Here is a 57,671-nt window from a genome sequence, read left to right as displayed (position 1 = left end):
CATCAGGAAGAAATAGACCTTTGCTGGCGTGCTTTCAATACAAATCACAAAATTATGTTTTGCAGCGAAAGTGTAGTCTACCACGTTGGCGGTGCTACTTTAACAATGGGTAGCCCGCGCAAAACTTTCCTTAATTTCAGGAACTCATTGTGGATGATGCTTAAAAACCTGCCAACTTCTAAACTCTTTCCTGTATTGTTCGTACGTCTTTCGCTTGACGGGATTGCGGGGATACGACACCTCTTGAGAGGGGAATTTTCACATTTATGGGCAATTTTAAAGTCTCATTTCTATTTTTATTTAAAATTTTTCCACTTCTTAAACAAAAGAGGTTCAAAGCAATACGCTAATTACTACAAAACAAAAAGCATTGTGTATTTGTATTTCATAAGAAAAGGCAGGATATTTGATAAATAATTTAACAATACTTTATACACAAACACGTTATATTTTTTTTGATTATTACTTAATTTTGTTAGAAATTTAAATTTGAATTTTATGAGAAGAGCCATTCTAGTCCTTACGTTAGCAGCTATGACGCTAACTTCGGTTTCTTGCGGATCGAAGAAAAAGATTGCTGAGCTGGAAGCCAAAAACAAAGAGATTCAGGATATGCTAAACAGTGCTACTGTTAAGCTTAACACCTGCCTTGCTGAAAGAGATGCAATATCAAAACACCTGGAAGATCTTAAAAAGAATAATACTGACTTAATGAGTACAGTAGGTAACCTTACTACGTTATCTTCTAAAGGTGCTGAGAACATCGAAAAATCTTTAGAAAGCTTAAAAGAGAAAGATCTTAAAATTACAAGACTTCAGGATGCACTTACACGTAAAGACTCAGTTACACTTGCTCTTGTTACAAGCATCAAGAGAGCAGTTGGTGTAAACGATCCGGATATCGAAGTTAACGTTGAGAAAGGTGTGGTTTACATCTCTATTGCAGATAAACTTCTTTTCAAAAGTGGTAGCTATCAGGTAAGCGACAGGGCTAAAGAAATACTAGGCAAAGTTGCTAAAATCGTTCAGGACAAACCGGACTTTGAATGTATGGTTGAAGGACACACTGATAATGTGCCTATTAAAAACCCTGTACTTCAGGACAACTGGGACCTGTCTGTTAAACGTGCAACTTCTATCGTGAGATTGCTTCAGGTTGATTTTGGTATCGATCCAAAACGCCTTGTAGCTTCAGGACGCGGTGAGTATGTACCGTTAACGTCTAACGATACTGCTGAAGGAAGAGCTACAAACAGAAGAACAAGAATCCTTGTACTTCCTAAAATTGACCAGTTCTACGACATGATCGAGAAAGAAATGAAAAACCAGAAAACTGGTACTTCAAAATAATACATCCCCGATTATAGAAAGGGCTTCCAAATTGGAAGCCCTTTTTTTATAAAAAAACTCCCGCCAAATAGCGGGAGTTTTGTTTTTAATCTAATGACAGGGTTATCTGCCCGTCGTCTTCTAATGTTATGTTTGTATCGTCAGTATCGGTTTCGCCGCTTACTTCAATCTCTTCAGGGATTTCTTCTACAGGAGGCTCATATGGCAATGGTTCCAGCAGGTTTACCTGCTTCAGTTTATCTGCTGTAAGTTGGTTCCCTAATGCTTTAATACCTTTTACAGCAATGAAATCTTCCATATCTATCGTCAGGTTTTCCTTCTGTACACCTTTTACTTTAGCAAATACAAGTTCTGCCACAGGGCGATAATCTGTTGATACAATCTCAAGTTGTGACTTAGGATTTTCAGTAATGAAAATCTCCTCTTTATTTTCATTTTCTACAAGAAAACGTTTAATAAAGTAACGCTCTTTCTCTCCATCAAAATAAATAGCCGAGATTGGCTTATTAGGCACCCACTTCTCAAGCACGATCATACCTTCATCAAAGTGTGTTGTAAGCTCAGGAACAATTGTTTTCACTTTACCTGACTGATTGATGATCAATAGCTTGTCGTTTGGCCTGAACTCCCCAAGAAGCTCTCCCCTGCCATCTACATTCAGCCTGTGAACAGTATCATCAAACCAAACCCTTCTCGGTTTTAGTGTAGAGATACCTTTTTCTTTTAGCTCAATCTTCTTGATCGGATATTTGGTAACCGTATTTCCTTTAGATGCACGCCCTTTGATAGCCATAGCAGCAAAATCAAGATCAAATTTCAGTTTCTTCACACTACCCACCTGACGAAGCAACACAGTAATTACCTCTGCTTCTCCATTAGGGTTGTCTGAGAAGTACAATACCATAGAATCTTTTGTACCGGCAGTAAGGTCATATACCTTATCACGGGTCACCCCGGAAACGTTGAATCGTTTAATATAAGATGGCCCCGACTTACCATCACGGTAAATCATGTTATATATGGTACGCTTATCATTCTTATCAAATACCGCAACATGAATAATGTCTTTACCAACGAATGTTTTAACATCCACTTTGGTAATCATCATGCTTCCGTTACGCAGGAATACGATAACATCATCAATATCCGAACAATCAGCAACGTATTCGTCTTTTTTTAGTCCTGTACCAACGAAACCTTCTTCACGGTTGACGTAAAGCTTGGTGTTACGCAATACAACCTTAGTAGCTTCGATATTATCAAAGCTGCGAAGTTCGGTTTTGCGCTCACGTCCTTTACCGTAACGGTCTTTAAGGCTCTGGAAATAATCGATAGCAAAATCGATGATGTGGTCAAGGTGGTGTTTCACCTGTTCGATCTCACCTTCAAGCGCTTCGATTTTCTCTTGCGCTTTGTCAATATCAAATTTAGAGATACGTTTGATTCGGATTTCCGTTAGCCTTACGATATCATCTTCGGTAACCGCGCGTCTTAAATGCTTGGTATGAGGCTTCAAACCCTCATCAATGGCTTTTATAACGCCTTCCCAGGTTTCTTCCTCCTCAATAAGGCGGTAAATCCTGTTCTCTATGAATATACGCTCTAACGACTGGAAATGCCAGCTTTCCTCCAACTCGTCAAGCTGAATCTCAAGTTCACGTTTTAATAGATCTACCGTTCTGTGGGTAGATATCTTTAGCATGTCACTTACGCCAATGAACAGTGGTTTGTGATCTTCAATAACACAGCCAAGCGGTGCCACTGATGTTTCACAAGCCGTAAAGGCAAACAATGCATCAATGGTTTTATCAGGAGAAACACCGGCAGGAAGATGTATCAGAATCTCAACATCAGCCGCGGTATTATCCTCAATCTTACGAATCTTTATCTTGCCTTTTTCATTCGCTTTAAGGATGCTATCTATTAAAGTAGTTGTATTAGTACTAAATGGTATCTGGTTAATAACCAGTGTACTCTTATCCAATTGCGAAATTCTTGCACGAACCCTGACACGTCCGCCGCGCATACCGTCGTTATAGTTCGATATGTCGGCAATGCCTTCGGTAGGGAAATCAGGGAAAATCGTAAAAGGCTTGCCTTTTAATATTTTTATGGACGCATCTATAAGCTCATTAAAGTTATGCGGAAGCACTTTGGTAGATAAACCTACCGCAATACCCTCGGCACCCTGAGCCAATAGCAATGGAAACTTTACCGGAAGATTGATGGGTTCATTACGACGTCCGTCATACGATGCCTGCCATGGAGTAATCTTAGGGCTATACAACACCTCAAGCCCAAACTTAGACAGTCGGGCCTCAATGTAACGCGATGCCGCTGCACCATCACCGGTAAGTATGTTACCCCAGTTACCCTGGGTATCGATTAGAAGATCTTTCTGGCCTATCTGCACCATGGCATCACCAATACTCGCATCACCGTGGGGGTGATACTGCATGGTATGCCCTACTACGTTGGCAACCTTGTTATAACGGCCATCGTCAAGTTCCTTAAGCGAGTGCATGATCCTGCGCTGAACGGGTTTGAAACCATCTTCAATAGCAGGTACAGCACGTTCAAGGATAACGTAAGACGCATAATCAAGGAACCAGTCTTTGTACATACCGGTTACCTTGGTAATGGTATCGCCAGACTCAGGATTCTCTTCCTTATCGTAAAAATGTTCGCCGCCTTCTTCGTTTAAAGGCCCGTTATTTACATCTTCTTCTTCGTCCATGTATTAATTCCAGAATTTTGAAATTTTATTTTAAATACAACAGACGCAGCAGTGCTACGTCTCTATTTATAACTGTGGCATTTTTTGTGCACTACTCCGTCACATCAAGCTCCACCTTCAGGTTATTGATAATAAACATCTGCCTGTCCGGTGTGTTTTTACCCATGTAAAATTCCAATAAGGTTTCTACAGAAGTTGACTTATCCATCAAAACAGGATCAAGGCGAATATCCTGCCCTATAAAGTGCTTAAACTCATCTGGAGATATCTCTCCCAATCCCTTGAATCGGGTTATCTCCGGTTTGCCTTTCAGTTTTTCTATGGCATTTCTACGCTCCTCATCCGAGTAGCAGTATATCGTTTCTTTTTTATTACGCACCCTGAATAACGGTGTCTGCAATATATACAAGTGATTCTCTTTGATCAGCTCAGGAAAGAACTGTAGAAAGAACGTAATTAGCAGCAGGCGGATGTGCATACCATCAACGTCGGCATCGGTAGCGATCACGATATTGTTATAGCGCAGGTTCTCCATCTCTTCCTCGATATCCAATGCAGCCTGAAGCAGGTTGAATTCCTCATTCTCATACACGATCTTCTTGGTCATACCGTATGAGTTCAGGGGTTTACCCCTCAAACTGAATACCGCCTGCGTATTTACATCCCTTGACTTAGTAATTGAACCCGAAGCCGAGTCTCCCTCGGTTATGAAAAGTGTACTCTCAAGACTTCGTGGGTTTTTAGCATCGGTAAGGTGTACACGGCAGTCACGCAGCTTCTTGTTGTGAAGCGACGCTTTCTTAGCCCTGTCCCTAGCCAGCTTACGGATACCCGAAAGTTCCTTACGCTCACGCTCTGCCTGTAATATCTTTTTAAGCAGCAAATCAGCTACTTCTGGATTACGGTGCAGGAAGTTATCAAGTTTGTTCTTAACGAAGTCGTTTACAAACGTACGTACCGATGGTGCTTCAGGCCCCATATCAGTAGATCCAAGCTTGGTTTTGGTCTGCGACTCAAAAACCGGTTCTTCAACCTTAACGCTAATCGCACTTACGATTGATTTACGGATATCGGACGCTTCAAAGTTCTTGTTATAAAACTCTTTTATCGTCCTTACGATTGCCTCACGGAAAGCCCCTAAGTGCGTACCACCCTGAGTCGTATTCTGACCATTAACGAAAGAGTAATATTCTTCGCTGTACTGAGTCTTACTGTGGGTCATGGCAATTTCGATATCCTCATCCTTCAGGTGGATGATAGGATATATCCTGTCGTCTTCGTTTATAGTTTCGGCAAGAAGGTCTTTAAGTCCGTCTTCGCTAAAGTATTTTTCACCGTTGTAAATTATTGTCAGCCCTGTGTTCAGGTAGCAATAATTCTTGAGCATCTTGATGATATACTCATTACGGTATTTGTAGTTCTTAAATATGGTTTCATCAGCAGTAAAGATCACTTTAGTTCCTTTACGCTTACTGGTTTCGGTTTCCGGCTCTTCAATGGTAAGCTCGCCGGCAGAAAATTCTGCCGCTTTGAGAATACCATCACGAACAGATTCCACACGGAAATAGTTCGAAAGGGCGTTAACCGCCTTAGTACCGACACCATTCAGACCAACCGATTTCTTAAATGCTTTGGAGTCGTACTTACCACCGGTGTTCATTTTAGACACAACATCTACCACCTTACCCAGTGGAATACCACGGCCAAAGTCACGAACACTTATGGTTTTGTCTTTCAGGGTAACCTCAATAGTTTTACCGGTACCCATAACGAACTCATCAATGGAGTTATCAATAACCTCTTTTATAAGGATATAGATACCGTCATCGGGAGAAGAGCCATCGCCCAACTTACCGATGTACATACCCGGACGCATACGGATATGTTCTTTCCAGTCGAGTGAACGGATATTATCTTCAGTGTACTGATTCTGCTCCAGCATAAAATTTTATGGATTTTCTGCTAATGTAACATTTCTGCACAAAAAATGAAAGCCGTATCACAGAAACTTATCAAACGATCCGACTTAAATTAAGCACTAAGTATATATTCTTACTTTATACCTTATTTATCTTATAGGCAGCCACCGATTTCTGGTTGATATAGATGGTAAGCGTACCAACAGAACCGTTATTCATCGACACGTTAAAAACAGCTGTATCACCTTTTAGTTCGGGTGTAACCTCTTTAATTACCCTGTCCCTGCTATAGGCGTAATGCACCATATCACCGGGCTTTAAGTTCTTTACTTTAAACTCAATAATCCCTGACGGAACAACTTTAAAACTACCTGCTGAAGGAGCTGTAAAATCATAGCCTTTCATCAGGTAATCACCATAGTATAACGGCAGATTTGCAAAGTCTTTTTCGGTTTTATCTGTTAACAGCCAGCGCTTATCATCCGGGAAATGGTTCAGGAAAAATGTATCAGGCTCACTGAAAAAATACTTATCATTGAACTTAAAAACGAACTCAGGCTTCTCCCCTGTTACGGTACCCGCACCCCATGTAGTATCGAGCAGCTTCCATTCGCTTCCGATCTTTACAGCATTCCACGCGTGGTCACTCGCACCGGGTGCCTTCCCAATATGTGCAGGATGTGATTTTGATGTTCCGGGAATCAATTCACATTCAAGACCGGCTTTTTCGGCAACCACCATATACAAAGTGGCGTACCCCTGACACACTCCTTTTTTAGATTTAAGCGTCTTTTGGGCAAGTTCCTGCTTCATGGCTTTTTGTTTGGCTTCCTTCTCTTCCTGAGTTTTAAATTTATAAGCCACAGGGCGTTCGTTTACGCCATAAGCAGCATAATCATATTTTATGTTAGTAGCGATCCATGTGAAGATAGCACGCGCTTTTTCATCGTCACGCTTAAAATCTTTATTGATATGTTCGGCTAATTTATCAGGCGAAGAAAAGGTTTTTGGATAGGTTTTTACGGTAGCATCTACCTTTGCAAAATCCTGAGCGTTTACAGTAAAACTAAGCGACAGGAGTAGTAAAAGAAATATATTGAATGTGTTTTTCATGCTTTAGCTAAGACAAAAAGAATGCCAAATTTCAAGAAAGGCATTTAGAAGCTTAGGTTCTTAGGAACTGAGCGAGAAAACTAAGAGCCTAAGTGACTTAGTTACTAAGAAACTCTATTGATAATGATAAAAAATCCCTTTGTCGTAAACCGTCCATAATGCCGCTTTTTGATGTCCTGCTTTCAGGCAGTTGTTAGCCCAGGTATTACAGGTATAGAACAGGCTGTAACTGCCCTGCCCTTCATAGAAAGCATCATATTTACCATAGCTGCGACCGGCTATCCATTGTACATGATTGTTTTTATCTAACTGAAAACTATCTTCAATATATTTTACCATATCGGCATAATCTTTTTTGCTGATGGTAACTTTCACGCACTCGTCATCTTCTGTAACCGTATTATAAAATCGGGTATGCATGGCAGAAGTCCCAAGGTAGAAAGCCGCCTTTGCAGCCGTACTTGCTTTCAGGTCACTCCATTCGGGAGTATCAAGATAGAAGCCTTTATCACCCCAGCCAAAAGCCACATATTGCATAATGCTGTCTTTTGATTTGGTCTGGTCATATTTGATTTCTGTAGTCCAGTCTTTTACCCCATTTTTTATTGGAACAAGTATATCGGTATGAACCCCATTGGAGTTGATATAAATAGTTACTTCATTGCTCTTTTCGGTATCAGAATTTACAGGAATGTGCGCCAGTATAAAGGCAAAAAGCACATATACAACAATAAACAAAACTATGGCAAGTACAAACCTGCCAGTGAATTTGAGGACCTGTTTACCCTTTTTGTTCATAATCGAAATTGCGTATAATCTCTTTTAACGCCTCATCCATTTCTTTATTGGATATTTTACCGGAATCTACATCAAAATTCTCTATAAAGCTTGGCAATGAGAAAGTAGCCTTAATATTGCCTCCATACCATTTCAGGCTTATTTGTGCTGCTTCAAGCGAACTCGCCCCTCCACGTTTACCCGGAGAGGTAGAAAGCAGTAATAAGGGTGTATTATTGAATACCAGTTTCTTTTGGCGCGAAGCCCAGTCATAGATGTTTTTAAAAGCGGCAGTCATACCGGCATTATGCTCGGCAACAGAGATTACCAAAACATCTGCCCATTCTATTTTCTCATAGAATTGTTTGGCGATAGGCGGCGTACCGATTAGTTTTTCTTTATCAACACTAAATAAAGGCAGTTCGTAATCGTTAAGGTCGAGTATTTCGGTTTCATCGGCATTAAAAAGGGATGCAGCATAGGTTGCAAATTGTTTGTTAATGGAATGTTTGCTGCTGCTTCCGCCAAAGGCTAGTAGTTTCATAGATTGATTTTTGGTTGAAGGTAAAAGTAGAAATAATATAAGTAATATAAAAAGAAAAAGCCTGCCGGATAGTATCCAACAGGCTCGTAATTTATAATTCGTAATTTGAAATTACTTACACGTTAAACCTGAAGTGCATTACATCACCATCTTTAACGATATATTCTTTTCCTTCTACTTTAAGTTTTCCTGCTTCTTTTACTTTAGCTTCAGTTCCATACGTTACATAATCATCATAAGCGATAACCTCTGCACGGATAAATCCTTTTTCAAAATCAGTATGGATAACACCTGCAGCCTGTGGCGCAGTGTTTCCGATATTAATAGTCCAGGCACGAACTTCTTTAACACCTGCTGTAAAGTACGTTTGCAGGTTTAAAAGTTTATACGCCGACCTGATCAGTGAAGATGATCCCGGCTCTGTAAGGCCTAGGTCTTCAAGAAACATTTTGCGTTCTTCGTATGTTTCAAGTTCAGTGATGTCAGCTTCTGTACCAACAGCAAGAAACATAACCTCTGCGTTTTCGTCTTTTACAAGCTCACGTACCTGGTCAACATATTTGTTACCTGTTGCAGCAGAACCTTCGTCTACGTTACAAACATAAAGTACCGGCTTCGTAGTGATTAATTGGAATGCTTCAAGCAATTCAACTTCGTCATTATTTTGCGGCTCTACAGTCCTTGCAGATTTTGCCTGAAGCAAAGCTTCTTTGATTCTTTCAAGTAAAGCTTCCTCTACCTGAGCTTCTTTATTTCCGGTCTTAGCAGCTCTTTTTACTTTCTCAAGACGTTTTTCAACAGTCTCAAGGTCTTTAAGCTGAAGCTCGATATCAATAGTCTCTTTATCACGGATAGGATTTACGCTTCCGTCAACATGGATGATGTTGTCGTTATCAAAACAACGCAATACGTGAATGATAGCGTTACACTCCCTGATGTTACCAAGGAACTGGTTACCAAGACCCTCACCTTTGCTCGCGCCTTTTACAAGACCTGCGATATCTACGATATCAACAGTCGCCGGCTGAACTCGTTCAGGACTAACAAGCTCTTCCAGTTTTTCAAGCCTCGGATCCGGTACGTTTACCACACCGATGTTAGGCTCGATCGTACAAAACGGAAAGTTCGCGCTCTGTGCTTTAGCGTTTGATAAACAATTAAAAAGTGTCGATTTGCCTACGTTTGGCAATCCTACTATACCTGCTTTCATGAATTGGCTTTTTTTGAGGGTGCAAATATAATCTAAAGTCACAGAGTTTCAAAGTAACAAAGTCTTTAATCCGCGTAAAGTTGAATTACTACACTCTTAACTTTGAAACTTTGTCACTTTGCTACTTTTGTAACTCAGGTGATTTTTACCAATACTTTATGTTTTTCTACAAACTTGTTTAACATACGGCAGGTAACTTTGTAAGTATAATAATCCTAAAATAACATTGCCATGAAAAATATAGCAGCTATTATATTCCTTTCGTTAGGCTTTACGCTTAATGCACAGGTAAACAAGAACGTCACGGAAGAGACAAAGACAACAACCGTGACCGTACAGAACGGTTCAACTCCTAAAACAGTTACCAAAACCGAGAAAACATCGACACAGCAAAATATTGAGCTTAAAGATGCTGAATCTAAAAAACTGAATAAAGATGTAAAACCTACCCCTACGCAGGTTATTTCTACAACCACAGTATCAGGTACCGGTGTGCCAACACAGGTAAGCAGTTCAAGTTATTACACAATGGATAATGCCAGATACCAGTTTGTTACAGATGCTTCAGGGTACAGGATATCTACCCCTGACAATTCCAACTATGCCATAATAAGAAAAGCGGCAAACAATAATTATATCTACAAAACCAAAGACAGGACATCGATAGGTTATTTTGATACCAACGGAAATTTTGTTGTGGAAAGCTATGACGACAAGACCGATGGTATTACGATACAGACCTATACCAAAGCACCTTAATACGTTTTCAAATTGCTATGAAAATAAAAAATCCTGAGTTTTAAGCTCAGGATTTTTTTTATGTTTTACTCATCTCCGTGCAGGAATGCCTGTCGGTTAAGCAGTGTTTCTTCACTCTCTACGTGATTGTCGTCAGGAACGCAACAGTCTACCGGACAAACAGCAGCACATTGCGGCTCATCATGGAAACCTTTACACTCCGTACACTTATCAGGAACGATATAATAAATATCATCCGATACCGGTGTACGTGGTTCTTCTGAATCCACTTCTTCCCCAGAAGGAAGCACTATTTTGCCACGAAGGCTTGTACCGTCTTTATATCTCCAGTCATCGGCTCCTTCATAAATAGCCGTATTTGGGCACTCTGGTTCGCATGCCCCACAGTTAATACATTCGTCTGTTATAATGATTGCCATAGCGTATCTTAGTATTTAAAAGCTTAAATTTGCGACAAAATTACGAGCAAATCCATTCATACGCAAACATAATGACGTTAACGAAAAGAAAAAACGCTTTTATAGCGCTTGGAAAATTTTTAAGCCAGTTCCATTTGGATAATAGCCAGCCAAAAGACAATGTGCTGCACAATACGCCTTTTTACGAAAATATGCTGAACCTTGTACAGGTTTCAAGGTCACATAATGGCTGGTATACAGAAGAACAGGTGTTTTTTTCGCTTGAGTCATGGGCAGAGGCTTTAACCACTGAGAACCTTGATAACTGGCTGTCAAATTATGAACTGGATAACATAGAACCTAAAACGGTTGGCCTTGTACTGGCGGGTAATATCCCATTGGTAGGCTTTCATGATTTCTTATCGGTACTTATTACAGGACATAAAGCATTGATAAAAACATCGAGCAACGACCAGCACCTGCTGCCCTTCCTTGCAAAATATCTTATTGCAGTAGAACCTGAGTTTGCAGACGTAATCACTTTTACCGATGGCAAGCTCGAAGGCTTTGATGCTGTTATTGCCACAGGTAGTAACAATACGGCACGTTATTTTGAATATTACTTTAAAAATAAGCCTGCTATCATCCGTAAGAACAGGAATTCGGCGGCCATACTTACCGGCAATGAGTCCCGTGAGGAACTTGTTGGATTGGGAGAAGACATTTTCCGCTATTTTGGATTGGGATGCCGCAATGTTTCCAAATTATTTGTACCGCAGGGCTATGATTTCAAAGACTTCTTTGAAGCGATATACGAATACAAGGATGTAATATTCTACGATAAATACGCCAACAATTACGACTATAATAAAGCCGTTTTCCTGATGAGTAACTTCAAGCTTCTGGATAACGAATTTTTGACCCTAAAAGAAGATTCAGGGTATGCATCGCCTATTTCGAGCGTGTTTTATGAGTTTTATGACGATTTGGATACGTTGAAACAAAAACTGGAAACAGAACAGGATCAGCTTCAGTGTGTTGTAAGCAATAAAGTAACTGAAAACAGTATTCCTTTTGGCCAAACCCAAAAGCCGGAACTGTTAGATTACGCCGACAATGTAGATACAATTGCATTTTTATCAAAAATATAGCCGAATTATTTATAATTTTTCGCACTGTATTTAAGGTTTAATTTGGAAATTTGCACTACCAAAATTCATCTCATTCACATGAAAAAGCATAATTTCAGCGCAGGGCCATCTATCCTGCCACAAGAAGTGTTCGAAAAAGCCGCACAGGCAGTACTGGACTTTAACGGTTCAGGCTTGTCGCTGCTTGAAATTTCACACCGCAGCAAAGATTTCGTAGCCGTTATGGAAGAAGCCCGTGCCCTTGCACTGGATCTTTTAGGACTTACAGGCAAAGGCTATCAGGCATTATTCCTTTCCGGAGGTGCCAGCCTTGAATTTCTGAGAGTTCCGTATAACCTTATGACGCTTCACGGTAAAGCGGCTTATCTTGATACAGGAACATGGGCTGCAGGAGCTATTAAAGAAGCAAAACAGTTTGGCGACACCCAGGTTATAGCCTCATCAAAAGCTGATAACTATACTTATATCCCTAAGGACTATACTATTCCTGCCGATGCAGATTATTTTCACTGCACGAGCAATAACACCATATTCGGGACACAGATGCAAAGTTTTCCTGAAACGGATATCCCGGTAGTATGCGATATGAGCTCTGATATCTTTTCGCGCCAGCTTGATTTCTCAAAATTCGACCTTATTTATGCCGGTGCACAAAAGAACATGGGCCCTGCCGGAACTACACTGATAGTAGTAAAAGAAGAAATTCTTGGTAAAACCGGAAGACAAATCCCTAACATCCTTGACTACAAGCAGCACATCGATAAAGAAAGCATGTATAATACCCCATCGGTTTTTGCGGTATATACTTCTTACCTTACGCTACAATGGCTTAAGAACAATGGTGGCATTGCAGTTATGGAAGAGAAGAACAATGCCAAAGCAGCGCTTCTTTACGCAGAAATTGACCGCAACCCGTTATTCGAAGGTACAGCTGTTACTGAAGACCGTTCTAAAATGAATGTTACCTTCCTTCTTAAAGACGCAGCGCATACGGAGCAATTTGACAAAATATGGAAAGCCAAAGGCATAAGCGGACTTCCCGGCCACCGTTCTGTGGGCGGATATCGTGCTTCTATCTACAATGCCATGAAAATTGAAAGCGTTCAGGTATTGGTAGAAGCAATGCAGGAGCTTGAGAAAAGTGTTTAGTAAACAGTAGCAGTTGGCAGCAGCTTTACTCCTGCTTCATCAAATAAATAATAAGTTTAAGTTTTAGATAAAAAAACAGATTTGAGCGAAGCTCAATCTAAAATCTAAAATCTCACATCTAAAATCTAATTATGAAAATATTAGCGAATGACGGCATATCTAAAAGCGGTATCATTGCCCTTGAAGATGGCGGATTTGAAGTGATCACGACAAAGGTGGCACAGGAACAGGTTGCCAATTATATTAATGCTAACAACATAAGTGTAGTGTTGGTGCGCAGTGCTACCAAAGTGCGCAAAGACATTATCGATGCCTGCCCGGGACTTAAGATCATTGGCCGTGGCGGCGTAGGCATGGACAATATTGATGTTGAATATGCACGTGAGAAAGGAATCCATGTAATCAATACACCGGCATCGTCATCAGATTCAGTTGCAGAGCTTGTGTTTGCACACCTTTTCAGCGGCGTGCGTTTCCTGTATGATTCAAACCGTAATATGCACCTTGAAGGTGACACCAACTTTGAAGGTCTTAAAAAGGCATACGCCAACGGTATTGAGCTTCGAGGTAAAACCCTTGGTATTATTGGTTTCGGGCGTATAGGCCGTTCGGTTGCAAGGATAGCTCTTGGCTTAGGTATGCGTGTTATTGCATCTGATAAATTTGTTGGTCAGGCTGAAATAAGAGTTGATTTTTACAACGGACAGTTCATTAACGTTGATATCGTTACCGAGCCTATGGAAGATATCTTTAAGCATGCCGATTTCATTACGCTTCACGTTCCTTCACAGGACGCAGGCTACGTAATAGGCAAGGCAGAACTTGACGCTATGAAAGATGGTGTAGGTATCGTTAATGCTTCACGAGGTGGTATAGTAGACGAAGTTGCGCTTGTTGATGCCCTTGATTCAGGTAAGGTATCTTTTGCAGGCCTTGATGTATTTGAGGAAGAGCCAACGCCTGCTATCCAGGTATTGATGAACCCTAAAGTATCACTTACACCACACATTGGTGCTGCTACACTTGAAGCTCAGGACCGTATAGGCACCGAGCTTGCAGAGCAGATCATCAGCTTACTGAAAACAGAGAATTCGTAATCAGAATTTTATATAAAAGTAAAAGCTCCCCTTGGGAGCTTTTTTTTAATCCTGCAAGGTCTTAAAGACCTTGCAGGTATAATATTCAAACCTACAAGGTTCTAAAAACCTTGCAGGTTTTACTAAGCTTAGAAAATATCAATATCTCCTTTACCTTCCCTTATTACTACAGGTTCATCGCCTGAAAGATCGATGATGGTTGAAGCTGTATTATCGCCATACCCGCCATCGATAACAGCATCAACAAGGTTTTGCCATTTTTCGAAAATCAGTTCCGGATCGGTTAAGTATTCCAATACTTCATCTTCATCATAGATTGATGTAGAAACGATCGGGTTACCTAACTGGCGTACAATTTCCAATGCGATATTATTATCGGGTACACGAATACCTACAGTTGTCTTCTTCTTAAACTCTTTTGGCAGGTTGTTATTACCTGGTAAAATGAAGGTATAAGGACCGGGAAGTGATCGCTTCAGTATCTTGAAGGTAGAAGTATCAATCTGTTTTACATAGTCCGATATGTTACTGAGATCGCTGCATACAAAAGAGAAATTTGCCTTATCAAGCTTAATACCTTTTATCTTGGCAATACGTTCCAGTGCTTTTGAATTTGTTATATCACAACCAAGACCGTATACGGTATCGGTAGGATAAATTACCAGACCGCCATCACGCAGTATCTTTACAACACGGGCAATCTCCTTCTCGTTAGGGTTTTCGGGGTAAATTTTTATGAATTGGGCCATAACTTTAGTTTCTGACTTGTAAAATTACAAAAGTTGTATGAATAGTAACGTTAAAGCAAACATAAACATCATTCACAAAATCATACAATTTTGCTTTTCAGGGTATTTAAAATGAATGCTGAATTTGTTATATTTGTTTACCCTTCAACACCTTACACCTTATGAAAGAGCACATTTACAAATTAAACATCCCTAAAGATGAAACTTTCGAAAGTATCATGGAACAAAGGGAAAGTGGTGCACAATTCCTTTTCTATGAATATGTGATACCAAGGCCTATCATTGCTCCGGGCAGGGCTGCTTCAAAGATTTATTTTATAAAAAGGGGCGACACTAAAAGATATTATGCTAAATATAACCTCATTAACCTGATCTGGGGATGGTGGGGATTGCCTTTTGGCCCCGTGTATGTGTATAAAGTTTCGGCCAACAATAAAAAAGGTAATAATGTAACCGATGATGTTTATGAGAATCTCAACAAAGAAGACTTTGTAAAGGGAAGGGTAGTTATACGCAAGGTCTCTACATTCTTCATGCCGTTAGATAAATCGTCGCTTACAGAGCTAACCAAATGCTTAAAAAAACATGCGCAAAAGAAAGGACGATTCGCTTCAAATCCGTTGGTAGCACTTTATATAGCTTCGCAGACTCCAACCATATATATAGGCCTTGATGATGCAGACTTTGAAAGAAAATATGACCTGAAGAAAGAAGTATACAACTACTTCTACTCTTATACACAGTTTGAGTTTGTGAATCTTTCTGACACCGGGGAGATCGTCACTAAGCTTAAAGAACAGGGAATGCCTGTTGACTGTAATTAGGCCCTGCCCTATTCGCTAATTTTGAGTTTTCTTACTGATGATGACCCTGATCCGGTGAAGGCTTCAAAAAGATATATATTCAACAGGAATAATACATATCCATAGAAAAAATCCTCTATTGGGATGGTAAGTATCCTGAAGCCTATTATTTCCTGCGGATTATAGTTTACAATAGCTTTTTCTAGTCCAGTACCTGTAAGAGTACCATTTACAGGAATGAACCCAAGCATCAGTACTATATAAACCAATGTAGATTTACCGAATGACGATGAACGGACAATAAAGCAAAGATATATGACGGTAAGTATTGTTACTACTGCTGTTATTAAAGTGTATAATCTATCATTGAATAAAAACAAAGTAACTGCACAAATGGCGATTATGAGGATTGCCAAAAACCGGCTGTATTTCTCTGCCCACTTCATGTCGAAGAATTTATTAAGACAGTAATATGTAAATATGCACGAAAAAGGGATGCATATAAAAAACAGCCATTCTTCAACAGGCATTCCTAAAAGGCCGATCCCCAAAAGATACTCGTCACTAAACCACCATACTCCGGAATGGGTAAACCACGCATCCCAAATTATAAATGGTATTGCGACCAAAACACTCGCTTTTATAAAGGACGAAAAATATCTGTCAAACTTAATTTTTGGGTGGAAAGAGAATATGAAACAGATGATTATGGTCAGGAAGTTTATAAGCAGATAGGTATATTGCCTCATTTTTTATTATTGTTAAAGTACATTCTGAAATATTTTACAGGAACCCAAAGAAAGCCAAAACATTCGCCATAGAATTTTCCTGTATGTTTATGATGCTGCTTATGCGCGCGTCTTATAGCCAATAAATATGGATTTTTTGTATTCTTCAGGAAATTAATCCTTTGATGGATAAATATGTCGTGTACAAAGAAATAAGCCATTCCATATAAAGTAATACCCAAACCAATAAAAAAAAGATAATTATACTCCTCCATAGCGCCAATATACATCAGCACAATTGCCGGAATAGCGAAGATGATGAAAAAATAATCGTTACGTTCTAAGTGGCTGTCAGAGCTATGGTCATGATGATCCCTGTGCAATATCCAGAGAAAACCGTGCATAACATATTTATGAATAACCCACGTGAGGCCTTCCATTGCAAGAAATACCGGGATAATTATCAGAAATTCCATTATTTTTTAATTTTTATGCATTCATCAATCATTTTCTGAAGTGATTCAGACTTTATATCAGACTTGTTATCAAGTATAAAGTTTCTGTCTTCTTCTATATTATCGTTGTAGCCAAGAAATCCGGGGGCATTCAATTGTATCGATAAGCGTATTAGCCGTATCTCTGCATTTAATGGTGCCAAAGCGACCGATTCTTCAATATTTGCTTTCCCCTTTTTGAACGTCTTTAACTTTTCAAACGGATTCAAAGTATGTTTTGCCCAAATTGTTTGAAAAGCACCTAAGTAAGCCTGCTGAACAGGATCATTATAATCTTTAAGCTTTTTTATCATTTCTCTACACAAAGCCTTATTCAAAGCTGCCTGGGCATAGTTAACCCTTACTTTCTCTATTTCCGATATATTACCCCCAAAAGCAAAACCGGATAGCACTATAAAGAAAATCAACCTCATACGTTAGCCACTTTATATTGCACATAACTGCTCATCATCAGCGAGATTTTTTGGGTATTGGCAATTCTTATTCTGGCATTCAGAATCTCGTTTGCCGGGGTTTTACATATTTTTTTCAATAGTGAAAGATAATATCTATAAGCCAGATATACACCAAATCGTGATGATGGAGGAAGCTTTTTTATGCCTGTTAACGCTTCTGCAAATTCGTTTTTTATTTCTTGTTCAATACTGCATTTAACCTCATGATTGAATTCATTCATATCCAGATTAGGAAAATAGGTGCGGCCAAGGACAGAGTAATCATCTTTCAAATCACGTAAAAAATTCACCTTTTGGAACGCTGACCCCAATTTCATGGCAAAAGGCTTCAATTCATCATACACATCCTGACGTCCATCCACAAAAACTTTGAGGCACATAAGACCTACTACTTCTGCCGATCCTAAAATGTATTCCTTATAAAGATCAGTATTATAATCCACAGGGTTAAGATCCATTTCCATACTTTTCAAAAACTGGTCGATCAGGTCCCTCCCTATCTGAAACTTATGAACAGTTTCCTGAAATGAATTCAGGATAGGGTTCAACGAAATCCTTTCTTCAAGGGCTTCATTTGTCTGCAATTTAAAGCGTTGCAGCAATACCTCTTTATCATAGTCATGAAAACTGTCCACGATCTCATCTGCCAGGCGGACAAAGCCATAAATAGCATAGATGGCGGGTCTCAATTCGGCCTTAAGTGCCATGATACCCAGAGAAAAACTGGTAGAATATTTTTGCGTTGTAGCTTTACTTACCTGAGAGGAGAGTTCATCAAACAGTCTTTTCATAATACAAGCGGTATATGTTTATTTATTTCTTTTGCAACTATTTTTCCGGATATGATAGAGGGTGGTACACCAGGGCCCGGCACAGTGAGCTGGCCTGTGTAGTAAAGATTCTTTAATTTAAAATTTTTTATCGACGGCTTAAGAACTGCAGTTTGCTTTAAAGTATTTGCCAGCCCATAAGCATTACCTTTGTAGGCATTATAATCGGCTGAAAAATCACTGACACAATAACTTCTTTTAAAATCAACACTCGACAATAGATCTGAAGTACCTGTATGCTTCTCCAGCCTTTTTATCATTTGATGGAGGTATTTCTCCCTAATAGCTTCATTATCTTCTATACCAATAGCCAATGGCATCAATAAAAACACATTCTCGTGATCCGAAGGAGCAACTGAATCATCTGTTTTAGAAGGGCAGCATGCGTAAAAGAGAGGATCGCTAGGCCACTTTTTATCACCATATATTGTTTCAATATGCGAATCAAAATCATTTTCAAAGAAAAGCGTATGGTGTTTTAATTTTGGTATTATCCGGTTAAAACCCAGATAATATATAAGGCAAGACGGTGCAAATGTCCTGCTTTCCCAATACTCTTCTCCGTAATTTTTGTATTCCGGCTCCAAAAGCGTTTCCGTATGGTGATAATCCGATGATGATACGATCGTATCGAAAGGCATTATTTCACCGTTTACACGAATAGCCGTAACTCTTTTACCCTCTGTTACGATCTTATCAACTGCAGCGTTAAAATGGAACTGCACCCCCTGTTCTTCTGCAACTGATTTCATGGCTTTTACCAACTCATAAAAACCTCCAAGGGGATAATGAGTACCTAGCTTATAGCCACCATAATTCATAAGGCTGTAGAGCGCGGGAATATTCTTTGGTGAGGCGCCAAGGAATATGACAGGAAATTCCATTAGCGCAACAAGCTTTGGATTTGAAAAATGCTTTTTTACATACGAACGGTAATCGGATAATAGATTCAGTTTTAATGCACCTTTGGCAATTTTAAACGACATGAACTCAAACCACGAAAGACAAGGCTTGGTAACAAAATCCTGCATTCCGATCTCATATTTATATTTTGCCGATTCCATAAAACGGTCAAGCTGGATGCCTGCACCCGGTTCAATGCTATCGAAGAGTTGTTTCATTTCTTCATAACTATCCGGTAGGCTTAACCTGCCATCGGCAAAAATCATCTCAAATTGAGGATCAAGGCGAACCAGTTTATAAAAATCAGTTGTCTCATGGCCAAAGTCCTGAAAAAAACCATCAATAATATCGGGCATCCAGTACCAGCTCGGCCCCATATCAAATGTATAGCCATTATCCGTAGAGAACTGCCTTGCACGCCCACCGGGTCTACTGTTCTTTTCAAAAACATGTACCTCCGCGCCTTCTTTTGCCAGATATGCAGCAGCAGAAAGCCCTGAAATACCAGACCCTATAACAGCTATTTTATTCCCCATAATTAATTTTGTAGGTGTAAATATTCGGCATTGACCTTATCAAGCAATTCGTTTCCTGCAATATTGCTGTTAAATATCGGTTTATGAAAATCATCAAGCTTTTGAAGGGTACGTATTAAATTCATCTTTTCTGCATGACTGAGATCACCTGATACTATATTTGTAGCCTTGCGTATGTTTCCCATTTGTGCCTGTAAAGCTGCTATGCCCTGGTCTGTAATCCTTACAACTTTACTGCGTTTATCATTTTCAGAATTGTTTTGTACTACCCATCCATGTCTTAAAAGACGATTGATAATCTGCATTCCCGTGGGCTTATCCTGTACATTCTTTTTTATCAGCTCAATTTTTGTCATTGGGCCAAAAGCATTAAGATTAATAAGATAAATAAAGTCTTCCTGCGTGGAGAAGGATGAATCTATAATAGCCGCCTTAGAATACATCTTTGCATACCTGTTCATATGCACCAACATGGTACATATAGTACTTTCCGGTGATCGTCCATCTGCTTTATTTTCCCATTGAGGCTCAGAGTATTCCTGCTTGTCATGAGTGAAAGCATCTGCAACCCATTCTTTAAATCCATTCAGGTTTTGCTGATGTTTGTATGAAGATGTGCTTTCAAATTCTTCCAGCATATCCAGTACTTCTCTTAGTAAAGTGTAGTTCATACTTATTATTTAGACTATAAATCTACTAAATTTATACATATATAGTGTAAAAATATTCTATTAAAATTATCTTAAAAATAATATTCTTCTATAAGCCAAAGAAGTAAAGAACATTAGCATCGGAAACTTTACATAACTATTAGGGAATTATAAAGTAATCACAATTAAGATTCAGTTCCTGACTGTTTTTCATAATTTTAATGGAACAATCTGGTAACTAAATATTTAAATCATGAATCAGGTTAAATTCATCAATCCGGATGGGGTAATGAAAAGCCCTTCCTTTTCGCAGGCGGTTGCCATAGGCGGAAAAGGCAAAACTATTTACATAGGCGGGCAGAACTCTATTAATGCTGATGGCACACTAATAGGTAAAGACGATATCGCTGCCCAAACGGAACAGATCATGAAAAATATTGGTATTATTTTAGAATCTGTAGGGGCAGGTTACAAGAATATCGTGAAGTTCAACATTTATATAAGTGAAGGACAGGATGCCCGTTCAGCTTTTGAAGCATCACAAAAATATATGCCTGCAACACCTACACCGCCTGTAGTAACAGCGGTATTTGTTGCAGGAATGGGGAATCCTGAATATTTATTGGAAATAGAAGCTACTGCTTTTATAAGCGAAAATGATTAACTGATAATATCCAGCTTGGCAAATCTCAGCAACAACTTTTTGATTCCTCCTACTTCAAAATGAATCTCAGCTTTCTTGTCGGCACCTATGCCTTCAAGAGCCAATACTCTTCCCTGCCCGAAACGCTCGTGCATAACCACATTGCCCACTACCAGTTTGGTATCGGGGATTGCAGGCCCCGATGAAACAGGCGCATTAGATGACATGGGCTTTAGCTTGCGTATCGGCAGATCCGGCTTCGGATCATTATCAGTAACCCATTTAGGTGGCGGTGTATTAGTTGGCTTAGCCTGTCTTAACTTCGATTTATCTACATCACCAAAAATATCCGCATTAATCATCGGCTTATAACGATAGTTGGTTTCGGCCGGTGTCAGGTATTCAAGGAATTTATCGGTTATCTCTTCAATAAAACGTGATGGCTCACTGTCTACCAGTTTACCCCAACGGTAACGCGACTGTGCATAAGTCAGGTAAGCCTGATGCTCTGCACGCGTAAGTGCTACATAGAACAGCCTTCGCTCCTCTTCAAGCTCGCTTCGGGTATTCATACTCATCGCACTTGGAAAAAGATCTTCTTCCATACCAACGATAAATACGTGAGGGAATTCCAATCCTTTTGCAAGGTGAATGGTCATTAGTGCCACACGGTCATCATCTCCCGTATCATTATCCATATCGGTAGCCAGGGCAACATCCTCAAGGAATTCAGAAAGCGCACCACGAGCTCCGTCTATTTCTTTCTGTCCTTCTATAAAGTCCCTGATACCACCTAATAACTGTTCAATATTCTCTATACGTGCAATACCTTCAGGCGTTGCATCTTTTTTAAGCTCCTGTATAAGCCCAGTCTTTTTGGCAACATGTTCAGCAAGATAGAAAGCATCCTGCGTTTCGTTCATCACCTGGAAACTTTTTACCATGGTAACAAAGTCCTGCAGTTTGTTTCTGGTCCCGCTGTTCAGTTTAAGGTCAATACGGTCTATGTTTTCCATAACCTCGTATATCGAACGGCCATAATGGTTTGCAGCAACGGTAAGCTTTTCAACTGTACTATCCCCTATTCCCCTTGCAGGGTAATTTATCACACGGATCAGGGCTTCCTCATCTTTAGGATTTATAACAAGCCTAAGGTATGCCAATACATCTTTGATTTCTTTCCTTTGGTAGAAAGACAACCCTCCATAGATACGGTACGGGATATCACGCTTGCGCAGGGCATCCTCCATTGCACGGGATTGTGCATTGGTACGGTAAAGTATAGCAAACTTATTATTGCCAAGCTGGTTTTGCATCTTTTGCTCAAAAATGGTACTGGCTACAAAACGACCTTCCTCTCCATCGGTAAGGCTGCGGTGTACCTTGATCTTTGGTCCTTCTTCATTAGCAGTCCAAACCACCTTATCCAGCTTTGTTTTGTTATTATCAATAATAGCATTAGCTGCTTCGACAATATTCCTGCTTGAGCGGTAATTCTGCTCCAGGCGATACATCTGTACCCCTTCATAATCCTTCTGGAAATTCAGGATGTTATTGATGTTCGCTCCCCTGAAGGCATAGATACTCTGCGCATCATCGCCCACCACACATATATTATGAAACCTGTCTGACAATGCCTTCACGATAAGATATTGCGAATGGTTCGTATCCTGGTACTCATCTACGAGTATATAGCGGAAACGGTCCTGATATTTCATCAGTACATCCGGAAAACGGGTAAGCAATTCGTTAGTACGCAGCAAAAGGTCATCAAAGTCCATAGCACCGGCTTTAAAGCAACGTTCTACGTATGCTTCGTAGATCTCACCAAGGCGTGGCTTTTTAGACATGGCATCGGCCTCCTGCAATTCCGGATCATTATAGTAAGCCTTAACAGTAATAAGGCTGTTCTTATAGGTAGAGATCCTTCCTAAAACCTGTTTAGGCTTATAGACATCCTTATCCAGCTGTTTCTCTTTTATGATAGAACTTATAAGGCGTACACTATCCTGAGTATCGTAAATAGAAAAGTTTGACGGGTATCCCAGTTTATCGGCTTCAAAACGCAGTATCTTGGCAAAAATAGAGTGAAATGTACCCATCCAGAGGTTCTTGGCCTCGGAGTTACCAACAATATCGGCAATACGTTTCTTCATCTCTTTTGCAGCCTTGTTGGTAAAGGTTAGCGCAAGTATATTAAATGCATCAACTCCCTGACTCATCAGGTAGGCAATACGAAGTGTTAGTACCCTTGTTTTTCCCGAACCTGCCCCAGCAATAACGATCATCGGACCGTCTTTTTGCAATGTAGGTGCCTGTTGGGCTTCATTTAACTGGCTTATATAAGTGCGAATATCCATTTTTACGATTTACAATGCAAAAATAGCTATTTTAGATGAGATTTAATGTGAGGATTCTCCTCATATAAATAGATATTTATCAAAAAACAATCAAAAATTATGGCATGCTTAGGTGTACTTTTTTCACTAGATGAAAAAACAGTTTTAAAATTAAAATCTTTTGAAACTGATGAGGAACGACTGGATTTTTTACAGGAGGAAATTGAAGAAGATTTAATGAGTAATCATCCCGACAAATTTGTTGAATTAGATAAATCATGGGATGCATTGCATAGAAGTCTTACAGATGGAAAATTTGAATGGACAAATGGACAAATGGAATTGGCTAATGGAAATTTTCCGTTAAACCACACTATTTTAGGTGGTCAACAATTATATTTTCAAGATGACTATATTATGTCCTTAAAAACTCCCGAACAAGTTGTTGAAATTTTAAAAGCTATTAGTCTGGTTACTCAAAAAACATTAAGAGATGGCTATAAGAGAATTGACAGCGAAGATTATGGTTTTGAATTAACCGATGAAGATTTTGATTATACATGGGAATGGTTTCAGGAATCTCTGGAGTTTTGGAAAAATGCAGCTTCAGAAAAAAGATATGTGCTGTTTACTGTAGACCAATAATAATTTAATAATGTATGGTTATTTCCCTTTAAAAAGCATAATTTTTTCAAATATAAAAGCCATTGCAACTCCAATACTATAAGCTAAAAGGTCACTCCATAAAAAGCCTGAACCTAACACCAACTTTCCCGGTAGGGTTTGCCGCAAGGTATTTATCCAGCCGGCCTGGTATAGCTGCAGCAGCTCAATACAATAACATATCGCTAAGGCTATTACTGCTCTCGTATTCCTGCTTTTGTTCACAGTAAAAAAACTGACGATATAAAACATCATAAATGCATATAAAATGTCACCAAGATAAAGATTGACACTATCAGGGAACCATTGCTTTTTAAGCCTTACGAATAAGCCTGTACAAATGGTAAGTAAACTGACGATTAAAAATGTGATCCTCTTGTTTTTCATAATAACAGATGCCGGATACCAAATATAATTGCAAATTATTTGAATCGCACACCTACGGAAAAAACTTATTTCCTTATTTTCGCCTTTACAATTTGAAAGGCCCTGGTGGCGTTATATCTAAACACCCAAACTATTTACCATGATCGCTGACAAAATTATTGAAGTTGCCGCTTATACCCTTCCTTCACTTATTACCGGTGGCGTTGCTTACTACTTCTTTAGCATGCATACCCGAAATGAAGAAGGTCGCCGTCGTTACCTGATACATAAAGAAGCCCAAAAGAATGCATTGCCGCTTCGCCTGCAGGCTTATGAAAGGCTTACACTATTCCTTGAAAGGATAAACCCTGCCAAGATACTGATACGAATTACACCTCAATCGTCTAACAAGCATGATTATGAAGAGTATCTTGTTTCGCAGATCGAAGTAGAATATGAACACAACCTCTCGCAGCAGATCTATGTTTCATCTGAAAGCTGGGACATTGTTACTACAGCAAAGAATGCCACCATACAAATGGTACGCAAAACCACTGCTGATGTTTCTATCGCTACAGCGCAGGACCTTCGTGAAGCAATGCTAAAAAACCTGTTCGACAAGCAAAGCCCGAGCAGTGTTGCCATTGCGCACCTTAAAAATGAAGTATCAGGACTTTGGAGCGAATAACCGAATTATAGATTTAGATCATTCGATATTGGAAAGCATTCGCTGTGGCGAATGCTTTTTTTTATTTATGTTTGTAGAAACCATCCATTATGAAAAATCTACTACTCACGTTTTTGCTTATATATTCATTTACTGCCAGTTCGCAGACAACCGAAGAAATTATTGGCAACTGGCAATTTTACACCATCAGGACACAGCCCGGAACCACACTAAGCCAGTATAATGGCGCTACCTCGATTATGGGCAGTATGACAATGCAGCTCAATGCCGACAAGAGTTATATTATGAGTCTTATGGGCATGAATGAAAAGGGACAATGGGAATTAAAAGGCAAAGAAATTGTATTCCATACCTCTGATGGAAAAAGCTATTCGTTTCCCATAGTGGCGTATGAAACCAATTTGATGACACTAGATAAGCAAAAACTAGCCATAGTTGTCTCCAGGGAGGGGGCAAATGTTCCTCCTCCACCTGCTTTTAAAGAAGAAAAGAGTTACACTAAAGTTACTGCCGCCCAGGTTTCAAAAAAATGGTACTTAAAACAATTCCCTTCTCCGGCTAATATGACTGAAAAACAAAAAGAAGCCTTTGGCGAAAAGATGTCAGGTAGTTATGTTGAGTTTAAAACAAACGGTAAATATTCACTTCAGGTAGGCGATAAAAAAGAAAACGGAACCTGGTCGCTTAATCCTAAAAACGACGGTATAATTACCGGAAGTAAAAATATGCCCAAAGAAGCCTTCGTTAAGAGCATAACTGCAACCGAACTTGTTGTAATTGACAGCGAAACAGATGAAGAATGGATATATTCTACTATTGAGTAATTTATCGACAATTAACTTACAATGCCCTTAAAAACCTATTTTAACTGGAGCAGCGGCAAAGACAGTGCCCTTGCATTGTATTATCTGCTACAGGATAAAAATTACAGTATTGATTGCGTGCTCACATCGGTAAGTACTGAATATGACAGGGTGAGTATGCATGGCCTGCGCAGGGAGCTATTATTGCAGCAAACAGAATCAATTGGCATATCGACTAAAATTATAGAGCTTCCGCCTCAACCAACCAATGCTGAATATGAAGCCCTAATGGATGAGACTGTGACAGGATTACTGGCCGATGGCTATCAATGTACTGCCTTTGGTGATATCTTTTTGGAAGACCTCAAAGCGTATCGCGAAAAGCAGTTGGAACCTTATGGCATTAAAACTGTTTTTCCGTTATGGAAGAAGGATACAAAAGAACTGCTGACACAATTCATCAGTCTTGGTTTTAAAGCCATTACTGTTTGTGTAGACGGGAGCAAGCTGGACAGCTCATTCGTTGGGAGGATCATAGACCATGACTTTATAGCCGACCTCCCTGAAGGTGTAGACATCTGTGGTGAGAATGGCGAATTCCATACCTTTTGTTTTGACGGTCCCTATTTTAAGAAGCCTGTACCATTTACCAAAGGCGAGATTGTAATGAGGGAATATGATATCAACGGATTCAAATCGAAATTTTGGTTTTGTGATTTACTGCCTATTTAATTATTTCTCAGCCAACAATCTCTCAAGGCTTTTCTTCTCTGCTTCAGGTAGTGATGCCAGCAGTTCTTCAAAATGCTCACGGTAGCCTACTTTCTTAAGTAGCTTACGAATATTGTCCTTACCAAACTTTACAAATTGCCATTTATGGTGCAGTGTAGCGCTAACAAGGTTTTTTAATACTACCGGGTCGGGTTTGCCTATATATAACAGATTCGACAAAGCATTCGTTCGTATGCCACTCTCATATTCAGGAGCAGCATAACTCTCTAATTCACTATAAAAGCTTTCTTTCTCACTGTTCCTGTAATTTTTAGAAGTATACGCCCATGTAAGCCATAAAATGCGAAGATTCTTATCGTTAAAACCTACCCAGTCTTTCCCTATTTCTAAAAACTCGGTCTGACGGTCAGGGAAGTTTCGGCACAATACATTAATAGCTATCTCACGGGTGATATATGACGCATCATACAGAAAGGTTTTATATTCATCAACAAAGCTTACGGGAAAATTTGTTACGGTACGTGCTACTGCTTGGCGTAATTTCACATCATTACTTTGCATAGCAAGGCGCACAAATTCGGCTTTCTCTTCAAAAGGTACCTCGGCAGTCTGATAAATAGCCTCTTCTTTAAGCGCATAATACGCATCCGATTTCAACAATGTTATAAAAGCCTCTTTCTTTTGGGCAAAAGTATTGTCCTGCAATTCTCCCATTTCAAGATACAGCCCCATCGATTCATTCTTTTTAAGCAGTGCTATCGCTTCATCAACTTCAAAACCTCCTGTTTCCAGCCAGCGCTTCTTCCAACTATTGGTATCATAAGTACTTACTTTATTAACCTCTGCGAGGAATTCATCTGTATTTACATTGCTAAATGCATATTTTTCAAGATAGCTTTTTACAGCTTTCCTGAAATCATTATACCCAACGCCTTCACGCAGCACATGAAGTGCCCATGCCCCTTTTTGGTAAAATGACAGCGAACTCGCCTTTTCATTCATTACCGGAATGGTATCACTTTTAGCTGCCACCTGTAAACGTTCGGCGATTTGGTACAATTCATAATTGAAATGATCATCACCAAAAAGCTTTTGCTCTGCCAGTAGAGCATAATAGGTTGCAAAGCCTTCCTGCAGCCAGTGGTGCTTTCCGCTTTGAGCAGTAACAACATCACCAAACCACTGGTGCGCCAGTTCGTGGGCATTTACATTGGTATAGGTACGGTCGTTAAATCCTGTTTCATCGACAACAAAATCCTGTGCAAAAATTGTTGAAGTAGTATTTTCCATACCCGCATACAAAAAGTCAATTACAGGTACCTGTCGATACACCTTCCACGGGTAGTTATAACCTATCTCATTCTCAAAAAAATCGAATATTTCCTTGCTGTAGCGATAGGTCGTAGCATACATATCGCTGTCTTCGTCTCTTAAATAGAATTCCAAGGGTGTTCCCGATGCCGTGGCCATATCCCATTTTTTATACTTGCCAATAGCGAGCATCACGAGATAGCTGCTCATTGGTTTTTCCATTTGATAAGCCCATTTTTGGTTTGATCCTTCCACGGTTTTATCTTTAAGTATCCCATTAGATAAAACAGTATAATTTTTATCAAAAGAAGGACTTATGTTGAAAACAACTTTCTCATTTACATCATCAAAACTGGGCAGCCAATGGCTCGTATATTTACCCTGCCCCTGTGTCCACAACTGAACATCATCACCGTCTTTTACAAAATACAATGTCTGTTTTGGCTGGGCAGTATAACTGAACTCAACAGTATTCTTTCCTTTTTTAAAACCCTTATACAGCTTTAATGCATTCGCCGAAGCTATCCAAGCCGCTTTCTTTTTATTAATCGTCACATCAGTGAACTGCATGTTCTTTGCATCGATAAAAATGGTATCGGTCTTTTTGTCCAAAACCTCAAAGGTATAGGTAACCTTACCCATTACCTTTTTTTGCGGCACGTCAAAAGTCAGATATGCATTAGCAGTCTTAAAGTCGACCTTTTTGGTTTGCTGTGCAAAAGCTATCGTGGATAAGAATAGTAAAAAATATTTCATGTATCGGAAATGGTATTTGTACAAAGCTACACAATTGCCAATGCATTGGCAATGCCTTATTTTCAGAACATATCGTTAAAAACCGTAAAACCGGCCTAATAATTTTCTAAATTTATAGCTATTGTACTGTTAATGTAAGCTTATGATTCCTTTCGCCCGACTTTCAGCTATAAAAACAATAATGCTTTCTTCCTTAGCATTATTACTCTTGCTTTCTTTTGAGGCCAATGCCCAACTATTGACAGCCCCTAAAGCCAAAACCGAGGAAGCACCAAAGGTCTCTGAACCCGATTCATTAGGCAGGCGCACGCCGCAGGGAACAGTAAACGGTTTCATAAAGGCAATAGCCGAACAGGATTACAAAAGGGCAAGCCAATACCTTGTGCTGAGTAAACGCTCCTACAGGAGAGAAAAAGAGAAAGTGCGCATCGCACAGGCTTTCCAGCAGCTGCTTGACAAAAACGGCGACATCAGGGCATCGTCTATGATAAGCAATAAAGAAACAGGAGATACAGCCGATAACCTCGGGACAGGTATCGATCTGGTAGGAACAATAACCACCAATAAAACAGTTATAAATATCTATGTAGAAAACCAGTCGGATGATGAGAAGCCTGCATTATGGCTATTTTCGGATGATACGGTCAACGCGGTTGCCAAAGCCGAACTGGGTGAAGATACATTTCTTGACAGGATATTACCCGGAACACTGAAAGAGCGCAAACTTGCCGGTGTTCCCGTAGGACACTGGCTTGTTGTAGTGGTCATGATAGTCGTATCCTATCTTTTATCATGGGCAATAATTTCTTTTATCAGCTTTATCTTATTGAAGATTTGGCCTAAGGGCGAAAATAAAGATGGGAAAGTTGCCGCAGTGATCCAGGCATTTACCGTACCGGTACGCCTCTACCTTTCGGTTTGGGTGTTTGTGGGACTCACGCAGCGCATGGGGATTTCCATTATCGTGCGACAGCGTTTCAGCGTAATAATCGTTACTATCGCCATTATTGCCTTCCTCATGCTGTTGTGGAGGCTGGCTGACTACATAAGCATTTACACCAAGAAGAAAATGACCCAACGCGGGCGTATCTCAGCCATATCGGTTATACTCTTCCTGAGACGCATGACCAAAACAGCCATTGTGATCATTGGTATAATAGTCATACTTGGTGTTATAGGCGTAGATGTAACTGCCGGACTTGCCGCACTGGGTATTGGAGGTATCGCACTGGCACTGGGTGCGCAAAAGACCATGGAAAACTTTGTAGGCAGCGTTTCGCTTATTGCCGACCAGCCTGTGCGTGTGGGCGACTATTGCCGTGTGGGTGAGATCAAGGGAACAGTAGAGTCTATCGGGATGAGGTCGACTACACTGCGTACTGCAGCACGTACCATTGTGACCATACCTAATGGTGAATTTGCAGCCAGTAAGATTGAGAACTACGCGCATCGTGACCGCTTTATCTTTAACCCTATCTTGTTGTTTAGGATGGAGACCACACCCGATCAGATGCGTTACCTGCTGGTTGAGCTGCGCGCCCTGCTCTACTCTCACCCAAGTATCATTAACTCTTCTCCCATTGTACGTTTTACAGGCATAACAGCCGATGCGTTAAAGGTTGAGGTAACCTCATATATTGAAGCCCCAAATGTAGATGACTCCCAGGAGGTACAGGAAGATCTTTTATTACGTGTAATGGATATTATTTCGAATAGCGGTACTGCCTTAGCTTACCCTTCACAGACCATTTATTTTGCCCGTGATACAGCCAACTCCGAAGAGAAAACCACGCAGGCCTCAGAAACCGTTAAGCAATGGAAAGAAAAAGGCGAACTCCAGCTTCCTAAATTTGACCCAAAACATATTCAGGATATTAAGGGAAGTATTCACTATCCTGAAGAAGGTAGTGTTGTGAAACCGGCGCCAGCAGAAGAATAATTGTAAATGTAAATTGATAGTTATATCAATTTACAGGCAAATAAACATCAATAGTAGTTCCCTCTCCCGGAGAACTGTGTATATCTATCTTACCTTCGTGATTACCAACGATTTTTTCGCAAAGCGCAAGGCCAATACCGGTACCTTCGTATTCGCTTTGGTGGTGTAGTCTTTTGAAGATGGTAAATATCTTGGAGAGGTGTTTTTCTTCTATGCCAATGCCATTGTCGGCAACAGAAATTTTATGGAAACTTTTATCGGCCAACAATTCGTAGCTGATTTTTATTTCAGGATTTCCTTCTACAAATTTTAGGGAATTGCTTATGAGGTTGTAGAATAACTGACTTAACTGTACAGGAATCCCATTTACCACAGGAAGTTTATCAACCGTAACATTAGCGCCTTTTTCGTGTATCAGGAATTCAAAATCGCCAATAACATCGTCAAGCACTACATTCAGGTCGACTTTAGAGAATTCGCTTTCCTTTAAAGATAGTTTGGAGTAATTCAGTACGTCGCTAATCAATCGGGACATACGCTCGGCAGCCGAATTGATCTTGTTGAAATATAACTTCTCTTTTTCTTCCTGTGAGAGGTTACGCTCTGCCAACGAAGTAAAGTTCCTTATTTTTCGTAACGGTTCCTGAAGGTCATGGCTCGCTATATAAGCAAACTGTTCCAGTTCCTTATTTTTTCTTGACAGTTCTTCGTTAGAAGCTTTCAGGCTTTCCTGCGTCTGCCTTAACTCTTTGTTGTCTTTTAAGGTCTCTTCGATGAGCTTTTGGGCATGGATGTTTACCATCGATATGATATACTCGGAAACATCCCCATTATCATTATTATCGGGAACAATAGATATCAGCTGCCACAGGTATCCGTCTTTACTGTTTACCCTCGCCTGCCCCGAAAAGCTATTGCCCTTTCGTTTTACAGCATCCCACCCATTGCTTACCACAACAACATCGTCAGGATGAAAAACAGTAGCAATAGAGGTTTGGGAAAAGGTTGTAAAACCAGAGCCAAAAACATCTTTAACTCTTTTATTAGCCAATGTAACTGCACCAGTACCCGTAATTGAAAACACAAGTAGCGGCACGGTATCGGTAAGCTGCCTGTATTTTGATTCGCTGTCACTCAGCTTTTCCGAAAGCTCAATAAGCTGAATGTTCTTCTTGCGCAGCTCATCATAAGGCGACAATGAAGTCTCTTTTTTGAAGTGCTCTATAAAAGACGTAATTCGTATTGGAGATATGATACCGGAAAATGGGATCTTTAAATTCAACAGAATCTGGTAAACGCCATCATGGTGTTTTTTTACGATGTCCTTAGACAAACGTGATGCATAAGCATACGCTTCTGCATTGCATTTTTCAAGATCAACGCCATCAGTTATTACCGCCGTGATCTCTTTTTTGCCTCCGCTTAAAAAAGAAATGCCTAAGGTAAGGTTGGAATTTTCGCCATTAGCGATGGCGCAGCGTGCAATTTCAGAGACCGCAGTCGCAAACCTTGTCTGTGCAGAAGGCATCAGCCCGCACAGTTCTGCCAGCTTCATGGTGCGTTTGTGCGCCAGAATCAGGTCCATTTCATTGTCAAGGCTAATGCGTACTATTTCTTCCATTTACATATTTATTTTGGCAGTAAAGACCGTCATGTCGTCGTTGTGCCTTGCATTATCTTTATAAAGTGCAGCAGCAATTATATTTGGGTCAAATTTTAAGATGCCCGGCATTTCCGAAAGGTTCCATCTTGTGCGCAATCCGTCGGAATGCATTATCAGGGTCTGATATTTTTCAAAGTCCTGCGTAGAATCGTTGACCGTTCTTGGAATATTATGTCCTACGATACCGTTATAAGGTGTGTAATTCTTGGCAGACAGCCCCGTGTAGATGCTTGTCGAGATATTACCTATACCACATAGCGTCCATTTTTTAGCTTCTAAATCAAGATACACGACCGTGGCGACAAGGCCACGCGTTTTTTTTACTTCCTGATGAATATATCGCAACACTTCTGCAGGGCTTTTTTCTTTGCACTGCTTAAAGGCAACTATGGCTTCTTCGGCTGCTTCGTGTGCATTGGCACCATGTCCAAGTCCATCGCCCATAAAAAACTGGTATCCGTTGCCAAACCTTTTAACGGCATAGCCATCGCCACATACTTTTTCTCCCGGACAGCACACCTGTACGGCTCCGGAGTCTATGACTTTTTTATCGTGAGCCGGGGTAACTTCATTCTGATATATTTTACTATGCACAATAGTTCCCCAATCTTTATTAGTAAAAATACCTGAAGTACTGCTCAGGCGTTCAATAGCTCCAAGTCCCTGCCCAAGCGTAGCTGAAGTTGACACACCATCCTGGCGCATTCTTGCCAGATTGGGTATACCCCTGCCGTTGTCGATGCAATATATTTCAAAGAAAGTACCGTTTTCATCAGTACTGACCCTATATAAAAGTTCGCCTTCTTCAGCAAATTTTACCAGGTTAGAAGTCAGTTCCGAAACTATAATGTCTATCTCACCTACTTTCTGTGGACTGAATCCTCCTGCAACCACAAGGTTATGTATTTCTCTTTTTACATAAGAGACATAACTCCTGTCATTAATTTTATAATTCAATAAGACGGTATCAGCCATTCTTCCATTTTATTATCGTCACTGTGGTTCCTTCCCCTTCAGCTGATTTTATATCAAATTCATTCACAAGCCTTTTTGTTCCGGGCAGGCCTAACCCTAAGCTCTTACCGGTACTGTAGCCGTCTTTCATGGCGAGGTCAATGTCCTTTATCCCGGGTCCTTTATCAGAGAACCTCAGGAGAATGCCGTTTTCCCTGCCATTATTTACAGACTCGATCTCAGCAGTACCGCCACCTCCATATTTAAGCAGGTTACGCACCAGTTCGCTGGCAGCAGTGATCAGCTTGGTTTGGTTCAATATCCCCATACCAATCTTTACCGCTTCCTCCTTGACCTTGTTCCGGAAAGGAACAACATCCTGCTCGCGAACGATAAGATAGTCCTGTTTACTCAGTGTTGTTGCTCTCATCATGATAACTTTGGCCTTCACTTAATAAAATTTTTGAACGCAAAAGTTCCATTCCTTTCTCAACATTAAGTGCTGTAGCAACACCGGTTAAGGTAAGGCCAAGTTCTACCAAAGTCATTGCAACTGCAGGCTGCATACCCACAATAACCGACTGTGCCCCCATAATGCGGGACATGATGCCGATATTGCCAAGTATACGCCCCATAAATGAATCGATGATCGATACTGAAGAAATGTCGATAAGAACCCCTTTAGAGTTATGTTTTTTTACAGCATTTACAAGATCAGTTTCCAGATTTTCGGCTAACTGGTCGTATAAATCTACCTGTATGGTGACCAATAAAAAATCACCCATTTTTAGAATAGGAATCCTTTCCATCAATCTAGTTGTTTATAAAATTGCCTTTCTTTTTATTCACTTCAAGCTGTAGCATGTTAAATGCTGTTTGCAGCGCACTCGCCAATGTAGATTTAGTTATGATGTTAGACAGATCGATACCTAAATGCACCACGATCTGCGCGATTTCAGGTCTGATACCACTAATGATACATTCTGCACCTAATAATCTTGTAGCGCTTACCGTTTTTATAAGGTGCTGTGCTACCAGTGAATCTACCGCAGGTACACCCGAAATATCAAGAATTGCTATGGTACTGCCGGTATCAACTATTTGCTGAAGCAGGTTTTCCATAACTACCTGAGTTCTGGCGCTGTCAAGCGTACCGATAATAGGAAGTGCAACAACACCATCCCATACACGTATTACAGGAGTAGAAATTTCAGTAATCTCATCTGTCTGCCTTGAAATAACATCTTCACGACCTTTAATAAAACCTTCAAAAGTAAGGATAGCCATGTTGTCTATGATCTTGCTTATTTTCAGGCTGTCTTCATAAAGCCTTACAGGATCGGTAATATCACTTGCAAGCGTCTCTAAAAGAGCCTCCTTAAATGTAAACATGTACACTCCTGTTTCCCTTGGCGAAAATCCTCTTTTTGCCCTTGAGACAGAAATACCCATAAGGATATCGTGAACCTTTTCGAACGACCTTGAATTCTGATCATCAATATTAGCGTCGTTTAAAGCACTTAAGAAAGCACTGACGAAATCCTCAGAATCTTCTTTTTGGTCGTCTGCGTTAAAGTAACTGTCCTGAGCCATTTGTTTGGTAACCCAAAGTTCAAGTATGGCATCTTTTTTTTCTTTCAAAATTTTTACTGAATTATCTTCCATTAGTAATAGTCGTTTCTAAAATTAGTTAACTGATTTTTTAATAAGAGTCATCCTCAATTTAGGTATGCACATTCTCACAAAGATACCTCTTTGATTTTCTAATATGTTATTTTTAATACAGATTTCCTTATAACTTAAGACACTCCAATCTTCGTTAAATATTTAAATTCTCTTTACAAAATACCCTTCTACATCCTGTGATGCAATAAATGGGATATTGATGAGTTGGCCCTGTTTGTTATGAATAGCTCCAAACAAGATGAAGCTTTTATATATCTGAGAAAGGTTACGGGAAAGAAACATCCGGTACAGGCGCATTTTGGTAGTATTGACACTCCCAAAGAGCATATAAACTTCAGGATGAAAAGAGCTGAAGATATACGCGGAGTAAACCACAGTATTAATGATCATTTCAAAGTCGTCATTATTACTTTGGCCGGTATCGTCTACTTCTACCTCGCCTGTTACCTCATTACTGAAAATGATATCACCAAAGCCAAGATTGTACACGTTCTCATTGAGCGTTTTGGAATACTTTACTGCCTTATGTATACTCCCGTTCTTACCGGTGCTGGTAAATTCAAAGACGGTAAAGTCGATATTAGCTGAGAGATCATATTTAGATGTGTCCATTTTCACAAGGTACGGCTTAATTTCCGGTTATTGGATGATTAGATTTTTAGATAGTTGGATAGTTAGCGCCGCTTTCTTACCTTCGTACTTCAATCTATAAGCCATACATGAACAACCTACTCGAAACTCCCATAGAATACCTGAAAGGTGTGGGTCCGGCACGCGGTGAGCTGCTCCGGAAAGAGTTGGGCATCCATAAATATGGCGACCTCATAAACCTTTTCCCTAACCGATACATCGACCGTACACGCTATTACAAGATCAACGAGCTGCTGAACAGCAACAGCGAGGTTCAGGTAGTTGGTAAGGTGATAAATCTTAAGTCCGTTGGAGAAAAGCGTACCCGTCTTGTAGCCACCTTTACCGATGGCACCGGCGAAATGGAACTCGTATGGTTCCAGGGCCAGAAATGGATACGTGAGAACCTGAAAATCAACGTGCCGTATGTGGTATTCGGTAAAGCAAGTTCGTTTAATGGCGTTTTCAACATGGCGCATCCCGAGATGGAACTCCTCACCGAACACGAACAGAGTCTACGCAGCGCCATGCAGCCTATCTACCCATCAACAGAGAAACTGATACAACGTGGCATTACTAACAAGGTGGTGAACAAAATTATGCAGCAGCTTTTCATTGAGACGCAGGCCTTGTTCAGCGAGACACTGCCCGGGCATCTGGTCAATGAATTGCAGTTGATTCCCAAGAACGCCGCACTGTTCAATATACATTTCCCGAAGAGCCAGGACTTACTGGCGAGAGCGCAATTCAGGCTTAAGTTTGAGGAACTGTTCTTCATACAACTGCAGCTGATCACCAAGAACCTTATCCGTAAGCATAAGATAAAAGGAAACCCGTTTGATAAGGTAGGCGACTACTTTACCAACTTCTATAACAATCACCTGCCGTTTGAACTGACAGGAGCCCAAAAACGCGTACTCAAAGAGATACGAAACGACATGGGTCAGCCTGCACAAATGAACAGATTACTACAGGGGGACGTAGGCTCAGGAAAAACAATAGTAGCCATGATGAGTATGCTGTTGGCTCTCGACAACGGTTTCCAGGCGTGTTTAATGGCTCCAACTGAAATCCTTGCCAACCAGCATTTCTTTGGATTGAGTGAGTTGGCTGCCCCGCTGGGAATCAACATTAAGATACTGACCGGTTCCACCAAAACTGCCGAACGCAGGATCATACACGAACAGTTGGAATCGGGGGAATTGCATATTATTATAGGCACCCATGCCCTGCTCGAAGACAAGGTGCAATTCAAGAACCTTGGACTGGCAATTATTGACGAACAGCACCGTTTTGGTGTGGAGCAGCGCAGTAAGCTGTGGCATAAGAATGAGATTCCGCCGCACGTGCTGGTCATGACCGCCACGCCTATCCCCCGTACGCTGGCGATGAGCCTGTATGGCGATCTGGATATCTCGGTTATCGATGAGCTGCCTCCGGGACGTAAACCCATACAGACCGTTCACCGTTACGACAGCAACCGACTAAAGGTTTGGGCTTTCCTGAAAGAGGAAATCGCCAAAGGCCGACAGATATACATCGTTTACCCGTTGATACAGGAAAGCGAGAAAATGGACTACAAAGACCTGATGGACGGTTACGAGAGCATTTCGCGCGACTTCCCGCTGCCGCAATACAGCCTGAGCATCGTACACGGAAAAATGAAACCCTCTGAAAAAGACAGCGAGATGGAGCGCTTTGCCAAAGGCAAAACCAACCTTATGGTTGCCACCACCGTTATTGAGGTGGGCGTAAACATACCCAATGCCAGTGTGATGATTATAGAGAGCGCCGAGCGTTTTGGGCTTTCGCAGCTGCACCAGTTACGCGGACGTGTAGGCCGAGGTGCCGAGCAAAGCTACTGCATTATGATGACGGGGCAGAAACTGAGCAACGACAGCAAGATACGCATGGAAACAATGTGCCGTACCAACGACGGCTTTGAGATTGCCGAAGTTGACCTTAAGCTGCGCGGCCCCGGCGACATTATGGGTACGCAGCAAAGCGGTGTACTGAACCTGCAGATTGCCGACCTCGTTCGTGACCGCGACATACTACAGCTGGCACGCCAATATGCTATTAAAATTTTAAAGGACGATGCCGCCCTGGCAAAACCCGAACACACCGCCCTACGCCTTGCCTTCCTCGAAATTAGCAAGAAGAAGAATATTTGGAATTACATTAGTTAACAGTTTTCAGTTGACAGTTAACAGTTGCTTACTCATTCCCTTTAATTTCAACGCTTCGCTTTTAAAATCCAATACAATCCTTATTGAATTTTGTATTACACTTCATTATTCTGTTTAAAATAAAAGCTATGGTACAGCTATGGCAATTATTCCGTTAATTAACGGGGCGTTAACCTTTGCCGCGTTTTGTGGTTCGTAATTTTAGGAAAAACAAAATTATACATCATGAGTACATTTAATGGAAAAACGGTAGTCATTACCGGAGCCGGTATGGGTTTAGGCCTTGCCGCATCTAAAATTGTTGCCGAAAGAGGCGCAAACGTTACGCTGGTAGATTATAACGAAGAAGCTTTAAATAAAGCCAAAGAAGAGATACTTACAACTGCGCCAAATGCAAAAATACTTACTGTAGTAGCTGACGTTTCTGACGAGGACGCTGTAAAGAACTATGTAGCTAAAACCATTTCCGAGTTTGGAAAAATAGACGGCTTTTACAACAATGCCGGTATAGAAGGTAAACAGGCTCCACTTGTGGACTACGACCTTGAAGTCTTTAAAAAGGTCATTGACATTAACCTGCTGGGTGTGTATTACGGACTTAAACACGTTATCCCAGCCATGCAGAGAAACGGTGGCGGAAAGATCGTGAATGTAGCTTCTGTAGGTGGTATAAGAGGAGTTGTAAACCAAATGCCGTATGTAGCGAGTAAGCATGCCGTTTCGGGTATGACAAAAAATGCCGCGATTGAGTACGGTAAAGACAATATTTTTACCAATGCCATTGCGCCGGGAGCGATCTTAACCCCAATGGTGGCAGGCGCCTTTAAGCAGGTAAACCCACAAGACCCTGCTGCTGCCGAAAAAGAATATGCACAGCGCAACCCTACCCGACGCCTCGGTAAACCGGAAGAAGTTGGCAAGCTGGTTGCCTTTTTGCTTAGCGACGACTGCCAGTACGTAAACGGCCAGACCATAGCCATAGATGGTGGTGAGTCTAACCTGTACGGTAACTCATAACCACACCACAAAGAATTATAAACCCCGGAGATTGTCTTCGGGGTTTTGTTTTTAAGTGAAGTTTGTAAAATCGTGCCTGTCATTGCGAGGAGGTACGACGTGGCAATCTATCCCTTGTAATTTTACTTACTTCAGAAAATCAGGTAATTATACGTAGCTTTTATTCGGTTAATTTTCCATATTTTGTTATGTTTATTATATCTGAAGTAGATAATAATTATTTTAAATCTAATTGTATGATTAAAAAAATTGATATTCAGAAATTTGGTGTATTCGACAAATACGCATGGAAGTCTGTAATAGGTCCAAATGAAGGATTTAGAAAATTGAACATTATATATGGTAGAAATTATGTAGGCAAAACAACTCTTTCTAGAATCATACGATGTTTAGAAAATAAATCTCTGCATAGCCAATACGAGGATGCAGATTTTTCATTAACATTTTATGATGAGACTATTGTTACCCAAAGTAATATTCAGGAATTCAACACCAATACAATCCGAGTATACAATACTGATTTTGTCAAAGAAAATTTAAGTTGGCTACATAATGATGATGGTAGTATTGTACCTTTTACAATTTTAGGTGCAAAGAATGTTGAAATTGAAAAACAGATAAATGATATAAATGACGAGCTCGGTAAAATTGAAGAAAATAAAGGTTTGTATTTTGAATTGCAAAATAAAAACAACGAATATCAAAACACAAAAAGACAATATGACGCCAATAAAACAGATATAGACAATAAACTTAGAACCAAAGCAGTCGAAATTAAAAATGATTCTACTTATGGTTTTCCTACATACCAGATAACTTATATAAAAAAAGAGATTGAATCTAAACCTTCAATCCTTCCCTCCGAAAAAGTATTTGAGTATAAAAAATTATTAAAAGAAGAATCAAAACCAAATGTTGAGTTATTACTAGAATCGAAACCAAATTTTGACTCTTATTTAATAACTACAAAAGAATTACTCGAAAAAGAAATTAGACCAACTCAACCCTTAACCGATTTGATTAATGACAGTCTTTTGCAAGAATGGGTTAGACAAGGGATTGATAGAAATAAATCAAGAGATAAATGTGGTTTTTGTGGAAGCACATTACCCTCTGATATATGGCAAAAGCTTGACGACCACTTCAGTAAAGAATCAGAAGAACTAAGAGTAAATATTAAAAAACAAATAGAAACATTAGAAATTGCGAAACAAGAACTTGCAAAATACATTAGTCTTACAAAAGATAGCTTTTATGTAACCTTACATGAAAAATATGATTCTTTAAAAAAATCATGGGAAACTTTATCATTATTGTATTCCAATAACATTGATATTCTAATAGAAAATTTAGATCAAAGAAATAAAGACATTTTTACTAAGGTTCAACTTCCAATTATAAACGACAACTCAGAAGATATTCTAAAACTGCTAGGAGAGTTTAATAAGATTATAAATGAAAATAATTCAAGAACAGAGTCACTTTCAACCGATCAAGATGATGCAAAAAAACTACTTAGGTATTCTGAAGTGGCTCGATATATTAGTGATATTGATTATTCAGAAAAAATTGGTGATATAGAATTACTTGAAGAAGTTGTAAAAGAACTTGAAACACAAAAAAACAATCTATCGGAAAAAGTTAATACATTAACTGAAGAAAAAAGAAAACTTGAAGCCCAAGCAAAAGATGAGAGCAAAGGAGCAGAACTTGTCAATCAATATTTAACCCATTTTTTTGGTCATCAAGAACTAAAATTAGTTGCTGAAGGTGAATCTCCAAATATAAAATTTAAAATAATTAGAAATGACGTAAAGGCTACTAATTTAAGTGAAGGAGAAAGTAGTTTAATTTCTTTTTGTTATTTTATCGCAAAGCTTGAAGACGAACTAAAAGTTGAAGCTAGTAATAATTTAATAATTTATATAGATGACCCTATCTCTAGTTTAGATAATAATCACATATTTTTCATCTTTAGTCTAATTGAAGCTATAATTGCAAAACCAAAAAAATATCTTCAACTCTTCATATCAACTCACAACCTAGACTTTTTAAAATACTTAAGAAAATTAACTGAACCAGATAAGTACAAATTCACACCTTCAGGAAAAAATATTCCTGGATTAGCAAATTTCATTTTAGAAAGAAAAAATAGGACAATAGCTCAGCTTGCAATGTCTCCAGAGTATCTTAGAAATTACATTACAGAATTTAATTATCTCTTTAATCAAATTTATCAATGTTCAATTTCAGATAAAGAGACTATATCGCATGATTTTGAATATAACTTTGGAAACAACATGCGTAAGTTTTTAGAGGCTTTTCTATTTTATAAATATCCAAGTCATAAATTAAATCTAAATCAGAGATTAACCAAGTTTTTTGCAGATGATACAATATCAATAAGTTTAATCAATAGAGTTATTAATGAATATTCCCACTTAGGAGATAATTTTGAAAGAGGATTAGAACCAATTGATTCAGAAGCTATACATCTTGTATCAAAAGCAGTTATGGAAAGAATTAATACAATTGATCCAGATCAATATCAAGCATTAATAGAAAGTGTAACTCCTATAGTTGAAAACCAAATAGAATGACAATCTAAAAATCTGTTAACTTTAATCATAAACTGACAACCTCTTCGTACCTTCCCGTTATGAAAATCGCAACCTATAACGTAAACGGGGTAAACGGCAGGCTTCCGGTACTGCTAAAGTGGCTTGGCGAGGCACAGCCTGATATCGTATGCCTTCAGGAGCTGAAAGCCCCGCAGGAGAAGTTTCCTGTAGACGACATCAACAAAGCGGGCTATGATGCCGTGTGGCACGGGCAAAAACAATGGAACGGTGTCGCCATTCTTACCAAAACCGGTATGGACGTTAAGGAAGTAGGCCGTGCGCTGCCCGGAGATGCCGAAGATCTGCAGAGCCGTTACCTAGAGTGTATGGTGGAAGGTATTCTCATCTGCTGCCTGTATCTGCCGAATGGCAACCCTGCACCGGAGCCTAAATTCGACTATAAGCTAAAGTGGTTCGAACGCCTTACCAAACGTGCTAAAGCCCTGCTTGACTTTAATATTCCCGTGATACTGTTGGGTGACTTCAACGTCATGCCTACCGAACTCGATGTTTACAAACCCGAACGCTGGGTAGACGATGCACTCTTCAGGCCCGAGACCCGTGCTGCTTTCCATAATCTTGTCGCACAGGGCTGGACAGATGCCATACGTCACCTCTACCCCACCGAAACCATATATACCTTCTGGGATTACTTCCGCGATGCCTATGGCCGCAACGCCGGATTGCGCATCGACCATTTCCTGTTGAGTCCGCAACTGGTGGACAAACTTAAAGATGCGAAGGTCGACCGCCACGTACGCGGTTGGGAAAAGACCAGCGACCATGCCCCGGTGTGGATAGAGATTGGTTGATAGTTGTCAGATAGCTCACTCTTGCCGTAAATGTTCTTTTGAAAATTTTCGAGTTGATAGGTTTCCCTTCCTTTGGAGGGGTGCCCATAGGGCGGGGTGGTTAATTATACTGGCAAAAATTATGGTATAACCACCCCGGCTTTCAGCCACCCCTCCAAAGGAGGGGAATCCTACTCTTTCCCAATAGTCCTCCCCCTTAACCCCTTTCCAAAGGAGAAGGGGAACACTCCTACCCGCTCACTCTTGCTTTTGAAAATGAATAAGCATGTATTTTGTCATTCTGAACGTAACGCAGTGAAGTGAAGAATCTAAAAATTAGGTCGTGATAGTATCAGAGATTCTTCGATTCCGCTTCGCTCCACTCAGAATGACAAACCGACACAGTGAAGCTGTCTAACATCTCAATTCTAATATCTAACATCTCTCTTAAAACACAATCTTATAACTTCCCTGCTTTAAACTACAACATAAATCATTAAATATCAGACTATCTTTATCTCGCGCTATAATAATTTATAGTTTGTAAGGATCTATTGGTTATGTATCCCCTCCCGTCATACGGAGGGGATTCTTTTTTTCCACCGCATAAAACAGCCTTTTTACCTCAATTAGTTTCATATATCGTTTTAGCTGAATATATTTGGGTATAACAATTTATAAAAAGTAACGCTTATGAGAAATGCCCCCAAAGCTCATTCGTTCATGAGAAACCTGCGATTAACCGTTTCGGCACTGGCGTATACCATTACGCACCTGGACGAGATCATCAGGTTTTGAACACAAAAGGCAGGCTTTTTAGGAAGGCCTGCCTTTTAGGTTGAGGCCTCACCCCAACGCTCTCCATGGAGAGGGAGTAGCTAAATCTTCACCGGCTGTAATGTCTTAACAATTTTGCCGGTATGGTCGCGAAATTGCAGCGTGCCATCCATAATAAGGCTGTAGAAACCATAGCCCTCTACAAAATCATAGGTGTTCTTGCCGGTATACTTTATCCTTGAATAATGCCTGCGGCCCGTTTCGGTATGGTAGACCAGATAAAAATCTTTCTTTATTTTCCCAATACTGAAATAAGTTTTGGTATCATGCTGCAGCACTTCCCATTTGCCAATCTCCATAATGGTTTGTGGTTTCGTGAGCTTTATCGCATCTTCCGAAAGCTTCTGAAGTTCTTTCAGGTTAATTTCGTGCCTGTCTTCCTCCATCCTGTAAAGGAAACGGGTAACAGGCGAAGCGCCATTGGTATGGAAATCTTCATCATATACCATGTCAAGTCCGTAAATATCGAGTAGCATACCGCCTACATAATAGTCCGGAAAACGGCCTTCAGGCAGCTGCTGTTTGTCACGCCCCTCAAGGATGATGGGAAACGTGTACTGCTTCAGTGCGCCCGACGGACAATGTATCCAGGTGAGCCACGGTGTAACATAGGCAGGATAATCATACTCCTTAACGACAGGGTAGCCATGATAGTGTATCAAAACGGCTGTTTTGTAATTATTTACAATAGCATTTTTCGCTACATCTTCCGACCCGCTATTAATGTTTGACTGATCAAAACTTTGTAGTGCTTCCCAATAGGCTTTTATAGTCTCACCTGAAAGGGATTTGATCTCTTTTTCGATCTTCGCAAAATCCTGTCCCATCATGGTAAACGAAAACAGGATTAAAAATGTAGTAGCAATTTGTTTTAGCATGGAATACTTTTTAATTCTATAAATATAAAACAAATCTTACGGCAGAATAGTATGTCAAACGAAATCATTTTGCAAAGGTAAGCTGCTTTCCAAAGATTTTACTGAAACGTTTCTTTCAGCAAGATGATGCTGTTTTTTCGTAAAGGATTTTTTCTAAATTTGTCTGCTTTCGCTAAAAAAACGTAAAGTGCAACATTAAAAATTTAAGTACTGATAATCAATACTTTACACGATTTAATTTTACGCACGAAAATGGCGTTTTGAGAACGAAAAGTGCAATATTAATTTCGTAAAGAATTTGTTAAAAATAAAGAAATAAGACAACATGATATCCTATAATCCCAAAGAGTGGTTTTCGTTTATTTTCAGGTTTCATAAAGGTGATACATTCCTTAAGCTTTTGCCTATAATGGCAGGTATCAGCGTTTACGCAGCAGTTGTAGCATACCTTGAGATGGAGGTGTTCAATCTTGCGCAAACCAGCCATGTAAAGAATATTACTGTTATGCATACCATGCTCGGATTCGTGATCTCATTATTGCTTGTTTTCCGTACCAATACGGCTTACGACCGTTGGTGGGAAGGCCGCCGGATGTGGGGTGCATTGGTAAACAACAGCCGTAACCTTGCCCTGAAGCTTGCTGTAATGCTTAAAGACAAAGAAGATAAAGAGCTGCTGCGTAAGCTTATAGGGGGTTATGCGTCGGTACTGAACCTGCACCTTAAGAATGCCGACATCAGCCATGAGCTGTTTGACGATGCAACCCTTTCGGCCGATCATTACAAACACAAACCCAACCAGATTGCCAAAACCATTATGGCAAAGCTCAACGATCTTTACCTTGCCGGTAAAATAAGCGGTGAGCAGCTTATCATATTAAATGCCGAAGTACAGTCGTTTACCGATATCTGCGGGGCTTGCGAACGCATCAAGAACACGCCTATTCCCTACTCATACAGTGCCTTTATCAAGAAGTTCATCTTTGCATACGTGATCACGCTGCCCTTTGGCTATGTGTTCCAGCTGGGGTACTATGTTATCCCGGTAGTGGTATTCATCTTTTATGTGCTTGCCAGCCTTGAGCTTATTGCCGAAGAGATAGAAGATCCTTTCGGTAACGACCCCAACGACCTGCCTACTGCCAGGATAGCCGAAAATATCGCCAAAAATGTAGAGGAACTTTTATATTAAGGCTTTGGGCGTGCCCTCCATTGCATTGCGGTCGGGCTGTTCGCTGTATCCCTGCGCTTCGCTCCGGGGATGCCGCTGCCATCCCTCACGCGATTTACGTTAAGAATGATTTATTACGTTTTTAACAGAAATACAAAACATAGTTTATAACTTTAAGAATTAAAATCAGAGCTATGAACGACGAAAAAAAACCGTCTGAAGGAAAAACTTCCGCAGACGATAACGTAAGTAATAACGCACATTATTCAAAAGACGGGGAACTCACCCGCGAAGACGACCGCGACCGCAATAAAAGCACCGATGACTGGAACGCCGAAAAGAGCAGAACCGGACGTAACAAATAGAATTTCAACATATTAAAGCAAATCAAAACCTTTTTATCCTCTTCAAAACTCAACAAATAAGGAAGGTTGGCACGTAAATTGCAATAAATTCTTAAAATTTTGGTTAGTTTTGTAAGATACCCTTTAAAAAGGAACGACTTTATGCACAGACGCTACTTTAAATACATTATATTCTTATTCATAATTACCTCAGGAACAGGAATTTTTGCTCAGGTAGATAACCCTATGGGCGGACTTGCCATTCCTAAGAGTAAGTCGACAGTTAAGTCTTCGCCTATTCCAGCTAAGACTGACTTGCCATCGACAGTAATGCCTCCGTCTAAAACCTACAATGCCACCGATTTAACCAAGAAAACGGAAGAATTCAGCATGATCAAAAAGGAGGAATTCGTTAACAGGGGTACTGAATATGAGGACAAAGTAAACCAAAGCGTACAACGAAAAGGGGAGTCAAATGTGGCCTATCGCGGTAACCAGAGTTTTGGCGAATTACGCACAAAGGCCAACTATTTCACCATATACTCAGCCGATTACGGCCTTGAAGACGGCGACAGGATACGCGTTTTGATAAACGATAAGGTTGTTATCCCTGAATTTATGCTTACCAACAACAGTAAAGCGCTGCAGATTGCACTTCAGCCGGGCTTTAACAAAATAGAGTTTGAGGCCATGAACCAGGGAACTTCGGGTCCAAATACAGCCCAATTCACTGTGTATGATGACACTGACAAACAATTGATGTCAAACCAGTGGAATCTTGCCACAGGATTTAAAGCTTCGATTATGGTTATAAAGGAATAGTGTATTATATTTGTCTCTAAGCCAATCAGACTATGAGACAACTACTGATATTACTACTTATGTTTCAGGGACTTGCCGCCTTTGCACAGGATCATGAAGCTACCATGTACTTCCATGACGGAACCGACGTTAGCGGTTTCGCATCCATAAAATTCATTAAAGAGTCTTTCTACGGACTCGCTAAAGATAAAATTTCATTCAGGGTTTCCCAAGATGAAGAACCTGATTTATGGGATGAAGAAACAGTTACTAAAATTGTATTCCATGATCTTGGCGAACCCCAAACCTTTGAATATATTACAGTTACCTATATAGATGGCACACAGGCTTCACTTTTTCAAATTGTTGAATCCGGAGAGATCACTATCTATGCTGAAGCCGCAACTGTTTGGGATACAAAATCAGACAAACTCCTGCTTCCAATGCCTAAAAACCTTAGAGCCAAGAGAAGTACAGAAAAAGAATTTGCCGTTCTGACCAATAAAAAGAAAATAGCAGCCTATTTTCAGTGCCAGGGCATTACTGACCGCCTTGACACTGGTGAATTCAATAAAAGCACCCTTGTAGAGATGGTAGGCTATTATAACGAAAGTTGCACCACTACCACAGTTGACAAGACACATAAACCTGCTGCAGCAGGACAATAAAAAAGGCTCACATTGTGAGCCTTTTTTTAATATTTATTTGCAATAGCCTGAAACAGGCTTTCCCATTCGTTGGTACCTTTTTTTTCTCCTAAACGAACGATAATAAGTTTTTTAGCAGGGTTAACATAAATATACTGCCCTAAGATGCCTTCAGCCATAAAATCGCCATTCGTTGACGGCAACCACCATTGGTACTTATAGTAATTTACATCGTTAGGGCCTTTTTCAGCCACGGTAGATTCCTCAACCCATTTTTGAGACACTATCTGTTTACCATTCCAATTACCTTTGTTCAAATAAAGCCTTCCGAGTTTGGCAAAGTCCAAAGCCCTTGCGTTAAGGCAGCAGAATGTTTTCTCAAGTCCATCTTTCTTTCTGTCAAGGCTCCATGAAGCATCATATTCCATACCGATCGGCTTCCATATTCTTTCCTCAAGATATGAGGTTATGGTCTTACCCTTTAATGAGCGTTCCAGTATTAGTCCCAGAAGCTGAGTATCGCCACTACTATACTCAAAGTTTTTGCCCGGCTCATGTAAAGGTTTCATTTTACTAATGGCCTTTCTCAGATTCGTTCCGTAATAATATGTAGCAGCATCGCCAAAAGGATTAGAATAGCTTTCTTCAAATTTTATCCCGCTCATCATCTGAAGCACATGCTTAATGGTGAGCGTTTCGGTAAAGCCGTTCTTTTTAAGCTCAGGAACATAGTTAATTACAGGCTCATCAACAGATTTTATATAACCGTCATCAATGGCACAACCTATGAGAATGGACGTAACCGATTTCGCCATCGAAAATGAGGCTACAATAGATTCCCTGCTGTAGTTATTGAAATAATTTTCGTATTGAATTGTATCATTTTTTATGATAACAAATGATACTGTTTTTGTTAGTGTAAGGTATTCTTCAAAAGTAATCTCTTTGTCGCCCATCTGCGCCTTTTTAGGTGCGTAAGGAACTGCCGCAGTTGCAAAATGAAATTTTACAGAGTCGTTATGCAAAGGTCTTGAAGGGAAAATTTTATGATCGGTGATATTGGCAAAATTATAATATACAAAGCGCCCCATTTTGCAAGATGAAAGAAGCAGAGTCAGCATCAAGCCAAAAACAATAGTAAAGTTTCTTTTCATGAAAAGTAGTTTAGTACACAAATATGGATAAAAATATGATTGATGTGAGAAATACAGTAAATAAAAAGCCCACTTAAAAGTGGGCTTCATTTCATATATAAGTACTAAATGTTAATCATTCATTGAGATAAGGAACTCTTCGTTGTTCCTTGTTTTTTTGAAGCGTTCGTTGATGAAGTCCATTGCTTCAACCGGGTTCATATCCGCAAGGTATTTTCTCATGATCCACATACGCTGTATGGTCTTAGGATCAAGAAGAAGGTCATCCCTTCTTGTACTTGAAGAGGTAAGATCGATAGCAGGGAAGATACGTTTGTTTGCGATTTTCCTGTCAAGCTGAAGCTCCATATTACCTGTACCCTTGAATTCTTCAAAGATAACCTCGTCCATTTTAGATCCGGTATCGGTAAGTGCTGTAGCAATGATACTTAATGAACCACCGCCTTCGATGTTACGTGCCGCACCAAAGAAACGTTTTGGTTTCTGTAATGCATTGGCATCAACACCACCACTTAATACTTTACCCGACGCCGGCTGAACCGTATTGTAAGCCCTTGCAAGACGTGTAATCGAGTCTAAAAGGATAACAACATCGTGTCCGCACTCTACAAGACGTTTTGCTTTTTCAAGCACGATGTTAGCCACTTTTACGTGACGCTCCGCAGGCTCATCAAAGGTAGAAGCGATAACTTCTCCCCTAACGCTGCGCTGCATATCGGTAACCTCTTCAGGACGCTCGTCAATTAGCAGTACGATAAGATAAACTTCAGGGTGGTTAGCCGCAATTGAGTTGGCAATGTCTTTAAGAAGCATTGTTTTACCCGTTTTAGGCTGTGCAACGATCATACCCCTTTGTCCTTTACCTATAGGTGAGAACAAATCGATAATCCTTGTTGATATAGTGCTTTGCCTGTCGGCAAGGTTGAATTTTTCTTCAGGGAAAAGTGGTGTAAGGTGCTCGAAAGAAACCCTGTCACGCACTACCTGCGGATCGTGTCCGTTGATCTTGTTTACCTTAACAAGCGGAAAATATTTTTCGCCTTCTTTTGGCGGGCGAACCACTCCTTTTACTGTATCTCCGGTCTTAAGTCCGAAAAGGCGTATCTGTGAATTGGAAAGGTAAATATCATCGGGAGATGCAAGATAGTTGTAGTCAGAAGAACGAAGGAAACCATAACCGTCCGGCATCATTTCAAGAACGCCTTCGCTTTCTATAATTCCGTCGAACTCATAATCAGGTTCACGGAAGTTTTGTTTTTTATTATGAGAAGCATTCTGAACCGGTTTAGGAGCCGGTGCAATTGCTGCTGCTGTTTGTATAGTAGGCGTTTCACCCGCAGATTGGGTATTGTCCTTATTAAGGTTACCCTTATAACTTGGATGATTTGGGTTATTTGCATTAGCCCTCTCAATCTGCGCAAGTCTTTCCTCCTCGGTTAACTGAGGCTTCTGAGGCCTGCTAATTTTACCATCCGCTGCTTGCGGTTTATCCTTTACAGGTATATTTTTCCTGCCATTATCTTCATTTTCAGCCGTACTTTTAGGCTTCGGTATTATTTTAGCCGGAGCAGCTTCCTGTGCCTGTTCGCCAGTAACTTCTGCCACATCTGCAACTTTTTTTATAATTGCCGGTTTTTTGAATTCCGGTTTAACCGCAGGAACTTCGGCAGGTGTATCTGTCAAAGGCAGTTGTGGTGCCGCTTCTTTAGCCGGAATTGCTTTCTTTTGAGGAACCACTTTGGGAGGTCCGTCAACAATTCTTGCCCTTTTAGCTTTTTCAGCAGGCTGTGCCGGAGTTTCCTGAACAGATGCAGGGACTGTTTCTTCAAAAAGCGGTTTTATAGTTGCCGGATTTGCGGCCTGATGGTCTAATATCTGGTAAACTAACTCGTCTTTTTTAAGACCTCTGTATTTGCTTATTTTTGCTTTTTTTGCAATTTCCTGAAGCTCAGGAAGCTTCATTTCTTTTAACTCGGAAATATCAAACATGAAAACGTTTTGGTTAAATTAAATAGTGTAATCTGGTAAATTTTGGTGGAAAGCAATTTTTGGGGATACCCCTACTTCAGAATGAAGCAGTTATGATTTGGTATTGCAATATTACAATTTTTTTTTAAGTATGCAATAGTATTTTTTAAAAAGAAAGCATATTTTTGTCCTGCAAATAACAGCAGAATGTTACAACGAATACAAACAGTATATCTTATCATAGCAGTAATCGCAACGGGAATATTACCGTTTGCACTACCGTTATGGGTTACAAAAAACGGTGAAAACTATTATTTCATCCGTGACCTGTCTTTTGTATTATTGTTCGCTTTCAGTACTACGCTTAGTATTGTGAGCATAATGACTTTTAAGAAGAGAAAAAATCAGTTTGTCATGGGCAGGCTGAATATAATATTGAACATAATTTTATTAGGATTATTTATTATCAGGCTATTCAATTTATCCGGAGAGACCGACCCTGAAAAGGTGGTTTCGGAGAAGGGTATTGGGGTATTCCTCCCTATTGTTTCTATCGTTTTTCTAAGCTTAGCCAATAAAGCTATCAAGAAGGATGAGGACCTCGTAAAATCTGTAGACCGATTGAGATAAACCTTTTAACTTAGTTTATTAGTGCGTAGAAAAATCCGGATAGTATCCGGATTTTTTGTTTTTATAACTTTCTGCTTTAGTCAAAAACTACTCTAATAACACAGATTTATCATTCGCTTTCTTATGAAGATCTTGCACTGCAACGTCTCTACAGAAGAGCCTAAATCTAATTATCCAACAATCTAAAAATCTGATTATCGTTTGCCAATTTCTATCACCTCAAGGTTCTGTATCTTATCGCCATCAATTTCAAACCTTAACATGGTACGCACCTGATGAAAACCACTCACGCCCGCCGCTCCGGGATTCATATGCAACAGACCCAGCTTTTGGTCAAACTGTACCTTTAATATATGCGAATGGCCACAAATGAAAAGCTTTGGGGGATTCATCGTAATCTCCTCCCTTACTGCCTGATTGTATTTGCCCGGATAGCCGCCAATGTGCGTTATCCATACATCTACCCCTTCGCACATAAAACGGTTGTTCAACGGAAATTCCAGACGCGCTTCATTGCTGTCGATATTGCCATACACAGCCCTCAGTGGCTTTTCCTTTTTAAGTGTATCAGTAACCGAAAGGTCGCCTATATCTCCTGCATGCCAAACCTCGTCGGCCTGGCGTACATATTTCAGGATCGTATCGTCAATATGGCTGTGGGTATCACTTAGAAGGAGAATTTTTTTCATTTTTATTGGGAGTTTCAAAGTAGCAAAGTTACAAAGTCAGGAAGCCGCCACAAAGCTTATAGTGTAAAACTATATTATAATCAATCCTGAAACTTTGCCACTCTGTAACTGTAAAACTTTGCAACTTTGCAACTCTACTACTTCGTCACTAATTCTTATCTTTGCAGCCTCATGAGATACTTTATAGAGTTTGCATACAACGGTAAGAACTACTGCGGATGGCAGTTTCAGCCGCATAGCCCATCAGTACAGGAAACTTTAAACAAAGCCTTATCAACATTGCTTAGAACAGAGATAGATGTTGTAGGCGCAGGACGTACTGATACCGGCGTACACGCCAGGCAGATGTTTGCTCATTTCGACCATGAAGAGATTGCAGATACTCCTAAACTGGTACAAAGACTGAACTCCTTTCTGCCTGCCGACATTGTTGTCTATCGCTTTATTCCGTTACACGACGATGCCCATGCCCGTTTTGATGCTAAGCGCCGTACTTACGAATACCATGTTCACACGTATAAGGATGCATTTGACAACGAAGGAAGCTGGTATAACTTTCAGCCACTGGATGTTGCAAAAATGAATGAAGCCGCACAGTTGCTCTTTAATTATACCGACTTTAAATGCTTCTCGAAAACGCATACTGATGTCAGGACATTTAACTGTGATATTATGGAAGCGCGTTGGGAACAAAACGAAAATAAGCTTGTATTTACTATCAGTGCCGACCGTTTTCTTCGTAATATGGTACGAGCCATAGTAGGAACGCTAGTAAATGTAGGACTCGGAAAAATCAGTATCGAAGACTTTAAAAGTATCATTGAGAGCCGGGACAGGAACCAGGCAGGATTTTCGGTTCCAGCACATGGATTGTATCTTACCAAGGTAATTTATCCGTATCTTTAAGCCATCAATTTGTTATGAAAGCCAAAAAATCGACATCGTTTAAAAAGGTTATGCAATTTGCAAAACCTTACAAAGCCCGTTTTGTATGGGTTATATTATTCTCTATATTCCTCTCATTATTTGCAGCAGCAAGGCCTTACCTGCTTAAACAAACGGTTGATGACTATCTTATAAAAAAGGATATGTCAGGACTCTTATTCTACGTTGTGTTAATGGCTGTTGTATTGCTGCTTGAAGTACTGTCGCAATTCTATTTTGTGTATCTGGCCAACTGGCTGGGCCAGGACATAGTGAAAGACATACGCGAAAAACTATTTGCCCACATCAACAGCTTCAGGATGAAATTCTTTGACAACGAAGCCGTAGGCCGACTGGTAACGCGAACTGTTTTTGATATCGAATCCATTTCTAAAATTTTCAGCCAGGGACTGTTCATGATTGTCAGTGACCTTTTAAAAATGGTTGTGATACTGGGCTTTATGTTCTACATGAACTGGAAACTAAGTATTGTGGTATTGCTGGCAATGCCGCTACTGGTATATGCCACCCGTATCTTCCAGAAAAAGATGAAAGGTGCTTTTGAAGAAGTACGTACACAGGTCGCCAACCTTAATACATTTATTCAGGAGCGCGTAACGGGTATGCGTATCGTTCAGTTATTTAACCGTGAGGATATTGAATATGAAAAATTCAAAGAGATCAACAAGAAGCATAATGACGCCTGGCAGAAGAACATCCTTTACAACTCCATCTTCTTCCCCATCGCCGATACCATTTCTTCACTGACACTGGGTATGGTGATATGGTATGCGGGTTTGAGTATTCTTAACGGAGATACGATCACACAGCCGGGAGATATGTTTGCCTACATTATGTATATCGGTATGTTGTTTAACCCGCTTAGGCAGATCGCTGATAAGTTCAACGAGATGCAGATGGGTATGATCGCTTCTGACAGGGTGTTCGAGCTACTGGAAATGGAAGATCTTGTGCAGACTCCGGGAACAAAAGTTGCAGGCCATTTTAAAGGACAGATCGATTTTGAAAAAGTACATTTCAGCTATATTGAAGACGAAGAAGTAATCAAAGGCATAAACCTTAAGATCGATGCCGGAACTACTATTGCCATAGTAGGAGCCACAGGAGCAGGGAAGTCAACTATCATTAACCTGCTAAACCGTTTTTACGAAATAAGCAGCGGTAAAATATCAATTGACGGTATTGACATTAATGACTTCACGCTTGAAAGCCTTAGAAAACAAATAGGTATCGTATTGCAGGATGTATTCCTTTTTGCCGACACCATAGTAAATAACATTACGCTGAATGACCCATCGATCAGCCGTGAAACGGTTATCAATGCGGCTAAAGAAATTGGCGTGCACGATTTCATTATGAGCCTGCCGGAAGGTTATGATTACAATGTAAAAGAGCGCGGGGTGATGCTCTCTTCAGGGCAGCGCCAGCTTATTGCCTTCCTGCGTGTACTGGTAAGCAACCCGAGCATACTTATATTAGATGAGGCTACATCATCTATCGACACCTACTCTGAAGAACTGATTCAAAACGCTACCGATAAGATCACTGAAGGAAGAACGTCAATCATTATTGCACACAGGCTGGCAACAGTAGTAAATGCTGATAAGATCATTGTAATGGACAAAGGCCACATAGTGGAAGCAGGTTCACATTACGAGCTGATAAACCGTGCTGAAGGATATTATAAGAATCTTTATTATTCGCAGTTTGTAGCTGAAGAGGAAGCTTAGTATGAAGAAATTCTTAAAAATATTTTTCCTTGTTTTTATACTTGAAGCTATATTAGTCATAGCTTTAATGCTTACAGAGAATTTTACAACGGGTATTCTGGGAAGTATATTTCATATTTCAATTGATCTAATAAGTATGCCGTCAATTCTAATTGACCCTACATATCCATTTTACACACCTGATGGCGCTGTTATTGCAATTTCTGCATATTCAGTAAATATACTTGCTCATAGCGGAATCATCTATTCTGTCATAAAGAATCGCAAAAGCAAATCAACCGAAACATTTTAGAATAACCAAATTTATACTTACTTTCGTAGGCACAAATTAATACAGAAATTATACACTGATGAAATACGATGTTATTGTTTTAGGAAGTGGCCCGGGCGGATATGTAGCCGCTATCAGGGCAGCACAATTAGGATTGAAAACTGCTATTGTGGAAAAAGAAAACCTTGGCGGTATCTGCCTTAACTGGGGCTGTATCCCAACAAAAGCACTTTTAAAGAGTGCTCAGGTTTTTGATTACCTGAAACACGCTTCAGACTACGGCCTTACCGTAAACGAATTTGATAAAGACTTTGGTGCTGTAGTACAACGCAGCCGTGGCGTAGCCGACGGTATGAGTAAAGGTATCCAGTTCCTAATGAAAAAAAATAAAATTGATGTTATTGAAGGTGCAGGTAAACTTAAGCCTGGTAAAAAACTTGACGTAACAGCAGCTGACGGAAAAACTACTGAGTACAGCGCTGACCATATCATCATCGCTACAGGTGCACGTTCTCGTGAGCTTCCTAACCTTCCTCAGGATGGCAAGAAAGTTATCGGGTACCGTCAGGCAATGACGCTTCCTGAGCAGCCAAAATCTATGATCGTTGTAGGTTCAGGTGCTATCGGGGTTGAATTTGCTCATTTCTACAACTCAATGGGTACTAAAGTTACTATCGTTGAATTCATGCCAAACATCGTTCCTGTAGAGGATGAAGATGTATCAAAACAATTTGAGCGTTCGCTTAAAAAGTCAGGTATCGAGATAATGACAAACTCTTCTGTAGAGAAAGTTGATACTTCAGGTACTGGTGTTAAAGCTACTGTGAAAACAGCTAAAGGTGAAGAGATCCTTGAAGCAGACATCCTTCTTTCTGCTGTAGGTATCAAATCAAACATTGAGAACATCGGTCTTGAAGAAGTAGGTATCGCTACTGACAGGGATAAAGTATTGGTAAACTCATACTACCAGACAAACATACCGGGTTACTACGCTATCGGAGATATCGTACCGGGTCAGGCATTGGCACACGTTGCTTCTGCTGAAGGTATCCTTTGTGTTGAGAAAATTGCAGGCCTTCACGTAGAGCCGCTTGATTACGGAAACATCCCGGGCTGTACATACGCTACTCCTGAGATCGCTTCTGTTGGTCTTACAGAGAAACAGGCTAAAGAAAAAGGATACGAACTTAAAATTGGTAAGTTTCCATTCTCAGCTTCAGGTAAAGCTAAAGCTGCTGGTACTCCTGACGGTTTCGTAAAAGTTATCTTTGATGCTAAATATGGCGAATGGTTAGGCTGCCACATGATTGGTGCCGGAGTTACTGACATGATCGCTGAAGCTGTTGTTGCAAGAAAACTTGAAACTACAGGTCATGAGATCATCAAATCGGTTCACCCTCACCCTACCATGAGTGAAGCTATCATGGAAGCTGCTGCGGCTGCTTACGATGAAGTGATCCATTTATAGTATACAGTATACAGTCACAGTTGGCAGTTATGCCACTGTCAAAATAATAAAATCCGCTTTGAGCAATCAGAGCGGATTTTTTTATATTTGAGAACCAATCGCTTTTTATGAGAAAAATATTCGGTTTATTGCTTTTTAGTATTACTTCTACTTATTCGCAAGATGAATATTTGGATGTGGTACCATACTCTTATAGTTTTAATGAGATAGGAATTTCTCCATCTGAACAAATATGGATAGCAAATAGCAGCGGCAATACCTACCATACCAATAAATTTGATAGTAAATGGCAGCATGGCCCTTTCGGTACAACATTGGATGAAATAAAAGGTACTGCTGAAAGAGTCACTTTTTTCTCTGACAATGTAATGATCATATCCGGACTTTTAAATGAGTATCCTTCAGGAGACGGCTGGATTTACCGCTCAGAAGACGGCGGACAAACATGGAATACTATAAAATATGGCGGTAATGATTGGCTTGATGCCATTTATGCACATGGCAGTAAAGCATGGATGAGCGGCTCAAGCCATTATATCTTTTATACTGAAGATACCGGGATAACTTGGAAACGCCATAATGCAGTAACAGGTTTTGACGATTTCAGAGTTCAGACAATATATTTTTTAAATGATGGCAATACGGGAATAGTTAGCTCATATAAAGGGAATATAGCTATAACAAAAGATAATTGTAAGACATGGGAAAACATACCAACTCCATTATTACAAGAAAAAATAAAGAATGTTTATAATACAAGGCCTGATATAGATAAAGTAAGGATCCTAGGGGAAAATTATATTGTTTCACAACTTAACAACGTATTGACCACCAATGCTTCAACTATAAACTGGAAACTATTGCCGGACGCGATTGATTTTGAAGTAACTGAAAATGGCAACCTATATATTATAAACAAAGACAAATCTATTACACTTACAGATAGAAACTTTAATACAATATGACAATCATCAGAGAAACTGATGGATTATCCCTCAATAATTATTGTAAAGAACGAGAATCTGTTTATCTACAGTAATAAGCATATATATAAGATAAACAAGAACGAATTCAACCAAGCGATAACCCTCCTTGAAGGCACTACAATTGAAGAACCGGATTTACAGCTAAAATATAATGATGAGCTTTTAGGCTTTGATGAGAATGCAATATTTAAACTGAATCCGATAAATAACAGATGGTATCGTTATATGGAAACAAACATACGATACATAGCAGATGCATCTGTTTTAGATGGAGAACTAATTATAAATAATCCTGTCACAAAACAATCTTACCTTGTAGATCTTCAAAACAAAACTACTTCACTATATAATTTCCCACCCGTATTGTTCCTTGGGAAAAAAGCTGTGAAATTTTCAGTAGAATTAGGCAGCAGGGGATGTTTTCACAATGGTGCAAGAAATAGAGAATACACCATTAAAGGCAATGATTTTATTCATGTAAATAAAGAACCTGAAAATGCATTCAAAAAAATGGATAATATCATTGACCAAAATTTACTGATTGCTATAGTAAATGAAACCGATATTTCCCGAACAAAACAAATAACAATAACTGATTTAGGAATAACATCTGAGAACATTAAAAATTTTAAGAAAATCGTCGATAAAGAGCAAAAGGCGAGATCACATTCAAAAAATATATCAATCCCCATTTCAACTGACCGATTATATAATTTTGATGAAAAAGCAGATTACAGTTTTTATAAAACAGCTGCTGACTCTTTAAATAAAGTGACTCCCGAAGTTATCGAAAAAGCCTTTAAAAAAGATTATGGAACAAGAAGTACAACAGTAAATTGGCAAAGGCTTGCTATAGAATTTGAAGACGAAACTTATCTTACAATCCAAAATTCTGATTATGTACCGGGATATTATTACACGCCATGGCAAATAAATTATAATGGGCTTTTATTTGAAACCACTTCTATAAAACTTGGAAAGTTAATAG

General features: G+C 39.9%; 55 protein-coding genes (1 of these 55 running past the window's edge). 28 read left to right on the top strand and 27 right to left on the bottom strand.

Annotated elements, in window-relative coordinates; genetic code table 11:
* Both ACX0HA_RS06420 and ACX0HA_RS06415 read left to right on the top strand, forming a co-directional pair.
* On the top strand, positions 1-417 hold the 3' portion of the coding sequence (locus ACX0HA_RS06420) for a glycosyltransferase family 2 protein (protein ID WP_458844449.1). The gene continues 573 nt to the left of window position 1, outside the view; the window shows 417 of its 990 coding nt (coding positions 574-990); its start codon lies beyond the left edge, outside the window; it ends in the stop codon at positions 415-417.
* A gap of 81 nt (positions 418-498) precedes the next feature.
* A complete protein-coding gene (locus ACX0HA_RS06415; RefSeq protein WP_458844448.1) occupies positions 499-1,350 on the top strand; it encodes an OmpA family protein in 852 nt (283 codons plus the stop codon).
* Positions 1,351-1,435: 85 nt separating this feature from the next.
* On the opposite strand, the gene ACX0HA_RS06410 is transcribed toward ACX0HA_RS06415, so the two are convergent.
* The 6 genes from ACX0HA_RS06410 to ychF all read right to left on the bottom strand — a co-directional run bounded on the left by ACX0HA_RS06410 (position 1,436) and on the right by ychF (position 9,650).
* Positions 1,436-4,087, bottom strand: a complete 2,652-nt coding sequence (locus ACX0HA_RS06410; RefSeq protein WP_458844447.1) for a DNA gyrase/topoisomerase IV subunit A — start codon at positions 4,085-4,087, stop codon at positions 1,436-1,438.
* A 91-nt stretch (positions 4,088-4,178) separates the two neighbouring features.
* Entirely contained in the window at positions 4,179-6,029 is a 1,851-nt protein-coding gene (locus ACX0HA_RS06405) for a DNA topoisomerase IV subunit B (protein WP_458844446.1), read from the bottom strand.
* A 115-nt stretch (positions 6,030-6,144) separates the two neighbouring features.
* Positions 6,145-7,119 carry a transglutaminase domain-containing protein gene (locus ACX0HA_RS06400; RefSeq protein WP_458844445.1) on the bottom strand — a complete coding sequence of 325 codons (975 nt, stop codon included), beginning with the start codon at positions 7,117-7,119 and terminating at the stop codon, positions 6,145-6,147.
* Positions 7,120-7,233: 114 nt separating this feature from the next.
* Complete coding sequence (locus ACX0HA_RS06395) at positions 7,234-7,917, bottom strand: TIGR02117 family protein (protein WP_458844444.1); 684 nt, start codon at positions 7,915-7,917, stop codon at positions 7,234-7,236.
* On the bottom strand, positions 7,901-8,440 hold the full coding sequence (locus ACX0HA_RS06390) for an NADPH-dependent FMN reductase (protein WP_458844443.1): 540 nt from the start codon (positions 8,438-8,440) through the stop codon (positions 7,901-7,903). Before ACX0HA_RS06390 ends, ACX0HA_RS06395 begins: the two co-directional genes overlap by 17 nt.
* A 115-nt stretch (positions 8,441-8,555) precedes the next feature.
* Positions 8,556-9,650: a redox-regulated ATPase YchF gene (ychF, locus tag ACX0HA_RS06385; RefSeq protein ID WP_458844442.1), complete on the bottom strand. Its 1,095-nt coding sequence runs from the start codon at positions 9,648-9,650 to the stop codon at positions 8,556-8,558.
* Between the two features lie 231 nt (positions 9,651-9,881).
* Here ychF and ACX0HA_RS06380 point away from each other — a divergent pair, with 231 nt between their 5' ends.
* Positions 9,882-10,409 carry a hypothetical protein gene (locus ACX0HA_RS06380; protein ID WP_458844441.1) on the top strand — a complete coding sequence of 176 codons (528 nt, stop codon included), beginning with the start codon at positions 9,882-9,884 and terminating at the stop codon, positions 10,407-10,409.
* Between the two features lie 65 nt (positions 10,410-10,474).
* Here the strand turns inward: ACX0HA_RS06380 and ACX0HA_RS06375 are convergent, their stop codons facing one another.
* Positions 10,475-10,828, bottom strand: coding sequence for a 4Fe-4S dicluster domain-containing protein (locus ACX0HA_RS06375; RefSeq protein ID WP_317499541.1), 354 nt, complete (start codon positions 10,826-10,828; stop codon positions 10,475-10,477).
* Between the two features lie 71 nt (positions 10,829-10,899).
* Between ACX0HA_RS06375 and ACX0HA_RS06370 the strand changes: the two genes are divergently transcribed.
* From ACX0HA_RS06370 to ACX0HA_RS06360, 3 genes are all read left to right on the top strand, one after another.
* Positions 10,900-11,958: an acyl-CoA reductase gene (locus ACX0HA_RS06370; RefSeq protein WP_458844440.1), complete on the top strand. Its 1,059-nt coding sequence runs from the start codon at positions 10,900-10,902 to the stop codon at positions 11,956-11,958.
* Positions 11,959-12,036: 78 nt separating this feature from the next.
* A complete protein-coding gene (gene serC, locus ACX0HA_RS06365; protein ID WP_458844439.1) occupies positions 12,037-13,107 on the top strand; it encodes a 3-phosphoserine/phosphohydroxythreonine transaminase in 1,071 nt (356 codons plus the stop codon).
* A gap of 131 nt (positions 13,108-13,238) precedes the next feature.
* Positions 13,239-14,204 carry a D-2-hydroxyacid dehydrogenase gene (locus ACX0HA_RS06360; RefSeq protein ID WP_458844438.1) on the top strand — a complete coding sequence of 322 codons (966 nt, stop codon included), beginning with the start codon at positions 13,239-13,241 and terminating at the stop codon, positions 14,202-14,204.
* 128 nt (positions 14,205-14,332) lie between these two features.
* On the opposite strand, the gene ACX0HA_RS06355 is transcribed toward ACX0HA_RS06360, so the two are convergent.
* On the bottom strand, positions 14,333-14,953 hold the full coding sequence (locus ACX0HA_RS06355) for an L-threonylcarbamoyladenylate synthase (protein ID WP_458844437.1): 621 nt from the start codon (positions 14,951-14,953) through the stop codon (positions 14,333-14,335).
* Positions 14,954-15,114: 161 nt separating this feature from the next.
* Here ACX0HA_RS06355 and ACX0HA_RS06350 point away from each other — a divergent pair, with 161 nt between their 5' ends.
* On the top strand, positions 15,115-15,777 hold the full coding sequence (locus ACX0HA_RS06350; RefSeq protein WP_458844436.1) for a hypothetical protein: 663 nt from the start codon (positions 15,115-15,117) through the stop codon (positions 15,775-15,777).
* Between the two features lie 8 nt (positions 15,778-15,785).
* Here ACX0HA_RS06350 and ACX0HA_RS06345 read toward each other — a convergent pair whose 3' ends face one another.
* Genes ACX0HA_RS06345 through ACX0HA_RS06320 form a run of 6 tightly spaced genes read right to left on the bottom strand, consistent with a single transcriptional unit; the run spans position 15,786 to position 20,394 of the window.
* The gene (locus tag ACX0HA_RS06345) at positions 15,786-16,505 is read right to left on the bottom strand and encodes a lycopene cyclase domain-containing protein (RefSeq protein WP_458844435.1); all 720 of its coding nucleotides are present in this window, start codon (positions 16,503-16,505) and stop codon (positions 15,786-15,788) included.
* A complete protein-coding gene (locus ACX0HA_RS06340; protein WP_458844434.1) occupies positions 16,502-16,960 on the bottom strand; it encodes a sterol desaturase family protein in 459 nt (152 codons plus the stop codon). Before ACX0HA_RS06340 ends, ACX0HA_RS06345 begins: the two co-directional genes overlap by 4 nt.
* Positions 16,960-17,412, bottom strand: coding sequence for a hypothetical protein (locus ACX0HA_RS06335; protein ID WP_458844433.1), 453 nt, complete (start codon positions 17,410-17,412; stop codon positions 16,960-16,962). Before ACX0HA_RS06335 ends, ACX0HA_RS06340 begins: the two co-directional genes overlap by 1 nt.
* Positions 17,409-18,245, bottom strand: a complete 837-nt coding sequence (locus ACX0HA_RS06330) for a phytoene/squalene synthase family protein (protein WP_458844432.1) — start codon at positions 18,243-18,245, stop codon at positions 17,409-17,411. Before ACX0HA_RS06330 ends, ACX0HA_RS06335 begins: the two co-directional genes overlap by 4 nt.
* Positions 18,242-19,723, bottom strand: coding sequence for a phytoene desaturase family protein (locus ACX0HA_RS06325; protein WP_458844431.1), 1,482 nt, complete (start codon positions 19,721-19,723; stop codon positions 18,242-18,244). Before ACX0HA_RS06325 ends, ACX0HA_RS06330 begins: the two co-directional genes overlap by 4 nt.
* A gap of 2 nt (positions 19,724-19,725) precedes the next feature.
* Positions 19,726-20,394: a MarR family winged helix-turn-helix transcriptional regulator gene (locus tag ACX0HA_RS06320; RefSeq protein WP_458844430.1), complete on the bottom strand. Its 669-nt coding sequence runs from the start codon at positions 20,392-20,394 to the stop codon at positions 19,726-19,728.
* Between the two features lie 232 nt (positions 20,395-20,626).
* Between ACX0HA_RS06320 and ACX0HA_RS06315 the strand changes: the two genes are divergently transcribed.
* On the top strand, positions 20,627-21,037 hold the full coding sequence (locus ACX0HA_RS06315) for a RidA family protein (RefSeq protein WP_458844429.1): 411 nt from the start codon (positions 20,627-20,629) through the stop codon (positions 21,035-21,037).
* On the opposite strand, the gene ACX0HA_RS06310 is transcribed toward ACX0HA_RS06315, so the two are convergent.
* The gene (locus ACX0HA_RS06310; protein WP_458844564.1) at positions 21,034-23,370 is read right to left on the bottom strand and encodes an ATP-dependent helicase; all 2,337 of its coding nucleotides are present in this window, start codon (positions 23,368-23,370) and stop codon (positions 21,034-21,036) included. The two genes, ACX0HA_RS06315 and ACX0HA_RS06310, sit on opposite strands and share 4 nt — an antisense overlap.
* Positions 23,371-23,475: 105 nt before the next feature.
* Here ACX0HA_RS06310 and ACX0HA_RS06305 point away from each other — a divergent pair, with 105 nt between their 5' ends.
* Complete coding sequence (locus ACX0HA_RS06305; RefSeq protein ID WP_458844428.1) at positions 23,476-24,000, top strand: YfbM family protein; 525 nt, start codon at positions 23,476-23,478, stop codon at positions 23,998-24,000.
* Positions 24,001-24,018: 18 nt separating this feature from the next.
* Here the strand turns inward: ACX0HA_RS06305 and ACX0HA_RS06300 are convergent, their stop codons facing one another.
* Entirely contained in the window at positions 24,019-24,405 is a 387-nt protein-coding gene (locus ACX0HA_RS06300) for a ribosomal maturation YjgA family protein (protein WP_458844427.1), read from the bottom strand.
* A 139-nt stretch (positions 24,406-24,544) separates the two neighbouring features.
* Here ACX0HA_RS06300 and ACX0HA_RS06295 point away from each other — a divergent pair, with 139 nt between their 5' ends.
* The 3 genes from ACX0HA_RS06295 (at position 24,545) to ACX0HA_RS06285 (ending at position 26,607) form a co-directional block, all read left to right on the top strand.
* Positions 24,545-25,072, top strand: coding sequence for a DUF7935 family protein (locus ACX0HA_RS06295; RefSeq protein WP_458844426.1), 528 nt, complete (start codon positions 24,545-24,547; stop codon positions 25,070-25,072).
* 89 nt (positions 25,073-25,161) lie between these two features.
* The gene (locus ACX0HA_RS06290) at positions 25,162-25,896 is read left to right on the top strand and encodes a hypothetical protein (RefSeq protein ID WP_458844425.1); all 735 of its coding nucleotides are present in this window, start codon (positions 25,162-25,164) and stop codon (positions 25,894-25,896) included.
* Between the two features lie 21 nt (positions 25,897-25,917).
* Positions 25,918-26,607 (top strand): Dph6-related ATP pyrophosphatase, encoded by a 690-nt coding sequence (locus ACX0HA_RS06285; protein WP_458844424.1) that lies wholly within the window; start codon positions 25,918-25,920, stop codon positions 26,605-26,607.
* On the opposite strand, the gene ACX0HA_RS06280 is transcribed toward ACX0HA_RS06285, so the two are convergent.
* Positions 26,608-28,674, bottom strand: a complete 2,067-nt coding sequence (locus tag ACX0HA_RS06280; protein ID WP_458844423.1) for a M1 family metallopeptidase — start codon at positions 28,672-28,674, stop codon at positions 26,608-26,610.
* Positions 28,675-28,855: 181 nt separating this feature from the next.
* Between ACX0HA_RS06280 and ACX0HA_RS06275 the strand changes: the two genes are divergently transcribed.
* On the top strand, positions 28,856-30,613 hold the full coding sequence (locus ACX0HA_RS06275) for a mechanosensitive ion channel domain-containing protein (RefSeq protein ID WP_458844422.1): 1,758 nt from the start codon (positions 28,856-28,858) through the stop codon (positions 30,611-30,613).
* 25 nt (positions 30,614-30,638) lie between these two features.
* Here the strand turns inward: ACX0HA_RS06275 and ACX0HA_RS06270 are convergent, their stop codons facing one another.
* The 6 genes from ACX0HA_RS06270 to ACX0HA_RS06245 form a co-directional block, all read right to left on the bottom strand.
* Positions 30,639-32,234, bottom strand: a complete 1,596-nt coding sequence (locus ACX0HA_RS06270; RefSeq protein WP_458844421.1) for a PAS domain-containing sensor histidine kinase — start codon at positions 32,232-32,234, stop codon at positions 30,639-30,641.
* A complete protein-coding gene (locus tag ACX0HA_RS06265; RefSeq protein WP_458844420.1) occupies positions 32,235-33,251 on the bottom strand; it encodes a SpoIIE family protein phosphatase in 1,017 nt (338 codons plus the stop codon). It abuts the gene before it with no gap.
* On the bottom strand, positions 33,244-33,681 hold the full coding sequence (locus tag ACX0HA_RS06260) for an anti-sigma regulatory factor (RefSeq protein ID WP_458844419.1): 438 nt from the start codon (positions 33,679-33,681) through the stop codon (positions 33,244-33,246). The genes ACX0HA_RS06265 and ACX0HA_RS06260 overlap by 8 nt, the downstream gene beginning before the upstream one ends.
* Positions 33,638-34,039, bottom strand: coding sequence for an STAS domain-containing protein (locus tag ACX0HA_RS06255; RefSeq protein WP_458844418.1), 402 nt, complete (start codon positions 34,037-34,039; stop codon positions 33,638-33,640). Before ACX0HA_RS06255 ends, ACX0HA_RS06260 begins: the two co-directional genes overlap by 44 nt.
* Positions 34,040-34,043: 4 nt before the next feature.
* Positions 34,044-34,895, bottom strand: coding sequence for an STAS domain-containing protein (locus ACX0HA_RS06250; protein WP_458844417.1), 852 nt, complete (start codon positions 34,893-34,895; stop codon positions 34,044-34,046).
* A 162-nt stretch (positions 34,896-35,057) separates the two neighbouring features.
* A complete protein-coding gene (locus ACX0HA_RS06245; protein WP_458844416.1) occupies positions 35,058-35,528 on the bottom strand; it encodes a DUF6934 family protein in 471 nt (156 codons plus the stop codon).
* 107 nt (positions 35,529-35,635) lie between these two features.
* On the opposite strand from ACX0HA_RS06245, the gene recG reads away from it, so the two are divergent.
* From recG to xth, 4 genes are all read left to right on the top strand, one after another.
* Positions 35,636-37,735: an ATP-dependent DNA helicase RecG gene (gene recG / locus ACX0HA_RS06240; RefSeq protein ID WP_458844415.1), complete on the top strand. Its 2,100-nt coding sequence runs from the start codon at positions 35,636-35,638 to the stop codon at positions 37,733-37,735.
* A 225-nt stretch (positions 37,736-37,960) separates the two neighbouring features.
* A complete protein-coding gene (locus ACX0HA_RS06235; protein WP_458844414.1) occupies positions 37,961-38,752 on the top strand; it encodes a glucose 1-dehydrogenase in 792 nt (263 codons plus the stop codon).
* 236 nt (positions 38,753-38,988) lie between these two features.
* The gene (locus tag ACX0HA_RS06230; protein WP_458844413.1) at positions 38,989-41,352 is read left to right on the top strand and encodes an AAA family ATPase; all 2,364 of its coding nucleotides are present in this window, start codon (positions 38,989-38,991) and stop codon (positions 41,350-41,352) included.
* Between the two features lie 59 nt (positions 41,353-41,411).
* Positions 41,412-42,185, top strand: coding sequence for an exodeoxyribonuclease III (gene xth, locus ACX0HA_RS06225; RefSeq protein WP_458844412.1), 774 nt, complete (start codon positions 41,412-41,414; stop codon positions 42,183-42,185).
* Between the two features lie 857 nt (positions 42,186-43,042).
* Here xth and ACX0HA_RS06220 read toward each other — a convergent pair.
* Positions 43,043-43,879, bottom strand: a complete 837-nt coding sequence (locus ACX0HA_RS06220; protein WP_458844411.1) for a hypothetical protein — start codon at positions 43,877-43,879, stop codon at positions 43,043-43,045.
* Between the two features lie 325 nt (positions 43,880-44,204).
* Between ACX0HA_RS06220 and ACX0HA_RS06215 the strand changes: the two genes are divergently transcribed.
* The 4 genes from ACX0HA_RS06215 (at position 44,205) to ACX0HA_RS06200 (ending at position 46,863) form a co-directional block, all read left to right on the top strand.
* Entirely contained in the window at positions 44,205-45,071 is an 867-nt protein-coding gene (locus tag ACX0HA_RS06215; protein ID WP_458844410.1) for a bestrophin family protein, read from the top strand.
* 173 nt (positions 45,072-45,244) lie between these two features.
* Positions 45,245-45,415: a hypothetical protein gene (locus tag ACX0HA_RS06210; protein WP_458844409.1), complete on the top strand. Its 171-nt coding sequence runs from the start codon at positions 45,245-45,247 to the stop codon at positions 45,413-45,415.
* Positions 45,416-45,556: 141 nt separating this feature from the next.
* Complete coding sequence (locus ACX0HA_RS06205; RefSeq protein ID WP_458844408.1) at positions 45,557-46,216, top strand: hypothetical protein; 660 nt, start codon at positions 45,557-45,559, stop codon at positions 46,214-46,216.
* Positions 46,217-46,248: 32 nt separating this feature from the next.
* Entirely contained in the window at positions 46,249-46,863 is a 615-nt protein-coding gene (locus ACX0HA_RS06200; protein ID WP_458844407.1) for a hypothetical protein, read from the top strand.
* Between the two features lie 26 nt (positions 46,864-46,889).
* On the opposite strand, the gene ACX0HA_RS06195 is transcribed toward ACX0HA_RS06200, so the two are convergent.
* Positions 46,890-47,996 carry a serine hydrolase domain-containing protein gene (locus tag ACX0HA_RS06195; protein WP_458844406.1) on the bottom strand — a complete coding sequence of 369 codons (1,107 nt, stop codon included), beginning with the start codon at positions 47,994-47,996 and terminating at the stop codon, positions 46,890-46,892.
* 111 nt (positions 47,997-48,107) lie between these two features.
* Positions 48,108-49,985, bottom strand: a complete 1,878-nt coding sequence (gene rho, locus ACX0HA_RS06190) for a transcription termination factor Rho (protein ID WP_458844405.1) — start codon at positions 49,983-49,985, stop codon at positions 48,108-48,110.
* A 186-nt stretch (positions 49,986-50,171) separates the two neighbouring features.
* On the opposite strand from rho, the gene ACX0HA_RS06185 reads away from it, so the two are divergent.
* Positions 50,172-50,594, top strand: coding sequence for a DUF4293 domain-containing protein (locus ACX0HA_RS06185; RefSeq protein WP_458844404.1), 423 nt, complete (start codon positions 50,172-50,174; stop codon positions 50,592-50,594).
* Between the two features lie 194 nt (positions 50,595-50,788).
* Here ACX0HA_RS06185 and ACX0HA_RS06180 read toward each other — a convergent pair whose 3' ends face one another.
* Entirely contained in the window at positions 50,789-51,283 is a 495-nt protein-coding gene (locus ACX0HA_RS06180) for a metallophosphoesterase family protein (protein ID WP_458844403.1), read from the bottom strand.
* Between the two features lie 171 nt (positions 51,284-51,454).
* On the opposite strand from ACX0HA_RS06180, the gene truA reads away from it, so the two are divergent.
* The 6 genes from truA to ACX0HA_RS06150 all read left to right on the top strand — a co-directional run.
* On the top strand, positions 51,455-52,189 hold the full coding sequence (gene truA, locus ACX0HA_RS06175; protein WP_458844402.1) for a tRNA pseudouridine(38-40) synthase TruA: 735 nt from the start codon (positions 51,455-51,457) through the stop codon (positions 52,187-52,189).
* Between the two features lie 14 nt (positions 52,190-52,203).
* Positions 52,204-53,958, top strand: a complete 1,755-nt coding sequence (locus tag ACX0HA_RS06170) for an ABC transporter ATP-binding protein (RefSeq protein WP_458844401.1) — start codon at positions 52,204-52,206, stop codon at positions 53,956-53,958.
* 136 nt (positions 53,959-54,094) lie between these two features.
* A complete protein-coding gene (locus ACX0HA_RS06165) occupies positions 54,095-54,250 on the top strand; it encodes a hypothetical protein (protein ID WP_458844400.1) in 156 nt (51 codons plus the stop codon).
* A gap of 58 nt (positions 54,251-54,308) precedes the next feature.
* Entirely contained in the window at positions 54,309-55,697 is a 1,389-nt protein-coding gene (gene lpdA, locus ACX0HA_RS06160) for a dihydrolipoyl dehydrogenase (protein ID WP_458844399.1), read from the top strand.
* A 107-nt stretch (positions 55,698-55,804) separates the two neighbouring features.
* Positions 55,805-56,662: a WD40/YVTN/BNR-like repeat-containing protein gene (locus tag ACX0HA_RS06155; protein WP_458844398.1), complete on the top strand. Its 858-nt coding sequence runs from the start codon at positions 55,805-55,807 to the stop codon at positions 56,660-56,662.
* 18 nt (positions 56,663-56,680) lie between these two features.
* Positions 56,681-57,671 (top strand): hypothetical protein (locus ACX0HA_RS06150; protein WP_458844397.1); only part of this gene is annotated, 991 nt, incomplete at its 3' end.

This window comes from Flavobacterium hauense (assembly GCF_054457175.1).
The sequence above is the reverse complement of the archived record's forward strand: the minus strand, read 5'-3'. Positions and strand labels throughout refer to the sequence as shown.

Coding starts and splice junctions, on each gene's coding strand:
- ACX0HA_RS06275 (WP_458844422.1), top strand. CDS start 28,856: ATGCTTTCTTCCTTAGCATTATTACTCTTGCTTTCTTTTGAGGCCAAT.
- ACX0HA_RS06315 (WP_458844429.1), top strand. CDS start 20,627: ATGAATCAGGTTAAATTCATCAATCCGGATGGGGTAATGAAAAGCCCT.
- ACX0HA_RS06210 (WP_458844409.1), top strand. CDS start 45,245: ATGAACGACGAAAAAAAACCGTCTGAAGGAAAAACTTCCGCAGACGAT.
- ACX0HA_RS06290 (WP_458844425.1), top strand. CDS start 25,162: ATGAAAAATCTACTACTCACGTTTTTGCTTATATATTCATTTACTGCC.
- truA (WP_458844402.1), top strand. CDS start 51,455: ATGAGATACTTTATAGAGTTTGCATACAACGGTAAGAACTACTGCGGA.
- lpdA (WP_458844399.1), top strand. CDS start 54,309: ATGAAATACGATGTTATTGTTTTAGGAAGTGGCCCGGGCGGATATGTA.
- ACX0HA_RS06170 (WP_458844401.1), top strand. CDS start 52,204: ATGAAAGCCAAAAAATCGACATCGTTTAAAAAGGTTATGCAATTTGCA.
- ACX0HA_RS06185 (WP_458844404.1), top strand. CDS start 50,172: ATGTTACAACGAATACAAACAGTATATCTTATCATAGCAGTAATCGCA.
- ACX0HA_RS06345 (WP_458844435.1), bottom strand. CDS start 16,505: ATGAGGCAATATACCTATCTGCTTATAAACTTCCTGACCATAATCATC.
- ACX0HA_RS06320 (WP_458844430.1), bottom strand. CDS start 20,394: ATGAACTACACTTTACTAAGAGAAGTACTGGATATGCTGGAAGAATTT.
- ACX0HA_RS06200 (WP_458844407.1), top strand. CDS start 46,249: ATGAGACAACTACTGATATTACTACTTATGTTTCAGGGACTTGCCGCC.
- ACX0HA_RS06305 (WP_458844428.1), top strand. CDS start 23,476: ATGGCATGCTTAGGTGTACTTTTTTCACTAGATGAAAAAACAGTTTTA.
- ACX0HA_RS06330 (WP_458844432.1), bottom strand. CDS start 18,245: ATGAAAAGACTGTTTGATGAACTCTCCTCTCAGGTAAGTAAAGCTACA.
- ACX0HA_RS06335 (WP_458844433.1), bottom strand. CDS start 17,412: ATGAGGTTGATTTTCTTTATAGTGCTATCCGGTTTTGCTTTTGGGGGT.
- ACX0HA_RS06360 (WP_458844438.1), top strand. CDS start 13,239: ATGAAAATATTAGCGAATGACGGCATATCTAAAAGCGGTATCATTGCC.
- ACX0HA_RS06205 (WP_458844408.1), top strand. CDS start 45,557: ATGCACAGACGCTACTTTAAATACATTATATTCTTATTCATAATTACC.
- ychF (WP_458844442.1), bottom strand. CDS start 9,650: ATGAAAGCAGGTATAGTAGGATTGCCAAACGTAGGCAAATCGACACTT.
- rho (WP_458844405.1), bottom strand. CDS start 49,985: ATGTTTGATATTTCCGAGTTAAAAGAAATGAAGCTTCCTGAGCTTCAG.
- ACX0HA_RS06280 (WP_458844423.1), bottom strand. CDS start 28,674: ATGAAATATTTTTTACTATTCTTATCCACGATAGCTTTTGCACAGCAA.
- ACX0HA_RS06370 (WP_458844440.1), top strand. CDS start 10,900: ATGACGTTAACGAAAAGAAAAAACGCTTTTATAGCGCTTGGAAAATTT.
- ACX0HA_RS06220 (WP_458844411.1), bottom strand. CDS start 43,879: ATGCTAAAACAAATTGCTACTACATTTTTAATCCTGTTTTCGTTTACC.
- serC (WP_458844439.1), top strand. CDS start 12,037: ATGAAAAAGCATAATTTCAGCGCAGGGCCATCTATCCTGCCACAAGAA.
- ACX0HA_RS06250 (WP_458844417.1), bottom strand. CDS start 34,895: ATGGAAGATAATTCAGTAAAAATTTTGAAAGAAAAAAAAGATGCCATA.
- ACX0HA_RS06390 (WP_458844443.1), bottom strand. CDS start 8,440: ATGAAACTACTAGCCTTTGGCGGAAGCAGCAGCAAACATTCCATTAAC.
- ACX0HA_RS06355 (WP_458844437.1), bottom strand. CDS start 14,953: ATGGCCCAATTCATAAAAATTTACCCCGAAAACCCTAACGAGAAGGAG.
- ACX0HA_RS06350 (WP_458844436.1), top strand. CDS start 15,115: ATGAAAGAGCACATTTACAAATTAAACATCCCTAAAGATGAAACTTTC.
- ACX0HA_RS06375 (WP_317499541.1), bottom strand. CDS start 10,828: ATGGCAATCATTATAACAGACGAATGTATTAACTGTGGGGCATGCGAA.
- ACX0HA_RS06405 (WP_458844446.1), bottom strand. CDS start 6,029: ATGCTGGAGCAGAATCAGTACACTGAAGATAATATCCGTTCACTCGAC.
- ACX0HA_RS06300 (WP_458844427.1), bottom strand. CDS start 24,405: ATGAAAAACAAGAGGATCACATTTTTAATCGTCAGTTTACTTACCATT.
- ACX0HA_RS06380 (WP_458844441.1), top strand. CDS start 9,882: ATGAAAAATATAGCAGCTATTATATTCCTTTCGTTAGGCTTTACGCTT.
- ACX0HA_RS06325 (WP_458844431.1), bottom strand. CDS start 19,723: ATGGGGAATAAAATAGCTGTTATAGGGTCTGGTATTTCAGGGCTTTCT.
- recG (WP_458844415.1), top strand. CDS start 35,636: ATGAACAACCTACTCGAAACTCCCATAGAATACCTGAAAGGTGTGGGT.
- xth (WP_458844412.1), top strand. CDS start 41,412: ATGAAAATCGCAACCTATAACGTAAACGGGGTAAACGGCAGGCTTCCG.
- ACX0HA_RS06255 (WP_458844418.1), bottom strand. CDS start 34,039: ATGGAAAGGATTCCTATTCTAAAAATGGGTGATTTTTTATTGGTCACC.
- ACX0HA_RS06215 (WP_458844410.1), top strand. CDS start 44,205: ATGATATCCTATAATCCCAAAGAGTGGTTTTCGTTTATTTTCAGGTTT.
- ACX0HA_RS06195 (WP_458844406.1), bottom strand. CDS start 47,996: ATGAAAAGAAACTTTACTATTGTTTTTGGCTTGATGCTGACTCTGCTT.
- ACX0HA_RS06285 (WP_458844424.1), top strand. CDS start 25,918: ATGCCCTTAAAAACCTATTTTAACTGGAGCAGCGGCAAAGACAGTGCC.
- ACX0HA_RS06410 (WP_458844447.1), bottom strand. CDS start 4,087: ATGGACGAAGAAGAAGATGTAAATAACGGGCCTTTAAACGAAGAAGGC.
- ACX0HA_RS06235 (WP_458844414.1), top strand. CDS start 37,961: ATGAGTACATTTAATGGAAAAACGGTAGTCATTACCGGAGCCGGTATG.
- ACX0HA_RS06400 (WP_458844445.1), bottom strand. CDS start 7,119: ATGAAAAACACATTCAATATATTTCTTTTACTACTCCTGTCGCTTAGT.
- ACX0HA_RS06165 (WP_458844400.1), top strand. CDS start 54,095: ATGCCGTCAATTCTAATTGACCCTACATATCCATTTTACACACCTGAT.
- ACX0HA_RS06245 (WP_458844416.1), bottom strand. CDS start 35,528: ATGGACACATCTAAATATGATCTCTCAGCTAATATCGACTTTACCGTC.
- ACX0HA_RS06295 (WP_458844426.1), top strand. CDS start 24,545: ATGATCGCTGACAAAATTATTGAAGTTGCCGCTTATACCCTTCCTTCA.
- ACX0HA_RS06340 (WP_458844434.1), bottom strand. CDS start 16,960: ATGGAATTTCTGATAATTATCCCGGTATTTCTTGCAATGGAAGGCCTC.
- ACX0HA_RS06270 (WP_458844421.1), bottom strand. CDS start 32,234: ATGGAAGAAATAGTACGCATTAGCCTTGACAATGAAATGGACCTGATT.
- ACX0HA_RS06230 (WP_458844413.1), top strand. CDS start 38,989: ATGATTAAAAAAATTGATATTCAGAAATTTGGTGTATTCGACAAATAC.
- ACX0HA_RS06415 (WP_458844448.1), top strand. CDS start 499: ATGAGAAGAGCCATTCTAGTCCTTACGTTAGCAGCTATGACGCTAACT.
- ACX0HA_RS06395 (WP_458844444.1), bottom strand. CDS start 7,917: ATGAACAAAAAGGGTAAACAGGTCCTCAAATTCACTGGCAGGTTTGTA.
- ACX0HA_RS06180 (WP_458844403.1), bottom strand. CDS start 51,283: ATGAAAAAAATTCTCCTTCTAAGTGATACCCACAGCCATATTGACGAT.
- ACX0HA_RS06265 (WP_458844420.1), bottom strand. CDS start 33,251: ATGGCTGATACCGTCTTATTGAATTATAAAATTAATGACAGGAGTTAT.
- ACX0HA_RS06155 (WP_458844398.1), top strand. CDS start 55,805: ATGAGAAAAATATTCGGTTTATTGCTTTTTAGTATTACTTCTACTTAT.